We start from the raw sequence: 50,688 nt of genomic DNA on the forward strand, positions 1-50,688 counted from the left end.
CGAACAGTGGGTACGATATTTTTGCTGACTGCCGTGGGTCTTGAATAACTGAAAAGAATTGAGAAAAAGCATCGATATGCATCAGGAACTCCCGTAAAAAGGGAGTATATGATCACAGCCAGCCCTGATCGTCAAACTGATCTATTTTGTTCAAAAAACGTTCGTGATCTTGCCCTGTGTCCGGCCATCCGCCCAAACAAACTCATCTTGCATTAAATACAATGCATTGATGAAGATTATTCTTAACGGTTCTACGCTATGATCTCTGGCCATCTCGGTCATTTCTAAACGTACGATATTGTAAGAAACTAGAATTCCCCAAAGTTCCTGATAGATACCTTCGCTTTTTAAACTACTCAAAAGCGGTTTATTCTGTAATTGATACTGTTTTAACTCACCGTAACCACGTTCAATTTCCCAACGCTGCCAATAGACTTCAACGAGCTCTTTGAGTGCATACTGCTTTGGACACAGACAAGAAGTGGACAGCCAGCTTTGTGTTTAATGATTGGATTGCTAGTATGAAGCATGAGAGTTACCTCTTATTGTCTTTGATTACGGATTCAGCACCTTTAATCAAAGTGGGTAACTCTCTTCATTTCAAATTGAAGTGTCAGATCTAGTCAGAACTAATACACTTTATGCAAGGTGGAGCATACCTTACTCACTTTCATAACCCGAAGAAAACTCTTGTCCGATAATCATCGCTCCAAGCTGCCTTTTTCAGTTTTATTTTCTGGTTTGGTGCGCCACAGTCACACTGTTTTAGTATGTTCATCACAAAACGCCTGAACAGCGCTATATTTTCAACCGCACCATCCAGGGTTACTCGTGAGCTATCTTCTTTGAAAACAACATCTAACACATAATTCTGCCTGTTCTCTATGCGCCAATGCTGACGAATATAATGCCCGAGAAGTTTATGGGAGTTAGCCAGTGCGTGTTTGGCCGGTTCCCTGGCAGCTCATAAAGAGCTCTGCTGACATAAACCCCCGGTCAAATAACGTGAGTGCATCTTCTGGTGCCGAGCCGATAAGTTGTTGTGCGTAGGAAATTTCACTATTGGTTACAGGACCAAAGGCCGCATCTGACAGTATGTGGTTTCTGGTCGACATCAGTGTTACAGCCAGGACTGAGGGGAAGGAGGCCGACTTTTGAGCATACCCAAACACCTGATTGCTCGGTGTCTCATAGGTCTTAAAATAGGTGCCATCTACACTGAGCACTTTAAGCCCGCAGACTTGGTCAAATTCACACTGCTTTTCCCATTGTGCGGCAGTGTGTTTGAATAAATACTGCATTGGCTTGGCTCCGAGTTTTTCTTTTCCCTTGATGATACTGCTTGTCGCTAAAGGCGGTAGCTCTCCTTTCGAGTCCGGAAAGGCGAGTTCAAGTTTGTCGCAAACGTTCTGAATAGAGCGATTTCTAAGTAATCCAATCCCCAATACCAGCCACACAGCCTGCTCGGCTGGGAAACGTCGTTTACGAACAGAAGCTCGCCCTGTCTGTTGAACAGCTTCTTCTACCCACTCTAAGGGAATGTGCTTAGCAAAAGTATTGATATGGTGGTCTTGGCAGAACTCAGCGGTGATATGCAGTTCTTTAGAAAATTCAGACATAAAAAAATCGGCCTCAACAAAGTTGAGACCGATTATGAAGCCTACGCAGGATCGTTCAATGACTTAAAACGATCGGCATTGCATACCTATGTGTTTTTTGTTATGACTTCTTCGAAGGAAAGTTAACACCCTCCTCAATAATAGTAAAAACTTCTGATAATAGTTCTGAATATGGTTTATCACAGTACTTTCTCTTTTTCCAAAGCTGATAGGCACTGTGATAAGCCAGTTCAAGAGAATTAGCGGCGATGGCCGGACGAATATCCAAATCAGGGTCATTTCCCATCCTGTCCGCTAAAAGCTTAGTAATATCTTTCGTTCTATCCTGACCTTTTGCCAGGTTATGTGCTCTCACCACTGGATTATTGCGCAGCAGGTTCTGCAAGTTAATAAACCTATCCGCATCAAAACCGTACGCACAATTTTCACACCCTCTCACGGCCTGTACAGCTGCATGCTTCAGAGCAGTTATCGCAGGCTCATGTTCAGGTCTGGCCTGCAGTTGTGAGAGAAGCTCCCTATGCTCTTCTTCCTGATAATCAAGTAAGACATCTTCCTTTGAAGAAAAGTAACGAAAAAACGTTCTGACAGAGACATCAACCTGTTCAGTAATATCTTCAATTCGAGTGTCATCAAATCCTTTTGACTCAAAAAGTTCATATGCAGCCTTGATCAAAGAATCACGCATTTGTTGCTTTTTTCTTTCACGTCGCCCAAGTGGCGCTGGAGCTATTTCTTCAGTGATGTCTTGCACTACAGACATTTTCTTTTCATCAGCCATAGACATTTCCTTATTAAGGGCAATCCCCCTAAATCTTACTTCCAGGCTAATTATGTCACATGAATAAAAAGTGTAATAGGAGATAGAAGTATAAAAACGAAAAAAGTCACTTGACAAAAAGTGTCACGAGATGACATCTTTCTAGCATCATATGAAACCGCTCTGTAGTGAGACGGAACAATAAGTTCACTATGACAATCAGTTTAATTACCTGATAAAAAAGGTTTTTATAACTTTTTACGCCTTGAGTTGCAACAAATTGCAATGCAAGTGATTGAATTAATTGATACTAAGGAAAGGAAATGAACGGTGAAAACAAGGTGATCCCTTTAACACGTTACCAAAGGGACATTTATTTCGAATCACAGAAAAGCCCGCTAAGTAATCAGTTCACGCTTGCAGTCGCAAAAATGCTGCCGGAAAATTTTGACAGTTCGCTTCTGACAACGAGTATTTATGATGTTATTCAGCAGGATTTGACAAGCAGGTTAAGTATCGTTGAGGCTGGTGGAGAGCTCTATCAGCAGATTCTTCCCAAGGGTAACGTTCACTTGCAGGAACTGAATGCCGAAGGAAACTCAATGACATCCTGTTTCGACACATGGTCGAAACAGGTTTTTGATTTAAAAGATGGCCCGTACATTGAAGCAGCCGTATTGACCGGTTTGCCACAAGGTCAAATGGGTCTGTTACTTCGGGGGCATCATATTGTTTGTGATGGTTCAGGAATTAATTTAATTGCTGACAAAATCATTCAGCGTTTCTTGCAACAATCCACCGAAAAAGAAACCAGTTTTGATAATACTGCTGAATATATCTCAGCAGTGACAGCAAGCCAGAAAGAATTATCATCCGCTGTTGTTGGTACTCAAACATCTGAACTTGCAGAAATCGTGAACAAATGCGATCCCATTCTGTTTAATCGCAAACATTCAACAGAGCCAACAACCGATCGATTACGCTTCCGTCATATTCTAAAGAAGCAGGACATTACAGATGCTTTAAGACAAGGAATGACGCCTTACCAAGTCGTAATGTCTGCTGTAGTAGTACTACTTTCCAGAGTGCATAATCAGGAGCAATTTACTGTCGGTGTACCTTTCAATAACCGTAAAAATCGCCTTAATACTGTTGGCCAATGGGCAAACACGCTTCCTCTTGCGATCTCGGCAGGTGCTGATGACACCTTCCGTGATCTTGCAGCACGAATCAAAACAGATACAACAACATTGAAGAAGTATGAACATATTCCGCTCAGTCAATTACTGAATGCTTTAGGTTCTGATATCCGCAAGCGTTTTGACGTCACAGTCTCATACAATCGCTTACCGGCCGGTAAGCTGTTCAAAAATAACATAGAAAATACCAATAACTTCGCTATCGCACATGACAATGATGCTATTGCAATCCATATGAACACGTACGGAGAATACGACGATGTTGTTGTTGATATAAGTGCATCTGTTGATATTTTCGATCAGGATTACACATTCGAAAAAATGACACAGTCATTATGCCGGCTTGTGGATGAGGTGATCAAAAAACCAGAACAAAAAATCTCTGGCACCAATATCTTCACAGAAAGTGAGCAAAATCAATTATTCAATTTTGAACAAGGGCCAGAAATTTCATTTTCATCTAATGAAACACTGCCATCTCTATTTGACATGCAGGCTCGAAAAAATGGAGATGCAATCGCTGTCCATTCGATAGGTAATCATCCTGGTCTGACGTACAAAGACTACCAAAATCGTGTTCAAGCAATGACCTCAGTACTTGTTCATCATCAAGTCCGTAAAGGCGATATGGTCGCCATTTTAATGGACAGAAGCCCTGATATGCTGACTGCAATATTTGGTACGCAAAAAGCAGGCGCAGCTTACTTACCAATCGATCCAGGATATCCAGCAGAGCGAATTGAATTCATGCTGCAAGACAGTGGTGTCAATGTCATCATTGCCGACACAGATTATATCAATAAGGTTTCTGGAAACTTTACCATTATCAATGGAAACAACTTAACCGATACACCTGATTCATCAGCCGAAACCTCATTAAACCCTGACAGTCTGGCGTATATGATTTATACCTCTGGCTCAACCGGCCAACCGAAAGGTGTCATGATCGAACATCGTTCCGTAATCAACCGAATTGAGTGGATGCAAGAACGTTATCCTCTGGATGAAACTGACGTTATTTTGCAAAAAACACCAATTTCCTTTGATGTTTCAGTTTGGGAATTATTCTGGTGGTCAATTACTGGAGCATCTGTTGCATTGCTGCCTCCTGGCGCACACAAAGATCCGAAAGAAATCATCAACGCAATCCGAACGCAGAAGGTAACGACCCTTCATTTCGTCCCCTCAATGTTGCAGCCATTCCTGGAAATACTTGAAGCAAAACCTGAATTAATTTCAGAGCTATCTAGTTTACGTCGCGTATTTACCAGCGGTGAAGCGTTACCACCTGCTCGCGTAAATCAATTCCGTCAGGTTTTTAGCGCATTAGGAAACCAGGCACCAGCATTAATTAATCTTTATGGTCCAACTGAAGCTACCGTTGATGTTTCTTATTTTGAATTCTTGCCCGAAACGCAAAACGACAGAGTCGATTGTGTGCCAATTGGTTATCCAATACAGAATACACAGTTACGTATTATATCGCACCATGGTATGCGTCAGCCTGTTGGTGTGGCAGGTGAACTCCAAATCGGAGGCATTGGTCTTGCCCGGGGGTACCACAATAAGCCCGAACTGACCGCAGAAAAATTCATTTCTGATGAAGGTAAGCGCTGGTACAAAACCGGGGATCTTGCTCGCTGGATGTCTGATGGCAGCATTGAATATTTAGGCCGTATTGACAACCAAGTTAAAATTCGAGGCAATCGGATTGAGCTTGGAGAAATCCAAAACACACTGACGCAGATCGAGGGCATTTCTTCAGCCGAAGTCATCCCGGAAAAAAATGCAAGTGACAATTTCCATCTATGTGCTTATTACGTCACCGATGGTCAAACATTTGAAGACAATGATCTACGGACACATTTAGAAGGCTTTTTGCCAGAATTTATGGTGCCTTCGAAGTTTATCGCCGTTTCCCATATTCCAGTGACACCGAACGGAAAAGCGGATCGGCGCGCACTAAGTGCGATGGCGATTGCAAATAAAGCTGAGCATCATCAAACGCCAAAAACAGCAACTGAAAGTCAGTTAGCGAATATTTGGCAAAACATCCTGAAGCTGCCAGCCCCCAGCACAAATGATAACTTCTACGCCCTCGGCGGAGATTCAATCCTGATGCTGAAAGTCCGTTCCGAGTTAGAAAAAGCTGGCATGCCAACCAGTCTGACTGAACTTTCACAGCATCTCACGATTGCAGCATTGGCAAAGCATTTAGATCAAAATGAACGCACTTCCATTTCTATGGCGCTTCGCCCTTTCGAACTCATTCGGGAAGAAGAGCGCGCACGCCTTACAGAATATGAAGATGCATTCCCCGCGACTCAGCTTCAGCTTGGCTTGATCTTCCACAGTCAGCAAAGCCGGAACTCAGCAACATATAAAGATGTATTTCGCTACACATTGAAGGGAACCTGGGAGCCTGCGCTCTTCCGTCAATGTCTGGCATCAGTCATCCAAAAGCATCCTGCACTGCGTTCTCACTTTAATCTGGCTGATTTCAGTGCCCCCTTGCAGGTGATTCGTCATGAAGTCAATATAGATGACGTGCTGGATATCAGCGATCTACGCATATTCGATCCCCATGAAGTCGAACAAATGATCTGTTCATATATGCGTAAGAAAACCCGGTTTGACTACAAATTTGATCAAGCACCGCTTTATCACATCGGTCTATTCCGGACAGCTGAGGCTATTGAAATGGTGCTTAGCTTCCATCATGCAGTTTTGGATGGCGGCAGCGTAGCAAATCTTCTGAAAGAACTCTTCTCACGGTATCAGAATGATGGGCTATACCCTGAGGAATTACTGCCTTCTCCGGCACTATATGTCCGAGATGAAATAGCAACCATGCAGCATGCCGAAAGCCATACTTTCTGGAAATCCAGATTTGATGGCCAGTCAAGAACCCAGTTACCAAACCTCAGAATGTACGAAAGCTACCCGGTAGACGGTATCTTCACGCAGAAACTTTGGGTTCCTGAGACAACTGAAAACAACCTGAAAAACATTGTGAAACAAGAGAATATTTCTGCAAAATCGATATATTTTGCAGCACATTGCCTAACGATAGAAATGATCTCTGGGCAAGACAGCATTGCGACCGGGTTAGTGACTCACGGGCGGCCGGATGTAGATGGCTCCGAAAATATGCTGGGATTGTTCCTCAATACATTACCTGTTCGCTTTTCGGCCAAAGGAAAAACATGGAAAGAGTGTATCCATACTGTATTCCAAGCTGAGCAGGATCATGCACCATTCCGACGCTATCCACTCAGTACAATTCAGTCCATCGCAGGTGAAGGTGCTAAAATCAGCACTGCATTTAACTACATTCACTTTCATGTTCTCAAAGATGTATTGAATACAGATGCTTTGTCACTTGAATCTTTTGACCCATGGGAAGAAACTAACTTTGAGCTTCTTTTAAATGTGATGAAGGATTTCACAACGGAACGCACACAGCTGCGTTGTGATTTTGATGGATCTGTATTCTCCCGCCTTCAGGCAGAAACTTACATGAAAGCCTACTTGGCTATCCTGAATCACATCGTATCTGATCTGAATCAGCCAGCTACGTTAAGCCGTGCATTAGAGCCAGCAACCATTGATGAGGCATCACCGGCCTTTGCTTCAGTGGTGTCAGACATTGCTCATCAAATGCGTTCAAACCCTGATGCTATTGCTTTAAGTTACCAGGATCAGCATTGGACCTATGAGCAGCTATGGAAAAAATCAGGGCAAATTGCAGCGGGTCTTACTGCTCACGGCACACAACCGAATCGTCCCGTTGCTGTAGCTCTGGAACGCTCGCCTCAAATGATTGCAACTCTACTCGGAATCATGAGAGCAGGTGCAGGTTGTTTACCACTGGACCTGAGTTATCCGCCACATCGCATTGAAGCTATGCTGACACAAGCGAAGCCATCTGTTGTGATTATCGAAGACTCCGCAGAACAACCCGCTGCCGCTGAGCAGTCAAAAGTCATCAGTGTCCGAGAACTTTGTAATGTCGAGTCGACTTTCGAAGATTCGAACATCAAGCCAACACAACTGGCATACCTACTGTTTACTTCTGGTTCGACCGGCCAGCCCAAAGGTGTTGCAATGCCTCACCGAAGTCTGGCAAACCTCGTTGCCTGGCAGAATAAAAGCATGACAGGGCAAGGCGTTCATTCAACACTTCAATATGCGCCACTGAGCTTTGACGTATCTTTCCAGGAAATTTTTGCCACCCTGACGTCTGGAGGGGAACTCATCCTGATTAGCGAGGCGGAGCGCCGTGATCCAGTTCAGCTACTTCGTAAGATTGAACAATTCTCGGTGGAACGTATTTATCTCCCGTATGTTGCACTTCAGCAGCTTTCAGAAACTGCGGTTGCACTAAATCTGTATCCAAACGCCCTGAAAGTCGTAATTTCTTCTGGTGAACAACTCAGAGTTACCGAAGATATCCGCGCTTTTATCGGTCAATTAAAAGGCGGAATTCTTGAAAATCAATATGGCCCAACTGAGACCCATGTCATTACTTCTTACAGCATGACAGGTGAGGCGAAAGATTTCCCAGCACTACCACCAATCGGACAAGCAATTGCGCATTGTGATGTTGTCATTCTCAATGACAACCTTCAGGAAGTTGCTCCGGGTCAGACCGGTGAAATCTATGCGCGAGGCGCACCATTGGCAGCTGGCTATTACGGCCAGGAAGCTCTGACCGCAGAACGTTTTGTTGCGATTTCAGGGGATGACAGCGTGCTGTACCGTACCGGTGATTTAGGTGTCGAGCTTACTGATGGCAATATTATTTGCCTGGGTCGAAAAGATGCACAAATCAAGGTTCGTGGCTATCGGGTGGAGCTAGCTGAAGTTGAACTGGCGATTGCAGATACGCCTGATTCTGAAGAGCTGATTCGCGATGTGGCCGTTGTAGTACAACAACGCGGAGATCACGACCACTATTTGGCTGCATTTCTTGTCGGCGAACCCAATGACACAATGAAAGCTTGTGTTCAGCAACACTTAGCTGAAGTACTGCCCAAATACATGATCCCTGCTCAGATTGAGTGGCTATCAGAATTACCCAAAACACCAAGCGGTAAACGAGATGATGCTGCTCTGAGAAACATGCGGTCACTTCACCAGTCAACAACAGTGGAAGAGACACCTCCCCGTGACAATTATGAACGTACATTGTGTGAGATGGCAGCCGAGCTGTTAAAGGTTCCTTCACTGTCAGTCCATCAGAACCTGTTTGACATTGGCGGAACCTCTCTGACCGCAATGCGTCTTGTCGTTCTGGTTGAAAAACATTTCGGCGTTAATATTCCACTGTCTGTATTTGTCAGTGATCCTACGATTGCTCAACTGGCTATCCGAGTTCGGGAAAAAGATGCGCAGCCAACGTTCAGCCCGCTCGTACCAATGAGAACGACCGGGAACAAACGTCCACTATTTTTCGTCCACCCAATGGGAGGAAATGTTCTTTCATACCTGCGGCTTGTGAAATATTTCCCGCAAGATCAGCCATTTTACGCCTTGCAGGCTTATGGTGTGGATGCGGGTTCTGTTCCGCTGACAAGCGTCAAAGAACAGGCAGAAAATTACCTGAAAACCATTCGTGAAATTCAACCTCACGGCCCGTATTCTATCGGTGGATGGTCTTATGGCGGATTTGTGTCTTTCGAAATGGCTCGACAACTCAGAGAGCAAGGCGAAGAAGTCAACGATCTGTTCGTCCTAGATACTGTCGCTTTGAACACTGAGTCTCAAGGTCGTGCGAATGATGATGCCCTACTGCGATGGTTCTTCTGGGAACTATTGTGGCTCAATGAAGGTGCCACTCTGCCAGAGCAATTTGTGCCTGAACATATCACCACACTGCAAGAACGGTTTGAATACATCACCGAACACGCGATTTCAACAGGCGCTATTCCTCATGGAAGTTCCCGGGCCGTCGTTCAGCGTTTGTTCGAGGTTTACAGAACCAACTGGAAAGCAGCCACGGACTACGCAGTATATACCGCAGATGTAGACATGACTTTACTGCATGCCACTCGCCCATTACCGGAAGTATTGCGCTCCATGCATGATGCTATCCGCAGTGAATACCGTGACCCAAAAAATGGCTGGGAAAACAAAACTACCGGTGAACTGAATGTCATTGATGTTCCAGGCGATCACTTGGAAATCATGGAGGAACCTTACGTGGAAGAAGTCGCGAAAGTCATTTTGAGTGAAATGGAAAAATCGGCCAGCAAACTGGTAGCAAATGAACTGGAGGAAGCATGAACCGTCCATTAAAAGTCATCATTATCGGAGCCGGAATCGGCGGCCTCAGCACCGCAGTTGCGCTGCGCAGAATTGGCTGTAATGTGGAAGTTTACGAGCAGGCACCAGCTCTCAGAACTGCAGGTTCGGGCCTGTCCGTGATGTCAAATGCCTCAGTTGCCATGTCAACCTTAGGCATTAATCTGAATCTGGAGCACTTCGGTGCTCCCATCCGCCATTTTGAAATCAGAAGCACCCGGGATCGATTGATCCGCAGGCTCCCTTTGCCTGAAATTTCTTCAGCCAATGGTGCGGACAGTGTCTGTATCTCCCGAAAAGCGTTGCAGCAGGCACTGCTGCAACAATTAGATGAACGATGTATCCACGTCGGTGCCCGAGTATCAGCAATCCATGAAGGTACTGACTGTGTCAGTATTTCCTTCGATGATGGCCGAACTGAGCAATGCGACCTGCTCGTTGGAGCAGATGGCATTTATTCTTTTGTCAGGGAATACATTCAAGGCCCTCAACCAGTAAGAACCGCAGATTATATTTGCTGGTTAGCGATTACCCGTTATCAGCATCCGCAAATTACACCGGGCTATGTTGGCCATTACTGGGGGGCTGGTAAGCGTATCGGTTTGATCGATGTTGGAGACGGCGAAGTATATTGGTGGGGAACCGCCAATATGAAAAATGAACAAGCAAGGAACTGGACCGGTAACACTGAAGATATCATGTCTTTTTATAATGGCTGGCCTGCAATTGTTGGAGATATCATTTCTCAAACGCCAGTTGAAGACATTATTTCCGTTGCAGCTCAGGACCGGCAATTTTCTGCAAACTGGGGAAAAGGTCGAGTCACTCTGTTGGGAGATGCAGCCCACCCAATGCTGACCAGTCTGGGGCAAGGTGCAGGAATGGCCATTGAAGATGCCGCAGTGCTGGGCCATAGCCTCAGCATAAACTCAGATCCGGTTCAAGCACTACGGCAATATGAGGCACTTCGGATTCCGAGAGCTGAAATGTTGGTGAACGCCTCTCGAACACTGAGTGAAGTAGAACAAGATGACCGTTTTTTCCACTGCCTGAAAAGGGATCTTTCTTTGCAATTTGCGCCATCAGCCAGCTTAAAACGAAGTTTAGAAAACTCACTGATTTTCAAAGCCGGCAGTATTGGTCAATTGAACTCAAATACACCAGAACAAACCCGGGGGTAATATGATAACGCATACTTTAAACCAAACGTTCGCTGATAAAATCGTCCTAGTTACTGGTGCATCAACCGGACTGGGTGCACAGGCTGCTGATTATTTAGCAAATAAGGGATTCATCGTATTTGCGGGAGTACGGGATACAGCCAAGGTTTCGCCATCACCATATACCAACATGCATTATGTAGAACTGGACGTCACTTGCGCTGAAAGTATTGAGTGCGCTGTTTCTCAAATTTCGTCTGTGCAAGGAGCTCGCCTCTGGGCTGTTGTCAATAACGCAGGAATCTGCGTTCCATCTCCATTAGAAATGCTACCGGTTGATAACCTTCGCAATCAGTTGGAAACGAATGTCGTCGGTCAATTACTCGTGACTCAGAAGGTGCTGCCTTTGCTACGGAAAACCCAAGGGCGAGTCATTAATATTACCTCTGGTTTAGGCAATCTTGCTTTACCTTACCTCGGTGCCTATTCAATTGCCCAATTCGCAAAAGAAGCTTTTAGTGATGCGCTTCGACGCGAACTTCATCATTCAGGTATTGATGTCATTGTTGTGCAACCAGGTGCTATCAATACACCTATCTGGGATAAGTTTCAGGCCGTCGGTGAAGACATTGTCCAGCAAGCACCGAAACAACTTAAACTTATCTACAGTCGCTCATTCCACGAGTTTCTTGCGGCAAGCCCGGTACATGCTCAACAAAGCCCGACCACTGCCGAAGATTTTGCACATGTCATCTACAAAGCCTTAACGGATGAACACCCCCACACCCGTTATGCAGTTGGTGAGGATGCGACAAATTTCCGAATCAAAGCTCGGTCGCAAGAAGATCGTGAGCTTGATGAAGAATTATCAGCTGCAATGCCGAGACATCAAGAATTTCATGATGAACTGATGAACTGAGTTCGGGGAATACATGACTCAATCTCAAAGGAATGAAAAAGCTTACCGGGAGACCGGTAAGCTAAAAGAGGAAGTCGTAAATCAGTGGTGGCAAGCCCACCACTCACTTCTTCAAGACACGTTGGCAGCGATTGCCGACGGTATCCACTGGCAACCATTTTCAGATAATCTGGCAGACTACTTACCAGAACTAAAGGAACATGGCAGGCTCTCTTTTGAATCCATGCTGAACTCTCGTTTTCAGCTCCCCATGCATGAACACATCTCAGAATGGGTAACTGAAACACGCTCACCTTACGGACCTGCGCTGAACATTGCCTATCCGGTGATCCGTCCAGAAGTCGCGTGTACCTATGCATCTGAAACTTTATCCGTTTGGGGCAATATTCCCGTCAAGCAACGGGCAGCAATATTACTCGAAACAGTAGCCAGACTTCATCAGGCCAGTTTTATTTTCGCAGAGGCTGGAGTCCATACCAGTGGCCACAGTTATTTAATGGGATTTCATGCAAATGCACTCCATGCACAGTATCGAGCTATTGAATCTATTGCTCGCATGTTTCGAGAAATGGAACTACTGGAAACCAGTAATTGCTGGAAGATCAATATTGGTAACGAACCTGAGATGGGATTTCAACGAACCTTCATGACTCGTCCACTCGGACTCAGCCTAGTGATCTGCGGCAGGATTGTTCCCACTTGGAATGCTTACCCAGCAATCTTTGCTTCCTTGATGGCAGGCAACCCGGTTCTGGTAAAACCGCACCCGGATGCTATTTTACCACTTGCTCTGACCGTAAAGATTCTGCGAGAAGTTTTATCTGAAGTCGGTTTGCCCATTTCAATCATTACCCTGACACCGGACAGCCAGCAAGCCAAAATAGCTAAAGAGTTGGCAATGAACCCAGAGGTAAGAATTATTGATTACACCGGGCGAGAAAATATGGGGCAGTGGCTTGAAGTGAATGCCAGACATGCCCGGTTATTTCTTCAAAAAAGTGGAATTACTCCCGTAATTCTACATTCTTCAAACAATTACAAAGGCATGTTGCGCAATATTGCATTTGGTCTTTGCTCATATTCAGCCCAGTTATGTACTTCACCACGAGTACTCTGGATACCCTCAGACGGCATCCAGACACCTGAAGGAAAACATCCTCCTGAAACGTTTATTCAAGATCTTTCCGAGATGATGGATATCATTCTACAGCAAGCCGATACGCCTGGAGATATTCTCGGCGCACTTGTCATCCATGATGGCGAAACGGCACTGTCGAAAGCGAACAACGGTGAATTCGGCAGAGTTATACGTCAGGCACGTCGGATGTCACATCCGGTTTATCATCACGCACAGATATGGAGCCCAGCATTGATTTCGACAGAGCTTGCTCTGGAGCAAGCCAAGCTTCCTCCGGATGGCCCCATCACGCTCATCGCACTCGGAAAAACATTAGTTGAAGCAAACACAGGTATCCGCGCTCTCGCTTCCACGACAGGATGCCTGTCTGTTGGGCTCTACACATCTGATCCTTACATTGAGAAAAGTATGACTGACATGGCTGCAGATATTGGAGCGATTCTTTCTGTGAACTTTTCAGGGAGCTATTTCCTGAGTCAATCTGAAGTCTTCACTGATATTCATGGTGGTAGTGTAAATCCATCAGCAAATACCGGCTATGGGGAGCCAAGCTTTTATTCCTCACGATTCAGGCTGACAGAAACCCGGCGACAAACCTATTAGCATGCCCCGTAAATCTGACTTAAAACAGGGTCAGGCATCCTGTTTTTAACAATCATTTTTCCTACCCAACAATAGTAATTATAAGGAGTGTAAACGCGATGCCTCTCCCTCTTGAACTCACCAATACTGAGGCAATTTTTCTCTCAGCAAGCCATTCCAATGAGCCAGCCTTGGCACAATGCCTCATGGGGTTCTTTTTAAGTACAGGAATGAGAACTATCGAAATTTGTCAAATTCAAGTACAAGACATTATTGAAATTTCCGGCCAAATCCATGAGAAGATGATCGTCAGAGGCAATGCTGAGCGAGAAATTTACCTGACAAACCCAAAACTCAAAACACTTATTGTCAATTATGTAAATAATCGTCGTAAAGACGGCTATCATAGAAATTGTTTCCGCTGTTTTTCTCCTACTGCGCCCTTCTTCCTTCGTTCGAACGGCACCACTTTTCAACTATCTGCACGAAAGACGAGCCGTGGTCATATCAGCCTCAGTTGTCCGACATTGAATCAATTAATCAAAGTGATTCTTAAAGATGCAGGAATCCAATCTCCAAGTATTGATTCTGGCCGACGAACATTAGCACTCAAACTTAAATATCAGGTCGATAAAAAAGTCATTCACAATCTTTTAGGTAACAAAGATATTGCTACGACAAACCGCCTTCTCTCAAGTAAGCCGCTTAATATGAAGCAAATTTCGGAGATCACTCTCAGTTAAACTTTATTCCCATGAAATGATAAACATCAAGGTCCCGATTGATTGTTTTCCTCTGCTTCCTCTGGCGGGAAAGGATCACTGAATATAGGATTACTCAGGAAGCTGTCATCGGTCAGGGTTTCAAGGAAAGCCACCAGCGCTTCTTTGTCCGCCTGGCTTAATCCCATTCTGACGGGTCGTCCGGTGCGGTCTCTCAAATCGGGGCTGAGGTTAGCGTGGTTATTGATACCGCTGTTGTAGAACTCAATCACTGACATCAAATCAGGCAAGTGCCCATCGTGGAAGTAGGGGGCACCAACGGAGATATTGCGCAGGGATCCCGTTTTGAAGAATCCGGCCAGATTGCCGCCTACGCCCTGATCCGGGTCATTATTGCTGACTGAGCCATTGTTGTGATTTCTGTCCAGCACAAAGGCGGTGGTAGTGTGGCAATCAATGCAGTTCAGAGAATCAAACAAGTCCAGCCCTCTGAGTTCCTGAGCAGATAGCACAGGCGTTGGATCATTGTTCAGTTCTGCCTGAACCGCCTGATCAAACCTGGACTCATAACTCACCATGGCCCGCATAAACTGGGACATCGCAAGGGCTATCCGCTGGCTGGTGATGGCTTCATCGCCGAAAGCCTCGGTAAACAACTGACCATAAAAACTGGTCTGCCCCAGCTTGGTTTCGAGATCAAACAAGTTCATGCCCATCTCTACCGGATCCTGAATCGGCATTACCGACTGCTCCTCAAGCGTTGCAGCCCGTTCATCCCAGAAGAAACGGCCGGGATCGTAATAGCGGGAATTGGTCAGCCCCATAGAATGGCGCCCTGTGTGCCCGCCATCAAACCCTGTGCTCAGTTGCGCCGGGTCGGTGAAACCATGCTCCTGCTGATGGCAGGAAGCACATGAGACAGTGTTATTGGCCGATAAACGAACATCATAAAACAGAATCCGACCCAGTTTCGCTACCGGATTGTTCAATTCGTTATCATTGGGCGTATTGTCTTCCGTCGCCACGCTGGTAAAGCGAATGTTATTAAATTCGGTACTGGACAAACTGGTGTAGTAACCAGGCTGGCCAGCCACATACGTTTCATAATCCGGGCTGGACTGGGTATCGGGTAATGGCAGTCCATCGATATCCACCCTGGGTTCCGGATCAGGTTCCGGATCAGGATCAACATCGCCCGGGCCATCATCAGGACTGCCAGGTGTACCGTCGCCGCCTGAGTCACCGGGAGCCACAACAGGGGGTGAGTTATCCCCGCTTGTCGGTTCATCGTCATCATTACATCCCGCGAGTGCTGTTATTGCCACAGCCAGCAAAAAGACATGTGAGTACTTCATGGTTACACCTCTGCCTAACCACTGCATTTGTTGTTATTCATCGAGGATCTGGCGGTGTAGGTCCCGCCTAATGAAAACAGTAGCAGTTGATATGGCGGAAGGGTTTCTGAATAGTAAGACGCAAAGTCCCGTAGTTTTCGCGGTACTTGAAGTATTTTGCAGTCAGACATCACTTTTTTGACAATGCTGTCCAAGTGCTTTTCTTTCTCAGACGGGACAGGCAAGCCAATCCTGATCCTGGATGAAGCAACCACCCATCTTGGCGAAGAAATGGAACAGAAAATCCTGAATACCATCGCAGCCTGTGCCCCCAACCAGATACAGCGGGTTATTCACCACAATCCTCTCAACAACATCTGCGGTCTTCACCACCATTGGCTCATCGGCCAAGGTTCGCTACTGGAGGTTTCCAATGCATGATATTCAATTTCTCGTCACAGCGGTTCAAAACCGCTGAGTTCTGGCAGGCTGCCATGGCAACCACATAATTCAGAAGTCTAATAATTTAAGGCGATTTCTGCTCATATTTCACCCTTAAAACAGAACAAAACGGACAATCTTTTAAGTGTCCGTTTTACTGCATAACAGCCATAAACCTTCATTCTTACAGTCACCCGCTAGCAAGCAACCCTTCAAAACAATCACACAACTAAACATTACAACACTAAACATTTTTTTGACTTAGATCATTCGATGTGTCATTTTATTTTTAATTAATCGTTCAATTAAAAATATTGGTGACTGATCATGCCCAAAGTAGGAATGCCGGAAATCCGAAAACCACAACTGGTGGAAGCCACTATGGCAGCCATAGATGAAGTGGGGCTGGCAGGGGCCAGTGTGGCACTGATCAGCAGAAAAGCCGGTGTGTCACCGGGTATCATCAACCACTACTTTGGCGGTAAACACGGTCTGCTGGAAGAAACCATGCGTTCGGTACTGCGCCAGCTTTCGCATACTGTGATGGAACACCTGGCGAGCGTTGACAAGAAAGATGTCCCGGGCCGGATCAAAGCCATTGTCGCCGGTAATTTCGACAGCTATCAGGTCGACAACAAAGTCGTCAAAACCTGGCTGTCCTTCTGGGCGCAGGCCATGCACGACCCGCAACTTCACCGCCTGCAGCGGGTTAACGAAAAGCGCCTGCTGTCTCACCTTCGCCATGAATTAAAGCAAGTGCTGCCTGCTGACAAAGCCTTGTTTGTCGCCCAGGGCACAGCAGCATTGATTGACGGTATCTGGTTGCGGGGAGCATTAACACCGGGCGGTATCAGCCCGACTCAGGCGCAGTCCATTATTACCGATTACCTCGAAAAGCAACTGGCACCGTATCTTTAATCACAGTGTGCCAGCAAGCAGACACTCATCATTGTTCGGGACTGATGCAACCCCATCAGTCACGACTCAGGAGCAGAGAAACAGTATGACCAAGACATCCCTGTACATTCACGGCCAAGCCATTCAAGCCACTTCTGGTGAACACTTCACAACCCGAAATCCGGCCACCGGTGAAGTGATCGCTGAAATCGGCCAGGCCTCTGAAGCCGATATGGCGCGTGCAATTGAATCTGCCAAAGCTGGCTTTGCCAAGTGGTCTGCCATGAGTGGTGCCGAACGGGGTCGTATTCTGATGAAAGCGGTCGCGCTGCTGCGTGAACGTAACGACGAACTGGCGGCACTGGAAGTTCAGGACACAGGTAAACCGTTGCAGGAAGCGCTGGAAGTTGATATTGCGACAGGTGCCGATGTGATCGAATACTACGCCGGTCTGGCAGCCAGCTTAGCCGGACAGCAGCAGGATCTCGGTCACGGCCAGTTCTTCTATACCCGGCGCGAACCGCTGGGCATTTGTGCCGGTATCGGTGCCTGGAACTATCCCATCCAGATTGCTATGTGGAAGTCTGCCCCTGCGCTGGCGGCAGGTAACGCCATGATTTTCAAGCCGTCTGAAGAAACCCCGCTGACGGCACTCAAGCTGGCTGAAATCTATACCCTGGCCGGTGTCCCTGACGGTGTGTTCAACGTGGTTCAGGGTGATTATCGCGTCGGCCAGATGCTGTCACGCCACCCGGAAATCGCCAAAGTGTCCTTCACCGGTGAATGTGGCACGGGCAAAAAAGTCATGGCCGATGCCGCCGGCACCCTGAAAAACGTCACTATGGAACTGGGCGGTAAATCACCGCTGATCGTGTTTGACGATGCCCAACTGGATAACGCTGTGTCAGCCGCCATGATGGCGAACTTCTACACCCAGGGCGAAGTGTGTACGCACGGCACCCGAGTGTTTGTTCACGATGCGGTTTACGACGAGTTCCTGACTCGTCTGGCAGCGCGCACCGCCAAGCTGAAAGTCGGCGACCCGAGCGATATCAATACCCAGATTGGCGCCCTGATTTCTGCTGATCATCTGGAAAAAGTGCTGGGCTTTATTGAAGCAGGCAAGCAGTCCGGCGCCCGCCTGCTGGCGGGGGGTGAACGCGTCACAGCAAATGGTCTGGACAAAGGTAACTTTGTTGCACCGACGATCTTCGCCGACTGCACCGACGACATGCCCCAGGTCAAAGAAGAAATTTTTGGCCCTGTAATGTCTGTGCTGCGTTTCAGTGATGAAGACGAAGTGATTCGCCGTGCCAACGATACAGATTATGGCCTGGCAGCCGGTATTTTTACCCAGAATCTGTCGCGCGCTCATCGTCTGATCGCTCGCATTGAAGCCGGTATCTGCTGGATCAACACCTGGGGCGGTTCTCCGGCAGAAATGCCGGTCGGCGGTTACAAGCACTCTGGTGTCGGGCGCGAAAACGGTCCGGACACCCTGAATCATTACACCCAGACCAAGAGTGTGCTGATTGAACTGGGTGATCTTGAATGCCCTTACCAGTAACCACGTATGTGGAAAAAACACGCCAAGCCAAAGTGAACAGACGTAAAGGGAACGCCATGAAGCAAGAATTTGATTACATCATTGTCGGTGCCGGTTCAGCAGGTTGTGTGCTGGCAGACCGCCTGACCGAAAGCGGCAAGCATCAGGTGCTGCTGCTGGAAGCCGGTGGCAGCGACAAGAGTATTTTTATTCAGATGCCAACGGCGCTGTCGTACCCGATGAACAGCGATAAATATGCCTGGCAGTTCGAGACTCAGCCGGAATTTGGCCTGGATGGCCGTCAGCTGCACTGCCCGCGCGGTAAAGTGCTGGGTGGCAGCTCATCGATCAACGGCATGGTGTATGTCCGTGGTCACGCCTGCGACTTCGACGAATGGGAAGCACACGGCGCGGCAGGCTGGAGCTACCGTGAGTGTCTGCCCTACTTCCGCCGTGCTGAAAAATGGAAAGACGGTGAAGATGCCTACCGCGGCGGAGACGGCCCGGTCGCCACCTGTAACGGTAATGATATGGCGCTCAATCCGTTGTATCAGGCCTTTATTGATGCCGGTCAGCAAGCAGGTTATCCGGCAACAGACGATTACAACGGTTATCAGCAGGAAGGTTTCGGCCCTATGCACATGACGGTGGATCAGGGGGTGCGGGCCTCTACCTCGAACGCTTACCTGCGCCGGGCAATGAAACGCGGCAATCTGACCGTACTGACGGGTGTGTTAAGCCGCAAAGTGGTACTGGAAGGCAAAACAGCCACCGGTATTGAGTTTGAACGCAGCGGTATGGTGCAAACAGCGACGGCGAGAAAAGAAGTGATTCTGTCCGCCGGTTCGGTCGGCTCACCGCAATTGCTGCAGCTGTCGGGCATTGGTCCGAAAGCCGTGCTGGAAGAGGCAGGTATTGAGGTGAAACACGACCTGCCGGGCGTGGGTGAAAACCTGCAGGATCACCTGGAAGTCTATTTCCAGTACGCATGTAAAGAGCCGGTGACCCTGAACAGCAAGCTGGGCCTGATCAGCAAAGGCATGATCGGTACCCGCTGGATCCTGTTCAAAGACGGACTGGGTGCCACTAACCACTTTGAGTCCTGCGCTTTTATCCGTTCGCGTGCCGGTCTGAAATGGCCCAATGTGCAGTACCATTTCCTGCCAGCCGCGATGCGTTACGACGGTCAGGCCGCTTTCGACGGTCATGGTTTTCAGGTCCATGTCGGCCCGAATAAACCGCAGAGCCGCGGCCGAATCTGGGTGACGTCTGCTGATCCGAAAGCCAAGCCGGGTATTGAGTTCAACTACATCAGTACCGAGCAGGACAAGCAAGACTGGCGCGATACTATCCGCCTGACCCGTGAAATTCTGACCCAACCGGCAATGTCGGCGTACCGAGGACAGGAGATCCAGCCTGGCGAAAATATCCAGAGTGATGAAGCCATTGATGCCTGGGTTCGTGAAAATGTCGAAAGTGCCTATCACCCGTCCTGCACCTGCAAAATGGGCAGCGATGAGGATGCCATGGCGGTATTGAACAGTGACTGCCAGGTGCGTGGCATTGACAGTTTGCGAGTAGTCGACTCCTCTGTCTTCCCAACTATTCCCAACGGCAACCTCAACGCGCCAACCATCATGGTGGCAGAAAAAGCCGCCGATAAGATTCTGGGCAAACCTGCCCTGCCCGCGGCGCATGTGCCGGTCTGGATTGCGGACAACTGGCAGGATCAGCAACGCAGCAAAGAACCTGAAGCTGCTGACGCGAACTAACGCTCAAAGTTGAACAACAGCACCTTTTAGTGGTGGTGAAACCCACCACCACAGGGCCACTGCATGCCTGTTTTCAGTCAGCAGGCGGGCCTGCCACTCACGCCTCAGCCGAACACGAGGCTAAATAACAGCAACGAAATGGATAAAGGACACGTCATGACGACAATCAAGAAAACCATCAAGTACACTGCATTTGCGACACTTTTTGCTGCCGGTACCCAGCCTGTTATGGCTGCGCAATGCGACACGGTGCACTTCTCTGATGTGGGCTGGACCGACATCACTGCCACCACTGCCGTGACCAGCGAAGTACTGAAAGGTCTGGGTTACAGCACCAAAACACAGCTGCTGTCTGTACCTGTGACATATTCTTCCATGGCCAATGGTGACATAGATATCTTCCTCGGCAACTGGATGCCAACCATGGAAGGTGACATTGCCAAATACCGCGACAATGGCACCGTTGAAACTGTTCGCGCCAACCTCGAAGGCGCTAAATACACCCTGGCCGTGCCGAAATACGTTTACGATGCCGGCGTGCACAGCTTTGCCGATCTGGCGAAGTTCGAAGACAAATTCCGCGGCCGGATCTACGGCATTGAACCGGGTAACGACGGCAACCGTCTGATTCAGGACATGATCGACCAGAACGCCTTCGGACTGGAAGACTTCCGCCTGGTGGAATCCAGTGAAGCGGGCATGGTTTCTCAGGTGAAACGTGCCGTGAACCGTGACCAGTGGGTGGTTTTCCTGGGCTGGGCACCGCACCCGATGAACAACAATTTCGAACTGAAATACCTGGACGGCGGGGATGATTTCTTCGGCCCTAACTACGGCGGCGCCAGCGTGTTTACCAATGTTCGCAAAGACTACCTGCAAACCTGTCCGAACGTTGGCCAGTTGCTGCAAAACCTGACATTCAGCCTGGAGATGGAAAACACCCTGATGGGTGACATTCTCAACGATCAGAAAAAACCAGCAGCAGCGGCGAAAGCCTGGCTGAAAGACAACCCGGCCGTGCTGGATAAATGGCTGAAAGACGTGACTGCTCTCGACGGCAGCAAGGGCACTGACGCCGTGAAGAATTACCTGAACATTTAATAATTTGCCGCAGGTGCTGAACCTGGCGCCTGCGGCCGCTTTTGTTGTACCCCTTTTAAGGAGTTAATGTGAATTTTATTACCGATCATAAGATCCCACTGGGCGAATGGATGGCAAATCTGGTCGACTGGCTGACTTTTAATGCGGCCGGCTTTTTCGACGCCATCTCCTACAGCCTGGAATCTCTGATCATGATGCTGGTGGATGTGTTTAAATGGATGCCGCCTGCCGCGCCGATTCTGATCACCGCGCTGCTGGCCTGGGCGCTGCACCGCAGTATTTCGCTGGTCGCTTTTGTGGTGGTCGCGCTCTTGTTGATCCTCAATCTGGGCTACTGGCAAGAAATGCTGGAAACCTTTGTACTGGTGCTGACCGCCACTTCAATTTCAGTGCTGGTTGGCGTGCCCATCGGCATTATGGCAGCGCACCGGCCGTGGCTTTATACCCTGATGCGGCCGATTCTTGATCTGATGCAGACTATCCCGACTTTTGTATATCTGATCCCAACCCTGGTGCTGTTCGGTCTGGGTGTGGTGCCGGGCTTAATTTCCACCATTATTTTTGCCATTGCTGCTCCGATTCGACTGACCTACCTGGGGATCAGCCGCGTACCGGAAGAACTGCTCGAAGCAGGTCAGGCCTTCGGTGCGACACGTTCCAAGCTGCTGTTCAAAGTAGAACTGCCGGCGGCAATGCCAAACATCATGGCGGGTATTACCCAATGTATCATGCTGTCTCTGTCTATGGTGGTGATTGCCGCGCTGGTGGGTGCCGATGGCCTGGGTAAACCCGTGATCCGCGCACTGAATACCGTGAACATTTCGCAGGGCTTTGAAGCAGGTCTGGCGATTGTACTGGTCGCTATTATTCTCGACCGCCTGTGTAAAACCCCGGCCAGCAAAAATCAGGAGGGCTGAACATGACTGCCATTCGAATTGAAAACTTAGACGTCATCTTCGGTAAAAATACCGAGCAGTCACTGGCACTGCTGGATCAGGGCAAAAGCCGTCAGGAAATTATTGATGAAACCGGCGATGTGGTCGGCGTGAATAACGTCAGTCTTAACGTACAGCAAGGCGAGATTTGTGTCCTGATGGGCCTGTCCGGCTCAGGTAAATCCAGTCTGCTTCGGGCCATCAACGGCCTGAACCCGGTTTCGCGCGGTAAGCTGGAAGTACAGGACGGCGATGGCATGGTCGATCTGGCCAGCTGCGATGCCACTAGCCTGCGCCACATGCGTACCGAGCGTATTTCCATGGTGTTTCAGAAATTTGCCCTGATGCCCTGGTTATCTGTGCTGGATAACGCAGCATTTGGTCTGGAAATGCAGGGCATCAGTAAATCTGAACGCCGCCGCCGGGCGATGGAAAAACTGGAAATGGTAGGGCTGGCTGAATGGAAAGACAAGCTGCCGCACGAACTGTCAGGCGGGATGCAGCAACGTGTCGGCCTGGCCCGTGCCTTTACCATGGACAGCGATATTCTGCTGATGGACGAACCGTTTTCGGCGCTGGACCCGCTGATCCGCAGTCAGTTGCAAGACGAGTTGCTCGATTTGCAACGCAAACTGAATAAGACCATCGTCTTTGTCAGCCACGATCTGGATGAAGCGCTGAAAATCGGCAATAACATCGCGATCATGGAATCCGGTGAACTGATCCAGCACGGCAAGCCGGAAGAGATTGTTCTGAAGCCTAACACTCAGTATGTCAAAGATTTCGTCGCCCACACTAACCCGCTTAACGTACTGCGTGGCCGCTCGCTGATGACACCGGCCAGCGCGCTGGAAAACCTGGAAGACATGCTGATCCTCAACCGTCACGAAGGCACCCGGCTCAATACCAATGATGATGGTGAAGTACTGGCGGCACGTCGTCAGGATCAGGATCTGGCGCTGCAAAGCTGGCACCAGGGTGACGATCTCGACCGCCTGTCTCAGACTGATATTGTCACTGCCAGTCCGGATATCTCAATGCGCGATGCGCTGGAAATCCGCTACCGTACCGGACAGCCTGTGCTACTGACCGAGCAGAAAGAGGGGAACAAAAATAAATTGGTGGGCGTGCTGTCCGATCAGGACTTCTACCACGCCTTATTGGGGAAACACTTTGAGGCGAAATTGGCGTAATTCACTCTGAATCGGCAACCTGTCTCAGTGGACGCAAACGCCCGGCTATCAACCGGGCGCTTTGTTATCAATATACTGGAGGTGAATGATTTTAATCCGCAGCGCCAAACCACCAGCGTTTCTCGCCATCCAACCAAGAATTTATCGTGAAATGTGTACTCAGTTCTGAATAAATTTTCGACCTCACTGAAATAGACTCTGGCTTCCATCCTTGTGTGCCCGGTTTATTCAGCATCAGTCTGGTGATCGGCCCGATTAAAGGAACAGACACTTTTACTTCAACTGTGTCCGTTTTTCCTGTTTGCCAGTCATTTAAAGGCTGATCAATATGCGTGAGTGTCGATGCATTTCCATAAGAATCAAATAACTTGATGTAAACAGCATTATTTGATCCTGCATGGTCATCATTTGAAGTTTTAATTGTCAGTATAAAACTCGAATCTGCCTTATCCCGGTGCGTTGAATCCCCGCCATTATACTGCGAAAGCCCGACAGTTTTAGAAGCATGATTGTCCAACCATGCGCCACCACCAGCAAAACATTGACCATCATTAATACGTGTAACCCAAGTATTGTTTAATGACCATGCATCTTTACCATCCAACCGAAAGACTTCGTTCGTTAACGGCGCATTCCCTGTCGTTAGCCCATTCAAAACTATTGAAAACAATTCACCTTGATTAAAGTTCTCGCTGGATAACTTTTTCTCAGGCCCTGTTTCTGATGTTGACTGAAGTTTCACATAAACCGGATTTTTAGTATTATCGCCACTATCAGTATTAGTAATAGTGATTATTTCATAATCGTAAGACATCATTAATCCTTATAATTACCAACTGTTAAAATTCAGGTTTTTGATTAAAACCAAAGTCAGTATGCGCAAAGACGATTAATATATGCAACTGATTTTATAATGACTCGGCTATATTGCGATCTATCGCATTATTTAATGCAAAGGCTAATTTTAAAAATAAATGACTGTCATTCTATACATCCAGCCCCACTAACCATTCCAACCTGGAACCAAGCTGTCATGGCAATTTCTCACCCTCGCTACACAACCAAAATCCATTCCGGCTGATAACCCCGTCATAGACGAACCCATTAATACCTATCCAACTCAGGGCTAGCCACCAGCTTACTCCAAAATACTGACAGGCCTTCACCAGAACGGATTCTCTCCGCCCATACCGCACCGACAATCAAGCCAATGGCAGTGAAACTCATCACCACTGCCCCATTGACTTCCCCCATCACCAAACAAACCGGCCCGGCGAGTAACAAACCAAACATCGCAGGGGTAACAGCGAGCATTATCCACATCGAAAGAGCAATCAGCCCAGAGACAGCTTTCAGCACAGTGACATCCTTATCCACAGGGTAATCCGCTTACCAGATAGTAAGATCCTAATCGCTAATGCACTATGTTGCACTTTTGATTGCCAGGAAATGTTATGAAATGTGATCCTGTACCAGAGGCAAGCGATTGCTTATAAAGTAATGATTTTTAAGTAATAAATTTTCATTAATTTGACATAATTTATAAAAACGACCAGATGATAATGATTTGGCGTCCTCAGCAAAAAGCAAAATGTTAACAGTTTGATAAAATATCAGCAGTTGCTTGCAAGGAGGCACTATGAAATCTCGTTATGATTATATTGTTGTCGGTGCCGGTTCTGCTGGCTGCGTACTGGCAAACCGCTTAACAGCCAATGGAAAATACTCAGTGCTGGTGCTGGAAGCCGGTCCATCGGACAAAACGCCCGTTGTCAGTACCCCTGGTGCCTTCGCGTATTTCATGTTTTCCAGGAAATATAACTGGGCCTACAACGCAACGTCCAATCCTGCACTGCGTAACGGACAACCGGTTTTCGTACCGCGAGGCAAAGTGCTGGGCGGCAGTTCTTCCGTGAACGGTATGCTCTATGTCCGTGGTCAAAAAGAGGATTACGACCATTGGTCTGCACTGGGCAATTCCGGCTGGGGCTTTGATGATCTGCTGCCTTACTTCAAGAAATCCGAATGCAATGAGCGCGGAGCCGATGCCTTTCATGGTGACAGTGGCCCACTGCATGTCAGTGACCGTCAGGCCCAGTATCCGCTCACAGAAGCTTTTATTCAGGCCAGCCAGCAGGCCGGATTCAAATTCAATCCAGATTTCAACGGCGCTGCTCAGGAAGGCGTGGGTTATTACCAATGCACGATTAAAAATGGCCAGCGCTGCGGTGCTGCCCGTGGTTATCTGCACCCGGCCATGGAACGGAAAAACCTGACCGTAATGACGGAAGCGACAGTAAAAAAAGTCGTTATTGAAGATAAAAAGGCCATTGGTGTCAGCTTCGCCTATAAAGGGCAGGATCTCACTTTCCATGCTGATCAGGAAGTTATCCTCAGTGGCGGTGCCATCAATTCACCACAGCTGCTGATGCTGTCGGGTATCGGCAACCAGGATCACCTCGCAGCGCATGGCATTGACTGCCAGCACCACTTACCGGGCGTCGGCGAAAACCTGCAAGAGCATGTCGATGCCTGCGTACTGGTTAAAAGTAAGAAAAAAGACGGCTTCACCGCTTCACTCGGCGGCCTGTTGCGTATGACTCCCGATACACTGAAATATGTGCTGAAAAAGGAAGGCAAGCTGTCCAATTCCATCACTGAAGCGGGCGGATTTATCAAATCCCGGGAGGATTTGGATCGCCCTGATATCCAGCTGCATATGTTGCCGTTGCTGTTTGACGACAGCGGCCGCGATTTGAAACTGATGGCTCAGCATGGCTATTCCTGCCACGTCTGTGTACTGCGCCCGAAAAGCAGCGGGACGGTAAAACTCCGTTCGGCAGACCCTGCTATGGCACCAGACATTGATTTTAACTTTTTCGCCCATGAGGAAGATAAAAAGGTGCTGGTCGACGGCATTCGGCAGTTACGTAAGATTCTGGCGGCGCCGGCTTTCGATGGCTACCGGGCTGAAGAACTGAATCCGGGCATTGAAGCAGACACCGATGAGGCAATCTTTGACAAGATCAAACAGCACATAGGTTTGGTCTATCACCCGGTTGGTACCTGCAAAATGGGTCATGACGCGATGGCCGTAGTAGATACCGAACTCAAAGTGTATGGCGTGAAAGGCTTGCGCGTGGTGGACGCTTCTGTGATGCCAACCCTGATCAGCGGTAATACCAATGCGCCGACTATCGCGATTGCAGAAAAAGCCGCTGAGCTGATACTCAACAGACCAGCCAGCCACCAGCAGCAACATCACACAGACAGCATCACTGCTTAATGCGCAACACATCCGCATTTAAAAACCGGCTGCGAAACTCAGCCGGTTGTTCCTGCAGCGAGGCGATGAATACGCTACCGGATTTGCTCAGAGAGTTGATTGCGGTAGCGGCCCGGCGTTTCTTCCGTCCAGCGCTTAAAGGCCCGGTTAAAGTTCCCCACGCTGGAATACCCCACCAGATAACCAATCTCACCCAATGACAGATGCGGTTGCTCAATATACTCCAGCGCCAGCTTTTTGCGGGTACTTTCCAGAATATCGGTAAACGATGTCCCTTTATCCTGTAACTTTCGTTGCAGACTACGCAGGCTGATCCCCATAGATTCCGCGATCTCGGTTTGAGTGGGAACGCCCATAGGTAATAACTGGCAAAGCTTATTGCGAATAATCTGAATCAGATCATTTTTATCCATCCGCGTCAGAAATTCGTCCAGCATTTTTTCATGGGTTTGTGCCAGCAAGGAATTACCGGTAATGAGCCGCCGTGAAGCCTGCTCACTGTCAAAAACCACCGCATTCATTGCCTGGCCGTAGAGGATCTCACAGCCCATGAATTCACTCAGAAAAGTCTGCCCCTGATCGGCCGCCATCAGACACACTCTGACCGGGTGCAAATCGCCGGGAACCATATCCCTGGCAAATTGCACCATGGTTGCTAAAAAGGTTTCAGCAACTATGTCCGGTATAACCGGGGTATGGCTACCCGCGTGGCAGACGATATTCATTCGGAATACGACCTGCTCTGCAGACTCAATCAACTCAATCGAACAGGTATTGGATACCACTCTTTTATAGCGGGCTATTCGTTCCAGTGCATCTTTCAGTGTACTGGATGACATCATGGCGTAGCCAAGCGCGTAGAACACACTGGGATGAAAATTGCGGGCCACCTGCACGCTGACATCCTGGCGTGGTAACCGCTGATTGCAGTACTGCAATAGCTTGGTGATTTTTTCTATCCCGATGCGGCTTTCCTGGTGCAACACCTCATTCGGAGAAATCCCGCAAGCCGACAATGCCTGTTGCTCGTTTATCTGGTTCGCAGCCATCATGCGGCTAAAAGGGATCAACCAGCCACTCAGGGTTGAGTAATAAGCATTCATACGCGTATATCGCCTCACTGTTCACATCGAAAGCGTCCTGTCACAAGCCATGTCATTTAGCCATAAAATGCTGCTATTGTGGACTGACCACTCAGTCAGCTTTTCTGGCAGACGCACACTTTCACCGACAAACCCAGGTATTGCCAAAAGCCAGCGAAGAACAAAGTCTCACACTGAAGCTGACATTTGACACCCCCCACATCAATGACACATTTTATTAACAACCAGCACCCGCGCAACATAAAATGGCGTGAACTGAGAACTCGATAAGACAGTCGTCCTATAAGCTAATTGACTGAATGAGCCTGCATGGCCTGTCAGGGTAGAAACAATCGCGCCCTGAACGCCTTATCTCTACGACATTTAACAAGGACGATCTATGCGCCATAGAACTTTAGTCGCCAGTATGATTGTGGCTGTCTTTTCTCAATCCGTTTTTGCCGCCGATCTCAACACAGAAGCGAAAGATGCCACTCCCTTTACAAAAGCTTATCAAAAGCAGCAGAGAGACAGACTGCCCTTTTCCGATACCAAAGATTTTGAACTGGTTGAGAAAGGCCTGATAAAGCGCCCGGAGGCAGTCACCATCAAGGATGAGAACGGCACCGTTGTCTGGGAATTGGGCAACTATGATTTTCTGATGGGTGATAAATCAATCGACACGATTAACCCCAGCCTGGAGCGTCAGGCCAAACTGAACATGGCCTACGGCTTGTATCAAGTCACGGATCGTATTTATCAGGTGCGTGGTTACGATATTTCCAACATTACTTTCATTAAAGGCGATACCGGCTGGATTGTGTTCGATCCGCTGCTGACGCCACCGACAGCCAAAACGGCATTCGAACTGGTAACAAAAGAGCTCGGCAACTACCCAATTCATGCCGTGGTTTATAGCCATGCGCACATTGATCATTTTGGTGGGGTGAAAGGTGTGGTCTCTCAAGAGCAAGTCGACAGCGGTGAAGTCGAGATCATTGCCCCCCGTCATTTCATGGAGCACGCGATTAAAGAAAATGTGCTGGCCGGTAATGCCATGACACGCCGCGCAACTTACCAATATGCCAACGCACTGCCTATCGGCCCGAAAGGTGTCGTTGATGCTGCCATTGGTAAGGGGGCATCCCTGGGCGTGATTGGTCTGATCAAGCCAACCCGAGAGATCAGTCAGGATACCGAAACCGTCACGATTGACGGCATTAAGATGGTATTCATGAACACCCCGAACACTGAATCGCCATCGGAAATGAACACGTATTTTCCGCAGTTTAAAGCATTATGGACAGCCGAAAACGTCATTGGCACCATGCACAATGTCTATACCCTGCGTGGCGCCGAGGTGCGGGATGCTCAAGGCTGGAGTAAGTACATTAACAGCCTGATCCATGGTGTGGCCAAAGAGGCAGACGTGATGTTTGCTTCACATAGCTGGCCGCGGTGGGGCAATGACTACCTGATACACGTACTCAAAAAGCAACGTGACATGTACGGTTACATTCATGACCATGCCCTGAACCTGGCCAACAAAGGCGTCACCATCAACGAGATCCATAACGAATTTGAAGTACCGGACTCTCTCGCCAACGAATGGTACAACCGTGGCTACCACGGCTCGTATTCACACAATGTCCGGGCCGTTATCAACAAATATCTGGGTTTCTTCGACATGAACCCGGCAAGCCTGAACCCGCTCAGTCCGGCTGACTCTGCACCCAAATATGTCGAGGCGATGGGCGGTGCCGATGCCATCATCCAACGGGCAAAAGCCAGCTTTGATAAAGGTGAATACCGCTGGGCGGCAGAAGTGCTGAACAAGGTTATTTATGCCGATCCTGACAACCAGCAGGCTCGCCTGCTTCAGGCTGATATTTTTGAGCAACTGGGCTACCAGTCTGAATCAGCTGGCTGGCGAAACACCTATCTGGTCGGTGCTTACGAATTACGTAATGGTATGCCAACCAATGCGCGGGCCACCCGTGTTGGCCCCGACTTTGTCAGCGCAATGAGTACAGATCTGATTTTCGACTATCTGGGTGTGCGCCTGAACGCAGAAAAAGCGGAAGGGAAAAAACTCACACTTAACTTTGTGTTCCCGGATCGTGATGAACGCTATCTGCTGGAGCTGGAAAACAGCCACCTGAATAACATCAAAGGCCAGCAAAGCGATAACGCCGATGTCACCATCACCATTAACCGCAGCGATATGGACAACATGCTGATTAAACAGCAAAGCTTCCAGCAACTATTGCAAGACGGTAAGGTCACAACCCAAGGCAATGTTCAGGCCTTTGGTCAGCTGATGGGCATGATGGACGAATTCCCGTTCTGGTTTAAGATTGCCACGCCTTAATCGCAGGCTACTCTGTGTTTCATTCTGCAAAGCCGCTGACATTCAGCGGCTTTTTTCATTTTCCGGTTCCATCCGGCTCAAGGCAGGTTAATCTGCCAGGACACCCCAAAACGATCCGTCACCCAGCCGAAACGCTGGCTGAAACCGTAATTATCTGCAGGCATCAGGGCATTACCGCCTTCGGTGAGCGAGGCGTAAACCCGCTCAAACTCGGTTGCCGATTCACAGTCAACAAAGACAGACATCGCAGGCGTAAACGTAAAATGGTGCGAAATGAACGAATCGATAGCGATGAATTCCCGGCCTGCAAGCACAAAACGGGCCTGCCTGACCATGCCTTTCGACTCGCCATCCGGGTAACGCTCAATGTGACGAATTTCAGATCCGGTAAACAGGCTGATATAGAAATTCATCGCCTCTTCGGCATCCCCTTCGAACATCAGATGAGTCAGAATCGCTTGCGGCACAATATTTCTCCCTGATTAGCCGCCGGCCATCACAGCTGATGGCTCAGACGGTGTGATCTCTCTGACAACACGGCATGGGTTACCCACTGCAACGCTGTTATCCGGAATATCTCTGGTGACAACACTGCCAGCGCCAATCACACAGTTATGCCCAATACGCACGCCAGGCAAAACGGCCACATTGCCTCCCAGCCAGACATTGTCACCTATCCACACCGGCGCACCGTCTTCCCCATGCAGCCGCTCAACGGGATCGATAGGGTGAGAGGCTGCGGAAATCATGACGTTAGGGCCAATAAACGCATTCTCACCGATAGTCACTTTGCAGACATCCAGTATGGTCAGGTTATGGTTCGAATAAAAATTAGCGCCCAGCACAATGTTATAACCATAGTCGCAGTAAAAAGACGGTTCCATATGGGCATCGCCGGAAAATTGTACCCTTTCTGCCAGAATCGCCATTCTGGCTTGCGAATCGCGCGGATCGGCCAGATTAAAACGGTGACACATGACTTTGGCTTCTTGACGGTCATTGACCAGCTCGGCATCTCTGCCACTGTATGCCAGACCCGCGAGCATCTTTTCTTTCTCTGTCATTGATTCAGACACTGTGTACTCCTTTATTTATTCACAGCTCAATGCCATACAGCACAAGCAACCCGCCGTCAGGCAAGGTTTCATGGTTCGTCTCGTAATGGAAACCCAGCCTGGTCAGCAAATCAATGCATCTGCGGTTCTCTGAATCGGTTATAGCAACCAGGCGGGTCAAAGAGAGCTCATCGCGAGCAAAGCACAGCGTGCTCCGGGCGGCTTCAACGGCATATCCCTTTCCCTCAAAACCGGGTAAATAGCCGTACCCTAAATCAATGTCTTCCAGAGAATCACGCTTGATCAGGCCGCAGATGCCAATAGGTGTATCATCGCTTTTCAATGCAACGCGCTGGAGTCCCAGCCCTTTTGTCTGGTACATACTGATAAGCGATGCTTCGAGATAATTCAACGCATCCTCACGAGTATGGAGCTGTTTATCGCCGACAAAACGTTTAAAGCCCGGGGTGTTATACAGTTCAAAAATGAAATCGACATCTGCCGCCGTTAGCGGCCTGATCGTCAGACGTTCCGTGGTGATTGCTACCATGCTAGTTATTCCGATATTGATGTAACCATGAAGAGTCGGCTATCTGGCAAGGATTCCAATGCCATCAAACAGCCAGTCAGACGTAATGGGGTCTCTATTGCGTTGGCAATACCCGTCAGTGCTTTTCTTCTTCTCTCAGCGTCAGTACTTCATAACCGGTTTCTGTCACCAGTATTGTATGCTCCCATTGCGCCGACAGTTTTTTATCTTTCGTCACCACGGTCCAGCCGTCTTTCTTGGTTTTGGTTTTGTATGTGCCTTCATTGATCATGGGTTCAATGGTGAATGTCATGCCCGGCTGCAGTCGCAACCCGCGTCCTTTCAGCCCATGGTGTAGCACCTGGGGTTCTTCATGCATTTCCCGGCCTATGCCATGACCGCAATATTCCCGGACCACAGAATAGCCATGACTTTCCGCATGTTTTTGAATCGCATAACCGATATCACCCAGTGTCGCCCCTGGCTTCACCTGCGCGATACCCTGCCACATGGCTTCGTAGGTTGCTTTTACCAGCCGGGACGCACGTGGCTGAACTTTACCTATGCAATACATTTTACTGGAATCGGCAATGAAGCCATTTTTCTCCAGTGTGATGTCGAGATTGATAATATCGCCATCTTTCAGCACACGGTTTTCATCCGGCATACCGTGACAGATAACTTCATTGATCGACGCATTCAGGACATACGGATAATCATACTGGCCTTTACTGGCTGGTCGGGCAGACAATGCGTCGGTAATAAAAGCGTCGACCTTATCGTTAATCGCCATGGTCGATACACCGGCAGCCACGAAGTTATCCAGCATCGAAAATACCGAGGCTAACAATCGGCCAGATTCCCGCATCAATTCAATTTCTTGCGCGGTTTTAATATTAATTTTGTTCACTCATTAATTCCTGTACTGATCCCGCGTCACTGAGTAACAGTTTGCGAATCAGTTCGTTATACGTCAGTGTCGGGTTCATTTCGGCCAGCAGACCCATCTTTATCCAAAACTCGGCCTGAGCATTAATGGAACGCGACATCGTGCTGCTGGCTTTGCGGATTTCCTCATGAAGTTCATCCGATATTTTTACAATCCCCATAGGGTGCCCTGAATGATATACATTGAATAAACGAAGTGTATACGAAACGTATATTCTCATCAATGTTATGCGATCATGATCCAAGTCGGACTTTTCATACACAGGGAATCTTTACTTTCTCATCCGTCCCCCATGATAATGTCGGCCTGATTGACCATTCGAGCAGCACTATGATTCAGGTTCCTATTACCCCCCGCCCCAACTGGAAAATGCTGGCAGATGAATTTGGATTTCGTTTTCATACCCTGGAAGGCGAACCGTATTGGGTCGAAGACCGCTACTTTCAGTTCAGTTTGCAGCAGATTGAAAGTGAACTGGAAGCACCTACCGCCGAACTCCATCAAATGAGCCTGGAAGCCGTCGATAAAGTCATCCGCGATGAAGCCTTACTGAAAAAGTTTCAGATCCCGGAAAACATGTGGGATCTGATCGCCAGCTCGTGGAAACAAAAAGCACCCAGTTTGTATGGGCGACTGGATTTTGCCTACGACGGCCGTCACCCGGCAAAACTGCTCGAATTTAACAGCGACACACCAACGTCACTTTACGAAGCCAGCTTTTGGCAATGGTTGTGGCTTGAAGATCAGGTCAATGCCGGCAAACTGCCAAGGCGCGCCGATCAGTACAATTTGATTCAGGAGCTGATGATTCAGCGCATGGCGGCATTAGGCAGCTATCAGCCGGGCCAAACACTGCATTTTGCCTGCTGCCGTGACAGCGTGGAAGACAGAGATACAGTGCAGTATCTTGAAGACTGCGCCAGAGAAGCCGGACTGAAAATCGCGTTTGTGTACGTTGAAGACATAGGTATCAATCAGGACGGTGAGTTTACCGATCTGGACGACAACCCCATTCGCTGGATGTTCAAGCTCTATCCGTGGGAGTTCATGTTCCGGGAAGAGTATGCCGCGTATCTGCACACCGCCAATGTCAACTGGCTGGAACCTATGTGGAAAAGCATCAGTTCAAATAAGGCCATTCTGCCGCTGATGTGGGAAATGTTTCCTCACCACCCGAACCTGTTGCCCGCCTACTTTTCTGATGATCCCAAAGCCGCAAGCCTGACGGATTTTGTGAAAAAACCGATTTTCAGTCGCGAAGGTGCCAACATCAGCGTGCATCGTGCCGGTGAAATACTGCAACATGAGCCGGGGCCGTACGGCGACGAAGGCTATATAGTCCAGCAATATACCCATTTACCCCGTTTTGGTAACAACCATATGCTCATCGGCAGCTGGTTAATCAATGACGAACCCGCCGGACTGACGATCCGGGAAGATACAGGTTACATCACCAAAGATACCTCGATGTTTATTCCTCATATCATTCTGGATTAAAAAAGTTGTCATATTGTACGGCGGTTGAACCCGCCGTTTTGTTCAAACCAGTCACTTCAGACGACAAAACAACCAGGCTTGAAACCACTCCTTCTCGCGACATCTATTCAGACTTGATATTAATCTTGAAAGAGATGAATTTCCTGATCCTTTTCAGGAAGACACATTGCACAATAAACAGACTGAAAGGTTACTTTATCGCAATAACACTGATTTAATATCAACCAATTGAATATATATAGATCAATGGCTTGTGTTAAATAAAATTTGCATAGATACTAGCTCGCTTGAAATGCTTACCAAAATGTTTCGCGCTCTGGTCTGCTTGCACACCATTCAGGAATGGGTCGAAAGGCATAATGCGCCTTATGCCTTCAAGGCTGGTCAGTCGCTCTTTTTAAAATAAAAACGAGTAAGGAAAATATCGTGAAAATAAAGCTGTTATCAGCCCTTTCTTTGGTCACATTAATGGGTTGTGGGGGTTCTTCGACAGAAAACCTGGGAAATGTAAGTGATAGTTTGACAAAAACTGCCGAAGGTTATTCGAAGGAGATTACAGATTGGTTTGATATCGAAATTGGACTTTACCACCCACTTCAAGAGCCGATTCATCAATCAAACATAGAAATGACTTTTGATGTCAATCAAAATGGCCTTTTTGATGATGGAGATATTCGAATTATCGCAGGGAATGCATCTGGTAGTTTTACAGATATCATCAGTTCATGGGCTTATAGCGCTGATTATTTAGTTCAGTTAAACAGCAGCAATACCATGATCACATTCCGCGAAATGAGCGGGGTCATTATTGGTTCATCCAATACAAATTATGTCAGTAAACTCGGTGGTGTGAAAACGCACCAACATTTAGTGAACGATCAATTAACCGAGCAGAAAATCATCTTACGCACGAATAGAAGCCTGTCCGGTTCGTTGCCACAATTAGATCAACTCATGCAGCAACTGAGATTGATTGATGCCAATACACCGATGAATGTGGCACTCACCGATGGTCTGACTGACGCGAGCAGTGACTATGTCCCTGAGCCTGGTATCTTTACTCAGCAACCTATCCTTTCTTTACAGGATAATCAAAACGATTACACCGGCAACAATCAATGGGTTGATATTAAGTCTGTCCATTTTAGTTCGAGCACTGCTGAATAAACCTTATCCCTGAAGTATCAGCACTGCTGGTTTGATGGCTTTTCAATGTGAATTAATAAGTTAATCTTTCCGTCTCCGTGGATTCTTCACGTACGCCGCTAGCCTTGGCTAACGGCGTCGTTTCACAGCTTTAAAAACGCATCAACCCGGCAGAACGACAATACCGAGAGGCTCCAGCAATTGCTCTTGCTGCCAATCGCAGATTTTCACACCCGTTAAATCGACTGTTCGGGGATCGAGACCATCAAGTTCTGAATAGCTAAGATCTGCACCCTGGAAAGAAAATTGTACCCAGCAGTCTTCAGAGAAAACACTTCTGCATAAGTCCGACCCTTTCAAAGATGCCCCCCGTAAGTTCGTCCCATACCATTTATTTTCAAATAGATCGCATTTCTCAAGGCACTGACTTTCAAAATTGGCATAGCTTAAATTACAGCCGGTAATAAAAGCAGAGCAAAAATACATCTGATGACTGATTTGATTCACAAAACTCGCCTGAATAAAATTGGCACCTTTCAGATCACTATCCCGCAATTCAATACCAAAGCAATTTGCACCTTTAAAGTTTGCTAAAGCTAACTGACAGTTTTTAAAACTCGCATCACGCAAATCGCAATAGTCAAAATGACAGCCTTCGATAGCCCCCGGCTCAATAAACTTACAGTTTTCAAAAACTGCATCCCTTAAATTTGCTCGGCTAAAGTCACAACGGTAAAACTGACAGCGTTTGAATACAGCTTCTGATAAATCCTGGCGGGAAAAACTAACCTGATTAAATAGTTCATTCTCTTTATACATCATCGCCTCCACTAATTTGATTCAGAGTCTAGCATTTAGAATGTTTGAGGGTAAGAAAAACAAACCATTAAAAAACAATAATTTAAAACACCCTTATTTTGCCATTTTAAGGCACCAAACCAGCCTGTGGTGAAGCGCAAAGCCAACCCATCGACACCGCGGGCAAAGAAAAAAGTTTACCTGCGTAGGAGGGCGCAGGGAGATGATTTTCCCTGGGTAGATGTATCAAACTGTGCTGCAAGAAATCGTTAACAGCACAGATGAATTCAACCTGATAGAATTACTCATTAAAACTGTACTGCCGCTTCACTTCCACAACCTGCACAGTGTAGGAGGCGTACCACTTTTCACGGCCAAATTGCTGGGCCAGTGAATGCTGGCTGTCTTTGTGCCAGTTTTGGATATCCTCTTCGGCGTTCCAGTAGGAAATCGCAATTTCCTGATCCCCTTCTGTCACAGCGATAAAGTCCAGGCACCCATATTTTTCAAATGCCAGATCCCGCATCACTTTGACCATCTCGGTATACTGGCTGTCCTGCTCACCTGTTGTCGCCTTGAAAATCACTGCAAACATTTATCTCTCCTTTGCTTTTCATCTGAACATTCGTGTCCGAACCTTCTGAGGTGCCGATACGGGCCACAGCCCGGAAGTCGGTATATCATTACGACAGAAGCTGGGCATCAAAAGTAGCTGGTACGATTCTGGAGCCCTGCTTTTCGACGATTTCCATAATGCCTAAATGGATTTCCTGGGCGGCCACCTGATAAACCGGCAGGCTTTTGGTGCCAATATACGCAAATACATTGATTTCTAATCCGTGCGCACCAAAACCTCGAAACGTCACACGCAGGGGCTTTTTATCGACTTTTTCATGATTTTCCAGCAGCAGTTTTATTTCATCAATAATCTGCTTTAATTGCGTGGTCGATGTGCTGTAATCCAGACGAATATCCGATTTAAACCGGATCTTTTCCCGCATCGAAATATTTTCAATTTCCATTTCCGATAGCTTGGCATTCGGCACATGGATAACGGTTCTGTCTATGGTTCTGATGCGGGTACAACGCAGGCCAATTTCTTCTACCGTGCCCCGGATCCCACCGAAATTGCACAAATTACCCACTTTTACCGGTGCCGCAGAATAGAGCATCATGGTACCAATGAAGTTTTCCAGTGTTTGTTTGGAAGCCAAAGCCAGGGCAACACCACCCACGCCCATTCCGGCCAGCAAGGCTGTCGCATTGAAACCCTGGTATTCCATCCAGGACAACACAGCAAAGATCAGCAAAATGATACGGATAAATGTCAGGAAGGGACGAACCATGGCCGCCCCTTGTTTATTGCCGTTGTTAATTAAACGCTCACGAAGAATGTACTGAAAAAGCCCAATCGCAGACCAGCCAAGCCACAGGCTGGCACCCAACAGAAGATACCCATTATTGAGCAAGGCTCTGGCATTGGCCGTCAGTGTCGCATTCGACAGCAACAGATGATCCAGACCCAGTGCGGTAAAAAACAGCAAAGGCTTGGCGATTAAACCTGCCAAATCGTCTTTCATCTTGATGTCTGTTTTCCGGACCAACCAGGCTGTAATCAGACAGACTGGCGTCACGATCGCAAATGAGGCTAACAAACAGGTAAAAAGAAACGTCATTTCCCAGAGGCTGAGTTTGAACAGATAGCCGTCCGGCACATTCTGGATGAACCATTCTGTCAGCGGGCTGTAGCCCAGTTCTTCATACAGACTCGGGACCAGTGCGACTGTGGCATTGGAGATCTTCCAGATTTTGCCCAGCTTTTTGCTTGGGACTTGCTGCAACAGGAGTGACACTTCCGTGTTTTTAACATTAATATTGCCGAACGACTCCCGATAGTCAGGCAACAGATCATCCAGATCCCCTGCCGGGGTATCATCAATGTCCTGAAGATTAATCCACAGATTCCGCTCAATGATGGCATGCAGTTTTCTGGCGTAGTCTTCTCCATTTCTGGCGCTCATTCCTTTAGGCATGTAACGCAAGTCCAGGTATTTCGCCGCTTTCGTGTAGTCCTGCTCGTAAATCGCTTCCAGAAAACCTTTCAGCGCGCCTCTAGGAGTATCGCGGTTCAGGGAATCTTTGTAATCATAGGCCGCATTCACCGCTTGCCCTGCTGCTGTGGTTGCCGGGTCTGCCGGATTGCCCAGCAGTATATTGGGGGCCGCTGTTGCAATGAGCGGCACAAAAAAGCAGCAAAGCAGAAAGGTTCTGAACAAGGTTTGCATCATCTGATGTCCGTCTGAATATCCAAAGCTGATGCGATTTTATAAGCGACTGCTTTCAGAGGCCAGACATTGTTATGCACTAACTGCACTGACTCTCAAAGGCACAGAATACAAGTGAGTTCGCCGCATCACTATCACGCTGGCTGGCTGGCTGGGTACTATTCTGACAACGTCTGCTGAGCCTTCAGCGCCACATCGGCCACTTTTTCGATGAGATCCGACTGGTTGCTGACAATGTCGGCCACTGACATCCAGCAACAGTCACTGGCGTCATCACCCGGCTGCAGCTCTCCTGCCACATAGCGGCAAAGTACAGGCACCAGAATAAAGTGATGGTGACAGTTGTCACCATCGAATTCATTGACTTCAACCACTTCCAATAGTTGTTCTGCTACCGCTAACACACTGGTTTCTTCTTTCAATTCCCGCACAGCCGCATCACGCAGGGTTTCACCCGGCCAGACGGAGCCGCCGGGAAAGCCCCAGCCATCTTTCTGCGGTTCATTTTTACGTTGAACCAGAATGAGTTGATCGTCTTTGTAGGTGACAGCGAGAACCGCCACTTTGGGTGATGAAAACGTGCTGTGCTGATGGGGCATACCGGGCTTCCGAATTCTGTTTCAGGAAGCCCATGATATCGCATGTTTTACGCAGAAAGTACCTGCCGGGCCATAGCCGTTAGCGCAGAGCGGCAGGTTAAGGAGTACGAATCATTCAGTTCAGAGGCTTGATAGGCGCCGTTTTAAGATCGTCATCAAGCTGATCATTAATCTTGATGTAATCTTCACCTTTAACGTCATAGATAGACTGTTTCTGAGTTACCGCATTTTCGCCGGTCCAGAACTCGATAGGGTTTAGCACCATGTAATCTGCCACTGTGGTCACAGCATAAACCGGCGCCATCGCAATGGTCAGGCCGCCACGTGCATAACGGTTATCCACCACATCCATATTGAATTTCATGGTTGCATTGGTTGCTGCCATCTGGCCCGCACACCCCGTTAATAAAGTCACCAGAGAGACCGCTACAAAAGCCATTTTTTTCATTGTTCAATACCCGTAAATAAAACAGGGTTTAATTGTAATCATACCCTTCTCGATTTAAACCAGCAGCTTGTTAAATCTGATACTAATTCAGGATACATTCAGGTAAAAAACATCGTTCAATTACATTAGCAAATAATTGCCATAATCAGATTTGGCCGGCTGAATGTATGTTGAGAGAGTGCCTTTATTCTTTATCGAAACTGTCCACAATAATCGCTCCCATAGAAGCGGGCATGGCAATGATCAATGCACGTTTAACAGCAACGACCCAATTATCGATGAGTGGGAACTGGTTAAGCGAAAACAGGATCAGGCAAACCACCAGATAAGTGATCAGATAGGCCCCAAGTACCCTGGCCAGAAAAACAGGCACGCGTTTACGGATATTCTGACCAAACATGGACTGGTAAGCGTATAGCCCCATAAAAACCAAGGTGAGCACAACAAGGACAGACAAATTCAGCAGTGGAAGAGATTCACTCAGTTGCCAGGCTTCTTCAGAAAAGGAAATGGGGACGCCCAGGGCAAAGGCGCCGATCACAATCTGGCCCAAATCTTCAGCGTTGAATTTCCAGTCCATTGACCACTCCGGTTCTGTTTATTTTGCTTTTGACTATCCCTCCCCCTTTTCAAGGGGGAGGTTAGGAGGGGGTTACAAGGCACAATCGTCAAACCCGTGCCCGCTTCACGAACCCCACCCTAGCCCTCCCCTTGCCAAGGGGAGGGAATCTTCGTGGTTCAGCCCAGCAAAAACAGGCTGCCAAGACCGAGAAAGGTAAAAAAGCCCACCACATCTGTGACTGTTGTGAGTATGACAGACCCGGACAGGGCAGGATCAATCTCGTATTTATCCAGGATCACCGGAATAACAACACCGGCAATTGCTGCAACCACAATATTAATGGTGATAGCAGCGGCTATCACTCCACCAATCCCCACACTGCTGAACCAGACAGCCGCCACAATGGCGATAACGACCGCCCAGAGCACGCCGTTCAGGCAGGCAACCAGCAACTCTTTTTTGGCCAGCGACCACACGTTACCAAAGGTGATTTGCCCCATCGCCAGACCGCGGATAATCAGGGTTAAGGTCTGGCTGCCGGCAATGCCCCCCATTGACGCCACCACAGGCATCAGGACCGCCAGTGCCACCACCTGGCTGAGCGTGGCTTCGAACAACCCGATAGTCCAGGACGCCAGAAATGCAGTAAGCAGGTTAATGCCCAGCCACAAAGCACGACGTTTTGCACTGAGCCAGACGGGGGCAAACAGGTCGGTGTCTTCATTCAGACCCGCCCGTGCCATCAGTCTGGCTTCATAGGTTTCCCGGGTAATCTCCATCGCCAGCCGGAGCGTAGCGCGCCCGACAAAGCGGCCGGATTCATCTACCACCGCCATCGCCGCCTGGTCCGAGTGTTCAAGACGTTCTGAAGCATCATAAACGTCCATTTCCGCTTTCAGGGGAGAGGCAATATCATCTTCCAGGCTGTCCACCCTGGCCTGACCATCGGCCGCCAGCAGGACAGGTAATGACACCTCGCCTTTATACAACCCTTTTTTGTCAACAACATAGACGCGATCCAGCATAGGATGATCGGCGCGTCGCACCGCACGCAAGGCTTCGAAAACACGCGTATTCGGCGTTAACATCACCAGGCTGTGATCCACATAGCGGCCAATCTGTTCTTCGTCATACTGCTGGCTCTGTTCATACCAGGACTTCTGATCCTGGCTCATCTTCGCCAGCGCAAAATCCACCAGCTTATCTGACAGACTCTGCGACAGTTCGATCAGATCTTCAGCATCCAGCCCGTGCAGCATAGCCCGCAAATCCGGCATGCTGAGATTGTCGATCAGCACCCCCCGCGCATCGGATCGCATGGCAACCAGGACTTCTACCCGCTCTTCCGGCGCAACGGTCTGCCAGAGAGCCAGACGCTCATCAATAGGCAAAGATTCCAGCAATAAACCCAGCTCAGACGTTTCCAGCACTTCCGAGGCTTCTGAGAATACCCTTTCCTGCTCTTCGTCATGAACCCGGTTAAGATCTTCAACCCACTGACTAAGTTCCTGTTGTGGCAGAAGATCTTTCACCGCTGCTTTGTCTTGTTCTTCATTCATAGTTTTTCTTACATTGGTTACTGCTGCATTGGCTGCTGCGTGCTTGCCTGTGGTGTATCAACTGCCTCAGGCTGCTCATTGTCCGGCTTAGGGTTTACCACCAGCTGAGTCAGCTTAATCACTGGTTTTTGCAAAATGATATTATTGGGATAAGTGACCAGGCTGCCATCTGTGCGCTCAATAATCACATGAAACATGGTGATATCATTGATCACCCCACTGATATCATCGTCTTTATCCACTACTTTGACCCGATCGCCAATACGGTACGGAAACACAAAAAAGATCAACACACTCGCCGTCACGTTGCTCAGCATGGACCATTGCGCGAACAGGGCGACACCCAGCACGGCAAAGGCCGAAGAGAAAAACAGTGAAATGTCACTGTATCCCAGCCCCAGGCTGATCACCGCCACACTGAACAACACGAAAAACACCACGGACGATAAAACACGAGAGATAAACCGCACTCTGGCTTCACTCACCATCTTGGTCTTACCCAGCCTGGTCAGCCACAAGTTGATGACACGTTTTGCAATCGCGTAAACAATCAGAAAAGCCAGAATAATAAACAGGTTATAAGCCAACCGACTTTGTAGAACGGCTTCTATCATTAAATAAATTTCATCCTTCTGAACAAAATAATCTCAAACACGGTAACCACTATTAAAGCGATACAAAACAGCCAGAATGCCGTGGATGAATCCACACCAGGCATGCCGCCAATATTAACGCCCAGCAAGCCGGTAAGAAAACTGATAGGCAGGAAAATAATAGAGATCATCGAAATAAGATACGTGTTTCGGTTTACCTTCTCAGACTGCATCTGGCCCAGGTGCTGATTGATGACCTGGATCTGGTCGATATAAAAGTTAATCGACTCGTTAATCCGCACCACAAGATCACGGCAGTTCAACAAAGGCATACGCAACGATTCCAAACTCGCCATTTCCGAATGCAGCAAATCATCCAGTGCATAGCGCTGGGGAGTCAGAAAGCGGCGAATTTTCAGCAAGCGTTTGTTCAGGTGAGCCAGTGACTGGCTATCAGCTTCATCCTGATGCTCTGCGTAATATTCAATATCTTCTTCAATCGGGTCGAGAAAGGTTTCAATATTCCGGTTCAGTTTATCAACAATGGTTGCCAGCATAGCCAACAGGCTCGGCGGACTGTTGCCTTCTTCACACTGACGCCGCGCCTCAGCAATTGCCCGTGACGGGTATTTACGGGTAGAGATCAGGCAACCTTTAAAATAGAGAAACCGGATACTTAGCATGTCGTCCGGGTTATTCCCTTCATTCAGATTAATGCCTCGCAGTATCAGAAGGAAAGTCTCCTCCCCCAACAGCTCGAAGCGCGGACGTGTATCATCCGCCAGTAAAGCTGAAGTCAGTGACGGTGGCACGCCCACTTTGGACAACCAGTGCTTCAGCCCGGTGGCATCACGCTGGCAGTGATACCAGCAGTCTTTCTCCAGCGTCTCGCAATCTTCAAGCGTCAGTTGACGCGGTGTATCCCCTAACTGCCAACCATCAATAAACCAATCTGTAGCGGTTTCCGAATTGACCATAAGGTGCGCCTCCCGTGCGCAAAAATAAGAGTGGTTAGCTCAACATCCCATCAGGTGATATCAACTTCATCGCTGACTTCATCAAGAAACGATTCAATTTGTTGCTCGACTTCTGAACTTGCCCCTTTATTGAAATAAGCAAGGTGAAAAACCGCGTCCCCTTCATTGACCAACGGCAGCATTTGCTGGCCGATAACGATGCCGTCTCTGGGTGCAGCCATAGTGTCTTCACCATGGCCGAGCGGGGCACTGATATAGGCAAGCACCTGCCCTTTGGTTACCCGCTCACCGAGTGCCACCACACAGCGCACTATTCCGTTCTGCTCAGCCCTCACCCAGCTGCTGGAGCGGGCGATAAAAGGCGATGCCTGCTCTTTTTTCCGGCTTACCCGGCGTATCATTCCCAGCATCCGCATGACACTCACTATCCCTTTCACCGCCGCAGCAATCACAAGCGGCTCAAACCGCAACGCTTCCCCGCCTTCGTAGGTGATAACCGGGATACCTGCCGCATCCGCTACCGCCCGTAGTGAGCCATCACGAATAGCGGCATCCAGAATCACAGGGGTGCCGAAAGCATGCGCCATTTCGGCACTTGCTTCATCGTCAAGATTTGCCCGCACCTGGGGCAGATTCCCTCTGTGAATCGCCCCTGTATGCAAGTCAATAATATGCGTACACTTTTTAACGACGTGTTCACTGAACTGGTAGGCCATACGGGCGGCCGTTGATCCACGTTCAGAGCCGGGAAAACACCGGTTGAGATCGCGTCGGTCAGGTAAATAGCGTGATTTATGAATAAATCCGAACACATTAACAACGGGAACAGCCACTAAAGTACCGTGCAATTTCAACGGATCCACTTTATTCAGCAGTTGCCTGACCGCTTCCACACCATTGAGCTCATCACCATGAATAGCAGCGCTGACCAGCAATACGGGCCCCTGATAGCGCCCGTTCACCACATGAACCGGAATGTGCAGAGGTGAATGGGTATATAGCTGAGCAGCTTCTAAATCTATGGTGGCTGATTGTCCTGGCGGCACTTCGGTGCCAATAAATTCGATGACTTTGTTTAATCTAGCCTTTGCCACTGGTGCGCGTCCTCTGCGGTTTTGCGGTTGATTCTATGTATTTGATTATCATACCCGCGATATCCTTACCAGTCGCTTGTTCAATCCCTTCCAAACCTGGGGAGGAGTTCACTTCCATCACCAGCGGCCCGCGCTGAGAACGCAGCAAATCCACACCGGCTACGCGCAGCCCCATCACCTTAGCGGCAAGCACTGCCGTCTTACGTTCTTCCGGAGTAATCCTGATCAATGACGCCGAACCGCCCCGGTGTAAATTCGATCTGAACTCCCCTTCAGCGCCCTGGCGCTTCATCGCGGCGATCACTTTGTCGCCGATCACGAAACAGCGGATATCCGCGCCGCCGGCTTCTTTGATGTATTCCTGCACCATAATGTTCGCTTTCAGGCCCAGAAAAGCTTCAATCACACTTTCTGCCGCCTTGCGGGTTTCGGCCAGTACTACACCTATCCCTTGCGTCCCTTCCAGCAGTTTGATCACCACAGGTGCGCCGCCCACCATTTCAAGCAAATCGCCAATGTCGTCCGGTTTACTGGCAAAGCCAGTTATAGGCATCCCGACCCCTTTGCGCGACAGCAATTGCAGCGAACGTAATTTATCCCGGGAGCGGGTAATCGCCACAGATTCATTGACCGGAAAAACCCCCATCATTTCAAACTGGCGCAATACCGCACAGCCATAGAAAGTGACCGAGGCGCCGATGCGCGGAATAATCGCATCCAAACCAGATAAATCCTGACCTTTGGAATGGATGGAAGGCTGGTCGGAATTGATGTTCATGTAGCAGCGCAGCGCATCAATGACCTGTGCCTCGTGCCCACGCTCACGGCAGGCTTCAATCAGACGACGGGTTGAGTACAGCTTTGAATTACGGGAAAGGATACCAATTTTCATTGTCACTCCAAAAAATGCATAAGCAGGTATTGCACGTCAAAATGGAACAACCGGGACAACAACTTAGAGTGCCAACCGGTACACTAGCATGCTGCTCAAAAACTCGAAAAACACTCATGACTGAGTGCCTGCTTCTATAGTCTCAGTGTAGTCAATCAGATAGCGTTCAGCGTTCTCCGCCTGAGGGTTGCAATTGTGAGGCAAATTGCACACAAGACTTAACTTATACTGCTCTTATCGCAAGTAAATTTAATCCTGACTTTATCTGATGACTGTATCTATCTCATGACTAAATTTATCCCATGACTATAGTGACAGATTGGTTATATTGCACAACAGCTTAGCGGTATACGATAGCAATCAGGCACGATAAAAAACGGATTATCCGGCACCCGGAGAAATGAATGATATGCTTTCAGTATCCGGCAGTAACAGGCACTCTCGTCATTGGCTTGTCTATTTGGCACACAGCCTTCGCAGCGCCGCCAAATCCGCAGGATTTCGGGCCGCTGAAAACCTATGCCCAATCGCCCCTCCAGTCCAACAGCCTGAGCCCGCAGCTCAGGAGCGGCTTTGCGTTACCCGAAGAGTCACTGGAATTTTACGCCACGGCGGCCACGGCCAGTATCTGGGCAGAAACCCCTGAGTACCGGGCCGACTACTATCAGTCGACGTTCAGCACCGGATTAATGTGGCAAGTCACAGCCGGCTGGCAACTGGAGCTGGACGCCAGCTGGCGTATTGCCCTGGACAGCCACTTAGATAACCTGACGTTTGGTTTTCATAACCTGTTCGGCATAAGCCTGAACGGCCGTGAGGATGTGCCCAGGCACAGCTTTGATATTTCTATCCCTGAATACGGAGTGGAGTATTCAGATTTCAAAGGCGAAACGCTGACACGAACACTGACCCTGTACAGCGGCTGGCAGATACTGGATCGCCCAAGGGAAGCGCTGTCTATCGGCGCCTCCCTGTATTACAACTATGTAGACTCCGGCCCGTTCCATAACCATAACCTGGAGCAGGCCTTACAGCTTAACTACAGCTATCACCTGGACCGCCATCGCTTTCACGCCATGTTTGGCGGAGTTTATCGCCATAATCCGGCGGCACTTATTCCTTATAACACGCTGACCTATGCTGCAGCTGCAGGCTGGCAGTATCAGTTCAATGGCCCTCACAGAGTGTTGCTGGAATACCATTTTTACGAAGGTGTGTCAGAAGCCACCTCGGCCCTGTCACAAGCCTCAAACGAGATTCTGGCAGGATACCGCTACCATTTTCCCACCAGCGTGCTGGAGCTGGTCCTCACTGAAAATGTATTCAATATGGATAACAGCCCGGATGTGGCGATTACTCTTGGCTATCGGCAACGCTGGTGATCACCTCAAAGCGCTCAAGCAAGTAATCAATAAACAGACGAAGCCGGTTCGGTATCAAATCCCGCTGCGGGTAAACAAAGCTGATCGGCACAACCGGCGACACCCAGCCTGGCAGTATCTGTATCAGTTCACCACGCTCAATGTGTTCCCGACAGATAAACTCCGGCAACAAGGCAATACCCAGTCCGTCCAGGCAGGCTGACATTGCCGAGGTGATAGTGTTCACCCTGAAACGGTACGGCAGTTCAATCTGCACCTGATGTCCGTCTTTTTCCAGCGCCCAATGCGGTATCTTCACGGCATTATAGATTTTGATCTGATGGTGAGGCGCAGCCAAATCCGCCGGTGACTCAATGTTTCCGTTCAGCGCGAGATAGTCAGGGCTGGCAACGAGGATCCGCCGCGACGAATGAAACGGCCTTGCCACCATGCCGGAATCGTTTATGTCGCCCACCTGCACATACAGATCGACCCCTTCAGCAATCAGATCAACTTCTCGGTTGCTTAACTCAAGGTGCAGGCTGACATGCGGGTACTGTTTCAAAAATGCGTTGATGCTCTTACCGAACACTTTCTGCCCGACCTCGACTGGCATCACCACATTCAGCCTGCCTCTGATCAAATCCTGGTTTGCCGTCACTTCAAGCTCAGCCTGGCTCGCAATTTCGACCACCTGACGGCACGACTGATAAAACGCTTCCCCTTCATGGGTCAGCACCAGATTGCGGGTGCTGCGGATAAGCAGGCGCACCGCCAGATCTTTCTCCAAATCCGCAATTTTCCTGCTGATCGTCGACTTAGTCATATCCATTGCCTCAGCGGCCTGCGTAAAACTCCCGCACTCAACCACCTGAGCGAACATCACCATTGCATTTAAATCCATTCCACCATCCATTCATCAGAAAGCAACCTGCACGAAAACCACAAGTAACACCACCATTAGTGAAAAATCCGCAACAGTGTTTTCGATTTTTCCTATCTAATAAACCAATTCATAATTTTTTACAATTCATGCCCCAAACATAAATCACAACAATACGAATTCTCATGACCGAGCAAGCCTCAAAAACATCTTCACGCCTTCCTCTTATTGCTACGCTGACGCTGGGTCTTATCGCCGTGTCGGTGGGAAGTTACTGGTACGGTTACGGCCGCTATTTTGAAACCACAGACAATGCCTATTTACAGGGTGAGATCACCAACATCAGCCCCAAAGTGGCCGGCTATATCCAGGCAACCTATGTCAGCGATAACAACAGAGTCGAAGCAGGGCAACTACTGGCCACCATTGACGATCGTGACTATCAGGCCGCGCTGGAAAAGGCCAAGGCCAACCTGGTTGTGACACAAGCTGCAGTCGCCCACCTTAATGCCCAGTTTGCGCTGCAGAAAACCGTGATTCGCCAGTCGGCCAGCCAGGTCAGCTCGGCGCAGGCAGAGCTGGAACGTGCAACGCAGCAAGACAGCCGCGCCCGTTCCCTGCTGGCAAAAAACTATTCGTCTCAGGATGAAGTCGACGATGCCAGCTCACACCTGAAAGTCACTGCTGCCGAACTAGAAGCCGCAAAGGCCAGCCTGCAGGCGGCAAAAGATCAGCTTCTGGTCCTGAACAGCCAGAAAGGTCAGGCGGAAGCTTCGGTACAGGAAGCCATGGTGCAGGTCAAACAGGCGGAGCTCGATCTCAGTTACACCCGTATTTATGCCCCGGTTGACGGTATTGTCGGCAAACGCAGCCTGAGAATCGGACTGTATGTCCAGCCGGGCATGCCGCTGCTCAGTCTGGTGCCTACCCGGGAAGTATGGATTGAAGCCAATTTTAAAGAAACTCAGCTTGCCAGTATTCATCAGGGACAGCAGGTGGAATTTGAGCTGGATGCCTATCCGGGCCAGACTCTGGAAGGTGTTGTCGACAGCTTTTCGCCCGCCACCGGGGCAAAGTTTGCGTTACTGCCGCCCGAGAATGCCACAGGCAACTTCACCAAAATTGTTCAGCGGGTGCCGGTCAAAATTGTGATCCCACACCCTGAGCAGCTCGCCGGTCAGCTACTGCCGGGCCTGTCTGTGGTTGCGACCATAGATACCCGCTCACAGTCAGCGCAGGGAGCTGAAACACTGGCAAGTGTTGAGGTCGCTCATGAGTGAACAGGCCCTGCCTCAGACAAACCCAGCCCTTGATCAGCGCTCCGAGAATGACGTCCCGCTCCGGCACTGGATTGCCCTGCTGGGCGGCATGCTGGGCGCGTTTATGGCGATCCTTGATATTCAGATCACCAACTCATCCCTGAAAGATATTCAGGGCGCGCTGTCCGCCACCCTGGATGAAAGCTCGTGGATTTCCACCTCGTATCTGGTGGCGGAAATGATCGCAATTCCGCTGAGCGGATGGTTATCAACGGCACTGGGGGCACGCCGCTACCTGATTGGCACCACAGTGATTTTCACTATGTCCTCGCTGCTGTGCTCCATCGCCTGGAGTATGAGCTCAATGATTGCCTTTCGCGCCATGCAGGGCTTCAGTGGCGGCGCGCTGATTCCGATGGCATTTTCACTGGTGGTCCAGCTGTTACCGGTTCATAAACGGGCCATAGGTATGGCGATGTTCGGCGTCACGACCACGTTTGCGCCGTCTATCGGCCCGACGCTGGGCGGCTGGCTAACAGAGCATCTGTCGTGGCATTACATTTTTTACATCAACCTGCCGCCGGCTTTGCTGATGCTGGCCATGCTCCGCTATGGCCTGGATGATCAGCCAATGAATATCAGCAGCCTGAAAAATGCCGACTGGGCTGGCATCGTGACCATGGCGGTCGGTTTAGGCTGTCTGGAAGTCATGCTGGAGGAAGGAAACCGGGAAGAGTGGTTCAGTTCGCACTTTATCATAGGGCTAACCGTTATCGCCGTTCTGAGCTTAGTGGCGTTCGTTATCAATGAACTGCGGCATCCCAGACCCCTGGTGAACCTGAGGTTGCTCACTAATCCGCACTTTGCAATGTCAGGACTGGCTTATCTGATCCTGGGCATGGCACTGCTGGGTTCCATTTTTGTTCTGCCCATGTATCTGACGCAGATCCATCAGTACAACGCGCTGGAGATCGGGAAAGTACTGATGTGGATGGGGTTTCCTCAATTATTGCTTTTCCCTCTGATCCCCAAACTGACGCAAGTTGTTAAGCCCAAGTTTCTGGTGGCATTTGGTTTCATCATGTTCGGCATCAGCTGTTATGTGAATACCCATATGAATCAGGATTTTGGCGGACAGCAGATGATACTGTCGATGTTACTGAGAGCCATTGGCAGCCCCTTTATCATTGTGCCGCTGTCGCTGGTCGCGATGCAGACCATACAAAAGCACCAGACACCGGATGCCTCGACCATCACCAATGTGTTACGTAACCTGGGCGGCGCTTTCAGCATCGCACTGATAGCCACCATGCTGGACAACAAAGCGCGGGAACATCTGGCTCACATCAAGGCAAGCTTACCCAGCGTCAGTAATGACGCGTGGCATCAACTGGCACAGCAAGCCGGGCATTATCTGCAACAGGGTACAGATCCAGCAACCGCGATGCTGAAAGCCAAAGCCAGCCTGGCACAAAGCATGCAAACCGACGCCTACATCATGGCGTATAACGATGTGTTCATGATGATGACAGGCTTCCTGGTCTTTGCCGCCATTTTAGTGCTGTCTTTACCGGATGCAGAGCCGGTTAAGGGTTGATCCATTAAAGCTGAGACAACATGTTGGTATCATGTGCGCCTTGTCAATTTGTTCACTGACAGGGCGCTTTTCAATGAAGAAAACGATTAACTACATTGCTCAGCATCACAATACGGTGAGGTTTTTGCTTCTAATTCAATAACGTCTTCTGGTGGGAAAAACCTAACTGCTCCGGAGAATAAATCTATTTTCTCAATGGGTATTTTCCCATAGGGATGAAAATCATTAAGTTTATCAATGAT

At 48.8% G+C, this 50,688-nt stretch carries 42 protein-coding genes and 2 pseudogenes; 18 read left to right on the top strand and 26 right to left on the bottom strand.

All coding sequences use genetic code 11. From position 1 onward, the window contains the following. Positions 1-150: 150 nt before the first annotated feature. The 4 genes and pseudogenes from KCG43_RS19490 to KCG43_RS19505 all read right to left on the bottom strand — a co-directional run bounded on the left by KCG43_RS19490 (position 151) and on the right by KCG43_RS19505 (position 2,400). Positions 151-489, bottom strand: coding sequence for a transposase (locus KCG43_RS19490; RefSeq protein WP_304622558.1), 339 nt, complete (start codon positions 487-489; stop codon positions 151-153). A gap of 181 nt (positions 490-670) precedes the next feature. Further along, positions 671-940: pseudogene (locus KCG43_RS19495) on the bottom strand (transposase); the annotation flags it as partial. Next, a pseudogene (locus tag KCG43_RS19500) lies at positions 922-1,619 on the bottom strand (IS4 family transposase); the annotation flags it as partial. The pseudogenes KCG43_RS19500 and KCG43_RS19495, both read right to left, overlap by 19 nt. A gap of 100 nt (positions 1,620-1,719) precedes the next feature. Then, on the bottom strand, positions 1,720-2,400 hold the full coding sequence (locus tag KCG43_RS19505) for a TetR/AcrR family transcriptional regulator (protein ID WP_237795713.1): 681 nt from the start codon (positions 2,398-2,400) through the stop codon (positions 1,720-1,722). 302 nt (positions 2,401-2,702) lie between these two features. Here KCG43_RS19505 and KCG43_RS19510 point away from each other — a divergent pair, with 302 nt between their 5' ends. The 5 genes from KCG43_RS19510 to KCG43_RS19530 all read left to right on the top strand — a co-directional run bounded on the left by KCG43_RS19510 (position 2,703) and on the right by KCG43_RS19530 (position 14,426). Next, the gene (locus KCG43_RS19510) at positions 2,703-9,866 is read left to right on the top strand and encodes a non-ribosomal peptide synthetase (RefSeq protein WP_218387003.1); all 7,164 of its coding nucleotides are present in this window, start codon (positions 2,703-2,705) and stop codon (positions 9,864-9,866) included. After that, positions 9,863-11,065, top strand: coding sequence for an FAD-dependent monooxygenase (locus KCG43_RS19515; protein WP_218387005.1), 1,203 nt, complete (start codon positions 9,863-9,865; stop codon positions 11,063-11,065). The genes KCG43_RS19510 and KCG43_RS19515 overlap by 4 nt, the downstream gene beginning before the upstream one ends. A gap of 1 nt (position 11,066) precedes the next feature. After that, complete coding sequence (locus KCG43_RS19520; protein ID WP_218387007.1) at positions 11,067-11,963, top strand: SDR family oxidoreductase; 897 nt, start codon at positions 11,067-11,069, stop codon at positions 11,961-11,963. Positions 11,964-11,976: 13 nt separating this feature from the next. Beyond that, positions 11,977-13,704, top strand: coding sequence for an aldehyde dehydrogenase family protein (locus KCG43_RS19525; RefSeq protein WP_218387009.1), 1,728 nt, complete (start codon positions 11,977-11,979; stop codon positions 13,702-13,704). A gap of 98 nt (positions 13,705-13,802) precedes the next feature. Beyond that, positions 13,803-14,426, top strand: a complete 624-nt coding sequence (locus tag KCG43_RS19530; protein WP_218387011.1) for a site-specific integrase — start codon at positions 13,803-13,805, stop codon at positions 14,424-14,426. Between the two features lie 26 nt (positions 14,427-14,452). Here KCG43_RS19530 and KCG43_RS19535 read toward each other — a convergent pair whose 3' ends face one another. Together KCG43_RS19535 and KCG43_RS19540 are read right to left on the bottom strand one after the other, a co-directional pair. Further along, positions 14,453-15,760, bottom strand: coding sequence for a cytochrome-c peroxidase (locus KCG43_RS19535; RefSeq protein ID WP_218387014.1), 1,308 nt, complete (start codon positions 15,758-15,760; stop codon positions 14,453-14,455). Positions 15,761-15,967: 207 nt separating this feature from the next. After that, positions 15,968-16,150, bottom strand: coding sequence for a hypothetical protein (locus tag KCG43_RS19540; protein ID WP_218387016.1), 183 nt, complete (start codon positions 16,148-16,150; stop codon positions 15,968-15,970). Between the two features lie 357 nt (positions 16,151-16,507). Between KCG43_RS19540 and betI the strand changes: the two genes are divergently transcribed. From betI to choV, 6 genes are all read left to right on the top strand, one after another. Beyond that, positions 16,508-17,098: a transcriptional regulator BetI gene (gene betI / locus KCG43_RS19545; protein ID WP_192017201.1), complete on the top strand. Its 591-nt coding sequence runs from the start codon at positions 16,508-16,510 to the stop codon at positions 17,096-17,098. Positions 17,099-17,183: 85 nt separating this feature from the next. Next, entirely contained in the window at positions 17,184-18,644 is a 1,461-nt protein-coding gene (betB, locus tag KCG43_RS19550; protein ID WP_218387018.1) for a betaine-aldehyde dehydrogenase, read from the top strand. Between the two features lie 56 nt (positions 18,645-18,700). After that, entirely contained in the window at positions 18,701-20,395 is a 1,695-nt protein-coding gene (betA, locus tag KCG43_RS19555; RefSeq protein WP_218387021.1) for a choline dehydrogenase, read from the top strand. A gap of 156 nt (positions 20,396-20,551) precedes the next feature. After that, positions 20,552-21,496, top strand: a complete 945-nt coding sequence (locus KCG43_RS19560) for a choline ABC transporter substrate-binding protein (protein WP_218387023.1) — start codon at positions 20,552-20,554, stop codon at positions 21,494-21,496. A 68-nt stretch (positions 21,497-21,564) separates the two neighbouring features. Then, complete coding sequence (gene choW / locus KCG43_RS19565; protein ID WP_192017205.1) at positions 21,565-22,413, top strand: choline ABC transporter permease subunit; 849 nt, start codon at positions 21,565-21,567, stop codon at positions 22,411-22,413. Between the two features lie 2 nt (positions 22,414-22,415). Then, the gene (gene choV / locus KCG43_RS19570; protein WP_218387026.1) at positions 22,416-23,624 is read left to right on the top strand and encodes a choline ABC transporter ATP-binding protein; all 1,209 of its coding nucleotides are present in this window, start codon (positions 22,416-22,418) and stop codon (positions 23,622-23,624) included. A 91-nt stretch (positions 23,625-23,715) separates the two neighbouring features. Here the strand turns inward: choV and KCG43_RS19575 are convergent, their stop codons facing one another. Both KCG43_RS19575 and KCG43_RS19580 read right to left on the bottom strand, forming a co-directional pair. Next, complete coding sequence (locus KCG43_RS19575; RefSeq protein WP_218387029.1) at positions 23,716-24,441, bottom strand: PLAT/LH2 domain-containing protein; 726 nt, start codon at positions 24,439-24,441, stop codon at positions 23,716-23,718. A gap of 287 nt (positions 24,442-24,728) precedes the next feature. Continuing rightward, entirely contained in the window at positions 24,729-25,001 is a 273-nt protein-coding gene (locus KCG43_RS19580) for a hypothetical protein (RefSeq protein ID WP_192017208.1), read from the bottom strand. Positions 25,002-25,263: 262 nt separating this feature from the next. Between KCG43_RS19580 and KCG43_RS19585 the strand changes: the two genes are divergently transcribed. After that, positions 25,264-26,910, top strand: a complete 1,647-nt coding sequence (locus tag KCG43_RS19585; protein WP_218387032.1) for a GMC family oxidoreductase — start codon at positions 25,264-25,266, stop codon at positions 26,908-26,910. Between the two features lie 74 nt (positions 26,911-26,984). Here KCG43_RS19585 and KCG43_RS19590 read toward each other — a convergent pair whose 3' ends face one another. Further along, positions 26,985-28,013: an AraC family transcriptional regulator gene (locus KCG43_RS19590; protein WP_218387035.1), complete on the bottom strand. Its 1,029-nt coding sequence runs from the start codon at positions 28,011-28,013 to the stop codon at positions 26,985-26,987. Positions 28,014-28,392: 379 nt separating this feature from the next. Here KCG43_RS19590 and KCG43_RS19595 point away from each other — a divergent pair, with 379 nt between their 5' ends. Then, the gene (locus tag KCG43_RS19595; RefSeq protein WP_218387037.1) at positions 28,393-30,363 is read left to right on the top strand and encodes an alkyl/aryl-sulfatase; all 1,971 of its coding nucleotides are present in this window, start codon (positions 28,393-28,395) and stop codon (positions 30,361-30,363) included. Positions 30,364-30,440: 77 nt separating this feature from the next. Here the strand turns inward: KCG43_RS19595 and KCG43_RS19600 are convergent, their stop codons facing one another. The 5 genes from KCG43_RS19600 to KCG43_RS19620 form a co-directional block, all read right to left on the bottom strand. Next, a complete protein-coding gene (locus KCG43_RS19600) occupies positions 30,441-30,830 on the bottom strand; it encodes a VOC family protein (protein ID WP_218387040.1) in 390 nt (129 codons plus the stop codon). Between the two features lie 15 nt (positions 30,831-30,845). Continuing rightward, positions 30,846-31,427, bottom strand: a complete 582-nt coding sequence (locus KCG43_RS19605; protein ID WP_161442600.1) for a sugar O-acetyltransferase — start codon at positions 31,425-31,427, stop codon at positions 30,846-30,848. Positions 31,428-31,458: 31 nt separating this feature from the next. Further along, entirely contained in the window at positions 31,459-31,968 is a 510-nt protein-coding gene (locus KCG43_RS19610; protein ID WP_218387042.1) for a GNAT family N-acetyltransferase, read from the bottom strand. A gap of 115 nt (positions 31,969-32,083) precedes the next feature. Further along, positions 32,084-32,815 carry a type I methionyl aminopeptidase gene (map, locus tag KCG43_RS19615; RefSeq protein WP_237795752.1) on the bottom strand — a complete coding sequence of 244 codons (732 nt, stop codon included), beginning with the start codon at positions 32,813-32,815 and terminating at the stop codon, positions 32,084-32,086. A 28-nt stretch (positions 32,816-32,843) separates the two neighbouring features. Next, on the bottom strand, positions 32,844-33,056 hold the full coding sequence (locus tag KCG43_RS19620) for a ParD-like family protein (protein WP_027251232.1): 213 nt from the start codon (positions 33,054-33,056) through the stop codon (positions 32,844-32,846). A 170-nt stretch (positions 33,057-33,226) separates the two neighbouring features. Here KCG43_RS19620 and KCG43_RS19625 point away from each other — a divergent pair, with 170 nt between their 5' ends. Together KCG43_RS19625 and KCG43_RS19630 are read left to right on the top strand one after the other, a co-directional pair. Continuing rightward, positions 33,227-34,393: a glutathionylspermidine synthase family protein gene (locus KCG43_RS19625; RefSeq protein ID WP_192017214.1), complete on the top strand. Its 1,167-nt coding sequence runs from the start codon at positions 33,227-33,229 to the stop codon at positions 34,391-34,393. A gap of 426 nt (positions 34,394-34,819) precedes the next feature. Further along, the gene (locus KCG43_RS19630) at positions 34,820-35,560 is read left to right on the top strand and encodes a hypothetical protein (RefSeq protein WP_218387047.1); all 741 of its coding nucleotides are present in this window, start codon (positions 34,820-34,822) and stop codon (positions 35,558-35,560) included. 141 nt (positions 35,561-35,701) lie between these two features. Here the strand turns inward: KCG43_RS19630 and KCG43_RS19635 are convergent, their stop codons facing one another. The 11 genes from KCG43_RS19635 to rimK form a co-directional block, all read right to left on the bottom strand. Next, on the bottom strand, positions 35,702-36,358 hold the full coding sequence (locus KCG43_RS19635; RefSeq protein WP_218387069.1) for a Qnr family pentapeptide repeat protein: 657 nt from the start codon (positions 36,356-36,358) through the stop codon (positions 35,702-35,704). Positions 36,359-36,638: 280 nt separating this feature from the next. Then, the gene (locus tag KCG43_RS19640; protein WP_218387049.1) at positions 36,639-36,932 is read right to left on the bottom strand and encodes an antibiotic biosynthesis monooxygenase; all 294 of its coding nucleotides are present in this window, start codon (positions 36,930-36,932) and stop codon (positions 36,639-36,641) included. An 88-nt stretch (positions 36,933-37,020) separates the two neighbouring features. Then, positions 37,021-38,625 carry a mechanosensitive ion channel family protein gene (locus tag KCG43_RS19645; protein WP_218387051.1) on the bottom strand — a complete coding sequence of 535 codons (1,605 nt, stop codon included), beginning with the start codon at positions 38,623-38,625 and terminating at the stop codon, positions 37,021-37,023. A 155-nt stretch (positions 38,626-38,780) separates the two neighbouring features. Further along, complete coding sequence (locus KCG43_RS19650) at positions 38,781-39,221, bottom strand: NUDIX hydrolase (protein WP_192017219.1); 441 nt, start codon at positions 39,219-39,221, stop codon at positions 38,781-38,783. Positions 39,222-39,336: 115 nt separating this feature from the next. Further along, on the bottom strand, positions 39,337-39,669 hold the full coding sequence (locus KCG43_RS19655; RefSeq protein WP_218387053.1) for a DUF3332 family protein: 333 nt from the start codon (positions 39,667-39,669) through the stop codon (positions 39,337-39,339). A gap of 184 nt (positions 39,670-39,853) precedes the next feature. Then, the gene (locus tag KCG43_RS19660; RefSeq protein WP_192017221.1) at positions 39,854-40,249 is read right to left on the bottom strand and encodes a DUF2391 family protein; all 396 of its coding nucleotides are present in this window, start codon (positions 40,247-40,249) and stop codon (positions 39,854-39,856) included. A gap of 158 nt (positions 40,250-40,407) precedes the next feature. Continuing rightward, positions 40,408-41,790, bottom strand: a complete 1,383-nt coding sequence (locus KCG43_RS19665; RefSeq protein WP_218387056.1) for a magnesium transporter — start codon at positions 41,788-41,790, stop codon at positions 40,408-40,410. Between the two features lie 17 nt (positions 41,791-41,807). After that, a complete protein-coding gene (locus tag KCG43_RS19670) occupies positions 41,808-42,404 on the bottom strand; it encodes a mechanosensitive ion channel family protein (RefSeq protein ID WP_192017223.1) in 597 nt (198 codons plus the stop codon). Further along, complete coding sequence (locus tag KCG43_RS19675; RefSeq protein ID WP_192017224.1) at positions 42,404-43,360, bottom strand: CorA family divalent cation transporter; 957 nt, start codon at positions 43,358-43,360, stop codon at positions 42,404-42,406. The genes KCG43_RS19670 and KCG43_RS19675 overlap by 1 nt, the downstream gene beginning before the upstream one ends. Positions 43,361-43,410: 50 nt before the next feature. Beyond that, the gene (locus KCG43_RS19680) at positions 43,411-44,454 is read right to left on the bottom strand and encodes a succinylglutamate desuccinylase/aspartoacylase family protein (protein WP_192017225.1); all 1,044 of its coding nucleotides are present in this window, start codon (positions 44,452-44,454) and stop codon (positions 43,411-43,413) included. Beyond that, positions 44,441-45,346: a 30S ribosomal protein S6--L-glutamate ligase gene (gene rimK / locus KCG43_RS19685; RefSeq protein WP_192017226.1), complete on the bottom strand. Its 906-nt coding sequence runs from the start codon at positions 45,344-45,346 to the stop codon at positions 44,441-44,443. The genes KCG43_RS19680 and rimK overlap by 14 nt, the downstream gene beginning before the upstream one ends. A gap of 404 nt (positions 45,347-45,750) precedes the next feature. Here rimK and KCG43_RS19690 point away from each other — a divergent pair, with 404 nt between their 5' ends. Then, entirely contained in the window at positions 45,751-46,728 is a 978-nt protein-coding gene (locus KCG43_RS19690) for a DUF3187 family protein (RefSeq protein ID WP_218387058.1), read from the top strand. Here the strand turns inward: KCG43_RS19690 and KCG43_RS19695 are convergent. After that, positions 46,700-47,611: a LysR family transcriptional regulator gene (locus KCG43_RS19695; protein ID WP_218387060.1), complete on the bottom strand. Its 912-nt coding sequence runs from the start codon at positions 47,609-47,611 to the stop codon at positions 46,700-46,702. The two genes, KCG43_RS19690 and KCG43_RS19695, sit on opposite strands and share 29 nt — an antisense overlap. Positions 47,612-47,775: 164 nt before the next feature. On the opposite strand from KCG43_RS19695, the gene KCG43_RS19700 reads away from it, so the two are divergent. Further along, positions 47,776-48,870: an HlyD family secretion protein gene (locus KCG43_RS19700; RefSeq protein ID WP_218387062.1), complete on the top strand. Its 1,095-nt coding sequence runs from the start codon at positions 47,776-47,778 to the stop codon at positions 48,868-48,870. Next, complete coding sequence (locus tag KCG43_RS19705; protein ID WP_218387064.1) at positions 48,863-50,446, top strand: DHA2 family efflux MFS transporter permease subunit; 1,584 nt, start codon at positions 48,863-48,865, stop codon at positions 50,444-50,446. The genes KCG43_RS19700 and KCG43_RS19705 overlap by 8 nt, the downstream gene beginning before the upstream one ends. Positions 50,447-50,688 lie beyond the last annotated feature (242 nt).

This window comes from Photobacterium sp. WH24 (assembly GCF_019204055.1).
In the GTDB taxonomy this organism is placed as follows: Bacteria; Pseudomonadota; Gammaproteobacteria; order Enterobacterales; family Vibrionaceae; genus Photobacterium; species Photobacterium arenosum.

Bases quoted from the DNA above. Each gene is read 5' to 3' on its own strand.
- KCG43_RS19690 (WP_218387058.1), top strand. From the start codon at position 45,751: ATGATATGCTTTCAGTATCCGGCAGTAACAGGCACTCTCGTCATTGGC.
- KCG43_RS19515 (WP_218387005.1), top strand. From the start codon at position 9,863: ATGAACCGTCCATTAAAAGTCATCATTATCGGAGCCGGAATCGGCGGC.
- KCG43_RS19635 (WP_218387069.1), bottom strand. From the start codon at position 36,358: ATGTATAAAGAGAATGAACTATTTAATCAGGTTAGTTTTTCCCGCCAG.
- KCG43_RS19705 (WP_218387064.1), top strand. From the start codon at position 48,863: ATGAGTGAACAGGCCCTGCCTCAGACAAACCCAGCCCTTGATCAGCGC.
- KCG43_RS19675 (WP_192017224.1), bottom strand. From the start codon at position 43,360: ATGGTCAATTCGGAAACCGCTACAGATTGGTTTATTGATGGTTGGCAG.
- KCG43_RS19520 (WP_218387007.1), top strand. From the start codon at position 11,067: ATGATAACGCATACTTTAAACCAAACGTTCGCTGATAAAATCGTCCTA.
- rimK (WP_192017226.1), bottom strand. From the start codon at position 45,346: ATGAAAATTGGTATCCTTTCCCGTAATTCAAAGCTGTACTCAACCCGT.
- KCG43_RS19510 (WP_218387003.1), top strand. From the start codon at position 2,703: ATGAACGGTGAAAACAAGGTGATCCCTTTAACACGTTACCAAAGGGAC.
- map (WP_237795752.1), bottom strand. From the start codon at position 32,815: ATGCGGGAATCTGGCCGATTGTTAGCCTCGGTATTTTCGATGCTGGAT.
- KCG43_RS19585 (WP_218387032.1), top strand. From the start codon at position 25,264: ATGAAATCTCGTTATGATTATATTGTTGTCGGTGCCGGTTCTGCTGGC.
- betI (WP_192017201.1), top strand. From the start codon at position 16,508: ATGCCCAAAGTAGGAATGCCGGAAATCCGAAAACCACAACTGGTGGAA.
- KCG43_RS19530 (WP_218387011.1), top strand. From the start codon at position 13,803: ATGCCTCTCCCTCTTGAACTCACCAATACTGAGGCAATTTTTCTCTCA.
- KCG43_RS19665 (WP_218387056.1), bottom strand. From the start codon at position 41,790: ATGAATGAAGAACAAGACAAAGCAGCGGTGAAAGATCTTCTGCCACAA.
- betB (WP_218387018.1), top strand. From the start codon at position 17,184: ATGACCAAGACATCCCTGTACATTCACGGCCAAGCCATTCAAGCCACT.
- choV (WP_218387026.1), top strand. From the start codon at position 22,416: ATGACTGCCATTCGAATTGAAAACTTAGACGTCATCTTCGGTAAAAAT.
- KCG43_RS19660 (WP_192017221.1), bottom strand. From the start codon at position 40,249: ATGGACTGGAAATTCAACGCTGAAGATTTGGGCCAGATTGTGATCGGC.
- KCG43_RS19640 (WP_218387049.1), bottom strand. From the start codon at position 36,932: ATGTTTGCAGTGATTTTCAAGGCGACAACAGGTGAGCAGGACAGCCAG.
- KCG43_RS19590 (WP_218387035.1), bottom strand. From the start codon at position 28,013: ATGAATGCTTATTACTCAACCCTGAGTGGCTGGTTGATCCCTTTTAGC.
- KCG43_RS19605 (WP_161442600.1), bottom strand. From the start codon at position 31,427: ATGACAGAGAAAGAAAAGATGCTCGCGGGTCTGGCATACAGTGGCAGA.
- KCG43_RS19650 (WP_192017219.1), bottom strand. From the start codon at position 39,221: ATGCCCCATCAGCACAGCACGTTTTCATCACCCAAAGTGGCGGTTCTC.
- KCG43_RS19625 (WP_192017214.1), top strand. From the start codon at position 33,227: ATGATTCAGGTTCCTATTACCCCCCGCCCCAACTGGAAAATGCTGGCA.
- KCG43_RS19700 (WP_218387062.1), top strand. From the start codon at position 47,776: ATGACCGAGCAAGCCTCAAAAACATCTTCACGCCTTCCTCTTATTGCT.
- KCG43_RS19575 (WP_218387029.1), bottom strand. From the start codon at position 24,441: ATGATGTCTTACGATTATGAAATAATCACTATTACTAATACTGATAGT.
- KCG43_RS19535 (WP_218387014.1), bottom strand. From the start codon at position 15,760: ATGAAGTACTCACATGTCTTTTTGCTGGCTGTGGCAATAACAGCACTC.
- KCG43_RS19620 (WP_027251232.1), bottom strand. From the start codon at position 33,056: ATGGGGATTGTAAAAATATCGGATGAACTTCATGAGGAAATCCGCAAA.
- KCG43_RS19655 (WP_218387053.1), bottom strand. From the start codon at position 39,669: ATGAAAAAAATGGCTTTTGTAGCGGTCTCTCTGGTGACTTTATTAACG.
- betA (WP_218387021.1), top strand. From the start codon at position 18,701: ATGAAGCAAGAATTTGATTACATCATTGTCGGTGCCGGTTCAGCAGGT.
- KCG43_RS19505 (WP_237795713.1), bottom strand. From the start codon at position 2,400: ATGGCTGATGAAAAGAAAATGTCTGTAGTGCAAGACATCACTGAAGAA.
- KCG43_RS19695 (WP_218387060.1), bottom strand. From the start codon at position 47,611: ATGGATTTAAATGCAATGGTGATGTTCGCTCAGGTGGTTGAGTGCGGG.
- KCG43_RS19560 (WP_218387023.1), top strand. From the start codon at position 20,552: ATGACGACAATCAAGAAAACCATCAAGTACACTGCATTTGCGACACTT.
- KCG43_RS19595 (WP_218387037.1), top strand. From the start codon at position 28,393: ATGCGCCATAGAACTTTAGTCGCCAGTATGATTGTGGCTGTCTTTTCT.
- KCG43_RS19525 (WP_218387009.1), top strand. From the start codon at position 11,977: ATGACTCAATCTCAAAGGAATGAAAAAGCTTACCGGGAGACCGGTAAG.
- KCG43_RS19610 (WP_218387042.1), bottom strand. From the start codon at position 31,968: ATGGTAGCAATCACCACGGAACGTCTGACGATCAGGCCGCTAACGGCG.
- KCG43_RS19645 (WP_218387051.1), bottom strand. From the start codon at position 38,625: ATGATGCAAACCTTGTTCAGAACCTTTCTGCTTTGCTGCTTTTTTGTG.
- KCG43_RS19670 (WP_192017223.1), bottom strand. From the start codon at position 42,404: ATGATAGAAGCCGTTCTACAAAGTCGGTTGGCTTATAACCTGTTTATT.